This window comes from Ruegeria sp. ABM4_193, from assembly GCF_056158705.1.
Genome location: NZ_JBSWTT010000001.1, coordinates 1,763,302 through 1,820,972 on the forward strand (window position 1 = coordinate 1,763,302; position 57,671 = coordinate 1,820,972).

The 57,671-nt window shown below is 56.8% G+C and carries 51 protein-coding genes (2 of these 51 only partly in view); 20 read left to right on the top strand and 31 right to left on the bottom strand.

The features are described 5' to 3' along the window. Together ACXADZ_RS08905 and ACXADZ_RS08910 are read right to left on the bottom strand one after the other, a co-directional pair. Positions 1 to 101, bottom strand: partial view of a virulence factor gene (locus tag ACXADZ_RS08905; protein ID WP_171089927.1) — the start only. Its footprint begins 196 nt before the window's first position; only the first 101 of its 297 coding nucleotides appear in the window; the start codon lies at positions 99 to 101; its stop codon lies off the left edge, out of view. A gap of 247 nt (positions 102 to 348) precedes the next feature. Further along, positions 349 to 2,235 carry a PhoX family protein gene (locus tag ACXADZ_RS08910; protein WP_475195214.1) on the bottom strand — a complete coding sequence of 629 codons (1,887 nt, stop codon included), beginning with the start codon at positions 2,233 to 2,235 and terminating at the stop codon, positions 349 to 351. Between the two features lie 181 nt (positions 2,236 to 2,416). On the opposite strand from ACXADZ_RS08910, the gene ACXADZ_RS08915 reads away from it, so the two are divergent. Both ACXADZ_RS08915 and ACXADZ_RS08920 read left to right on the top strand, forming a co-directional pair. Continuing rightward, complete coding sequence (locus ACXADZ_RS08915) at positions 2,417 to 3,529, top strand: Ppx/GppA phosphatase family protein (protein ID WP_171183104.1); 1,113 nt, start codon at positions 2,417 to 2,419, stop codon at positions 3,527 to 3,529. Continuing rightward, positions 3,529 to 4,251 carry an RlmE family RNA methyltransferase gene (locus tag ACXADZ_RS08920; RefSeq protein ID WP_475195217.1) on the top strand — a complete coding sequence of 241 codons (723 nt, stop codon included), beginning with the start codon at positions 3,529 to 3,531 and terminating at the stop codon, positions 4,249 to 4,251. The genes ACXADZ_RS08915 and ACXADZ_RS08920 overlap by 1 nt, the downstream gene beginning before the upstream one ends. Here the strand turns inward: ACXADZ_RS08920 and ACXADZ_RS08925 are convergent. The 3 genes from ACXADZ_RS08925 to ACXADZ_RS08935 all read right to left on the bottom strand — a co-directional run bounded on the left by ACXADZ_RS08925 (position 4,248) and on the right by ACXADZ_RS08935 (position 7,291). Further along, a complete protein-coding gene (locus tag ACXADZ_RS08925; protein WP_475195219.1) occupies positions 4,248 to 4,439 on the bottom strand; it encodes a hypothetical protein in 192 nt (63 codons plus the stop codon). The genes ACXADZ_RS08920 and ACXADZ_RS08925 overlap by 4 nt on opposite strands. 87 nt (positions 4,440 to 4,526) lie before the next feature. Beyond that, entirely contained in the window at positions 4,527 to 6,428 is a 1,902-nt protein-coding gene (locus tag ACXADZ_RS08930; protein WP_475195222.1) for a cytochrome c3 family protein, read from the bottom strand. Next, positions 6,425 to 7,291: a YihY/virulence factor BrkB family protein gene (locus ACXADZ_RS08935; RefSeq protein WP_171105237.1), complete on the bottom strand. Its 867-nt coding sequence runs from the start codon at positions 7,289 to 7,291 to the stop codon at positions 6,425 to 6,427. The genes ACXADZ_RS08930 and ACXADZ_RS08935 overlap by 4 nt, the downstream gene beginning before the upstream one ends. Positions 7,292 to 7,470: 179 nt before the next feature. On the opposite strand from ACXADZ_RS08935, the gene ACXADZ_RS08940 reads away from it, so the two are divergent. The 8 genes from ACXADZ_RS08940 (at position 7,471) to ACXADZ_RS08975 (ending at position 15,906) form a co-directional block, all read left to right on the top strand. Then, positions 7,471 to 8,556: an AI-2E family transporter gene (locus ACXADZ_RS08940; protein WP_475195226.1), complete on the top strand. Its 1,086-nt coding sequence runs from the start codon at positions 7,471 to 7,473 to the stop codon at positions 8,554 to 8,556. Between the two features lie 3 nt (positions 8,557 to 8,559). Next, a complete protein-coding gene (locus ACXADZ_RS08945; protein ID WP_475195227.1) occupies positions 8,560 to 9,672 on the top strand; it encodes an acetoin utilization protein AcuC in 1,113 nt (370 codons plus the stop codon). 116 nt (positions 9,673 to 9,788) lie between these two features. Next, positions 9,789 to 10,766: an AAA family ATPase gene (locus ACXADZ_RS08950; protein WP_475195231.1), complete on the top strand. Its 978-nt coding sequence runs from the start codon at positions 9,789 to 9,791 to the stop codon at positions 10,764 to 10,766. A gap of 17 nt (positions 10,767 to 10,783) precedes the next feature. Beyond that, positions 10,784 to 11,731 (top strand): DUF58 domain-containing protein, encoded by a 948-nt coding sequence (locus ACXADZ_RS08955; RefSeq protein ID WP_475195234.1) that lies wholly within the window; start codon positions 10,784 to 10,786, stop codon positions 11,729 to 11,731. Beyond that, on the top strand, positions 11,728 to 12,201 hold the full coding sequence (locus ACXADZ_RS08960; protein ID WP_475195236.1) for a DUF4381 domain-containing protein: 474 nt from the start codon (positions 11,728 to 11,730) through the stop codon (positions 12,199 to 12,201). Before ACXADZ_RS08955 ends, ACXADZ_RS08960 begins: the two co-directional genes overlap by 4 nt. Beyond that, on the top strand, positions 12,201 to 13,184 hold the full coding sequence (locus ACXADZ_RS08965) for a vWA domain-containing protein (protein ID WP_475195239.1): 984 nt from the start codon (positions 12,201 to 12,203) through the stop codon (positions 13,182 to 13,184). Before ACXADZ_RS08960 ends, ACXADZ_RS08965 begins: the two co-directional genes overlap by 1 nt. 80 nt (positions 13,185 to 13,264) lie before the next feature. Then, positions 13,265 to 14,686, top strand: coding sequence for a VWA domain-containing protein (locus tag ACXADZ_RS08970; RefSeq protein ID WP_475195241.1), 1,422 nt, complete (start codon positions 13,265 to 13,267; stop codon positions 14,684 to 14,686). After that, entirely contained in the window at positions 14,683 to 15,906 is a 1,224-nt protein-coding gene (locus tag ACXADZ_RS08975) for a hypothetical protein (RefSeq protein ID WP_475195244.1), read from the top strand. Before ACXADZ_RS08970 ends, ACXADZ_RS08975 begins: the two co-directional genes overlap by 4 nt. A 2-nt stretch (positions 15,907 to 15,908) precedes the next feature. Here ACXADZ_RS08975 and ACXADZ_RS08980 read toward each other — a convergent pair whose 3' ends face one another. Beyond that, positions 15,909 to 16,589 (bottom strand): Crp/Fnr family transcriptional regulator, encoded by a 681-nt coding sequence (locus ACXADZ_RS08980; protein ID WP_171089897.1) that lies wholly within the window; start codon positions 16,587 to 16,589, stop codon positions 15,909 to 15,911. 199 nt (positions 16,590 to 16,788) lie between these two features. Here ACXADZ_RS08980 and ACXADZ_RS08985 point away from each other — a divergent pair, with 199 nt between their 5' ends. The 3 genes from ACXADZ_RS08985 to cls all read left to right on the top strand — a co-directional run bounded on the left by ACXADZ_RS08985 (position 16,789) and on the right by cls (position 20,882). After that, on the top strand, positions 16,789 to 18,399 hold the full coding sequence (locus ACXADZ_RS08985) for an arylsulfatase (RefSeq protein WP_171183079.1): 1,611 nt from the start codon (positions 16,789 to 16,791) through the stop codon (positions 18,397 to 18,399). 73 nt (positions 18,400 to 18,472) lie between these two features. Then, complete coding sequence (locus ACXADZ_RS08990) at positions 18,473 to 19,447, top strand: HAD family hydrolase (protein WP_475195252.1); 975 nt, start codon at positions 18,473 to 18,475, stop codon at positions 19,445 to 19,447. 22 nt (positions 19,448 to 19,469) lie between these two features. Further along, positions 19,470 to 20,882 (top strand): cardiolipin synthase, encoded by a 1,413-nt coding sequence (cls, locus tag ACXADZ_RS08995; protein WP_475195256.1) that lies wholly within the window; start codon positions 19,470 to 19,472, stop codon positions 20,880 to 20,882. On the opposite strand, the gene ACXADZ_RS09000 is transcribed toward cls, so the two are convergent. After that, positions 20,879 to 21,313: an ion channel gene (locus ACXADZ_RS09000; protein ID WP_475195260.1), complete on the bottom strand. Its 435-nt coding sequence runs from the start codon at positions 21,311 to 21,313 to the stop codon at positions 20,879 to 20,881. The genes cls and ACXADZ_RS09000 overlap by 4 nt on opposite strands. Before the next feature lie 176 nt (positions 21,314 to 21,489). Between ACXADZ_RS09000 and ACXADZ_RS09005 the strand changes: the two genes are divergently transcribed. From ACXADZ_RS09005 to ACXADZ_RS09015, 3 genes are read left to right on the top strand one after another with little or no spacing between them, the layout of a single operon-like run. After that, positions 21,490 to 22,134, top strand: coding sequence for an ABC transporter ATP-binding protein (locus ACXADZ_RS09005; RefSeq protein WP_475195265.1), 645 nt, complete (start codon positions 21,490 to 21,492; stop codon positions 22,132 to 22,134). Next, positions 22,134 to 24,548, top strand: a complete 2,415-nt coding sequence (locus ACXADZ_RS09010; protein ID WP_475195272.1) for an FtsX-like permease family protein — start codon at positions 22,134 to 22,136, stop codon at positions 24,546 to 24,548. Before ACXADZ_RS09005 ends, ACXADZ_RS09010 begins: the two co-directional genes overlap by 1 nt. Beyond that, on the top strand, positions 24,538 to 25,578 hold the full coding sequence (locus ACXADZ_RS09015) for a lipocalin-like domain-containing protein (RefSeq protein ID WP_475195278.1): 1,041 nt from the start codon (positions 24,538 to 24,540) through the stop codon (positions 25,576 to 25,578). The genes ACXADZ_RS09010 and ACXADZ_RS09015 overlap by 11 nt, the downstream gene beginning before the upstream one ends. 14 nt (positions 25,579 to 25,592) lie before the next feature. Here ACXADZ_RS09015 and ACXADZ_RS09020 read toward each other — a convergent pair whose 3' ends face one another. The 3 genes from ACXADZ_RS09020 to ACXADZ_RS09030 form a co-directional block, all read right to left on the bottom strand. Next, a complete protein-coding gene (locus tag ACXADZ_RS09020; RefSeq protein WP_475195281.1) occupies positions 25,593 to 26,024 on the bottom strand; it encodes a universal stress protein in 432 nt (143 codons plus the stop codon). After that, positions 26,021 to 28,630, bottom strand: coding sequence for a TRAP transporter permease (locus ACXADZ_RS09025; protein WP_475195285.1), 2,610 nt, complete (start codon positions 28,628 to 28,630; stop codon positions 26,021 to 26,023). The genes ACXADZ_RS09020 and ACXADZ_RS09025 overlap by 4 nt, the downstream gene beginning before the upstream one ends. 98 nt (positions 28,631 to 28,728) lie before the next feature. Then, positions 28,729 to 29,697, bottom strand: a complete 969-nt coding sequence (locus ACXADZ_RS09030; RefSeq protein ID WP_171089876.1) for a TAXI family TRAP transporter solute-binding subunit — start codon at positions 29,695 to 29,697, stop codon at positions 28,729 to 28,731. A 397-nt stretch (positions 29,698 to 30,094) separates the two neighbouring features. Here ACXADZ_RS09030 and ACXADZ_RS09035 point away from each other — a divergent pair, with 397 nt between their 5' ends. Continuing rightward, on the top strand, positions 30,095 to 30,442 hold the full coding sequence (locus ACXADZ_RS09035) for a hypothetical protein (RefSeq protein ID WP_171089874.1): 348 nt from the start codon (positions 30,095 to 30,097) through the stop codon (positions 30,440 to 30,442). A gap of 160 nt (positions 30,443 to 30,602) precedes the next feature. Here ACXADZ_RS09035 and ACXADZ_RS09040 read toward each other — a convergent pair whose 3' ends face one another. From ACXADZ_RS09040 to ACXADZ_RS09055, 4 genes are all read right to left on the bottom strand, one after another. Beyond that, positions 30,603 to 31,484, bottom strand: a complete 882-nt coding sequence (locus ACXADZ_RS09040) for a fructose bisphosphate aldolase (RefSeq protein WP_475195297.1) — start codon at positions 31,482 to 31,484, stop codon at positions 30,603 to 30,605. A 73-nt stretch (positions 31,485 to 31,557) separates the two neighbouring features. Further along, the gene (locus ACXADZ_RS09045) at positions 31,558 to 32,907 is read right to left on the bottom strand and encodes a cytochrome P450 (RefSeq protein ID WP_475195304.1); all 1,350 of its coding nucleotides are present in this window, start codon (positions 32,905 to 32,907) and stop codon (positions 31,558 to 31,560) included. Next, a complete protein-coding gene (locus tag ACXADZ_RS09050) occupies positions 32,904 to 34,118 on the bottom strand; it encodes a hypothetical protein (protein WP_475195311.1) in 1,215 nt (404 codons plus the stop codon). The genes ACXADZ_RS09045 and ACXADZ_RS09050 overlap by 4 nt, the downstream gene beginning before the upstream one ends. 62 nt (positions 34,119 to 34,180) lie before the next feature. Next, positions 34,181 to 34,933, bottom strand: coding sequence for a cytochrome c biogenesis CcdA family protein (locus ACXADZ_RS09055; protein ID WP_171089861.1), 753 nt, complete (start codon positions 34,931 to 34,933; stop codon positions 34,181 to 34,183). A gap of 106 nt (positions 34,934 to 35,039) precedes the next feature. Here ACXADZ_RS09055 and ACXADZ_RS09060 point away from each other — a divergent pair, with 106 nt between their 5' ends. Then, complete coding sequence (locus ACXADZ_RS09060; protein WP_475195318.1) at positions 35,040 to 35,273, top strand: sulfurtransferase TusA family protein; 234 nt, start codon at positions 35,040 to 35,042, stop codon at positions 35,271 to 35,273. A 48-nt stretch (positions 35,274 to 35,321) separates the two neighbouring features. Here ACXADZ_RS09060 and ACXADZ_RS09065 read toward each other — a convergent pair whose 3' ends face one another. The 7 genes from ACXADZ_RS09065 to purC form a co-directional block, all read right to left on the bottom strand. Continuing rightward, the gene (locus ACXADZ_RS09065) at positions 35,322 to 38,210 is read right to left on the bottom strand and encodes an Rne/Rng family ribonuclease (RefSeq protein WP_475195325.1); all 2,889 of its coding nucleotides are present in this window, start codon (positions 38,208 to 38,210) and stop codon (positions 35,322 to 35,324) included. Between the two features lie 497 nt (positions 38,211 to 38,707). Beyond that, on the bottom strand, positions 38,708 to 40,042 hold the full coding sequence (locus ACXADZ_RS09070) for a sigma-54-dependent transcriptional regulator (RefSeq protein ID WP_050603452.1): 1,335 nt from the start codon (positions 40,040 to 40,042) through the stop codon (positions 38,708 to 38,710). 12 nt (positions 40,043 to 40,054) lie between these two features. After that, positions 40,055 to 41,800 (bottom strand): sensor histidine kinase, encoded by a 1,746-nt coding sequence (locus ACXADZ_RS09075; RefSeq protein WP_475195328.1) that lies wholly within the window; start codon positions 41,798 to 41,800, stop codon positions 40,055 to 40,057. A 69-nt stretch (positions 41,801 to 41,869) separates the two neighbouring features. Continuing rightward, positions 41,870 to 42,538, bottom strand: coding sequence for a phosphoribosylformylglycinamidine synthase subunit PurQ (gene purQ / locus ACXADZ_RS09080; RefSeq protein WP_171183047.1), 669 nt, complete (start codon positions 42,536 to 42,538; stop codon positions 41,870 to 41,872). Between the two features lie 11 nt (positions 42,539 to 42,549). Beyond that, entirely contained in the window at positions 42,550 to 43,593 is a 1,044-nt protein-coding gene (locus tag ACXADZ_RS09085) for a zinc-dependent alcohol dehydrogenase family protein (RefSeq protein WP_475195333.1), read from the bottom strand. 4 nt (positions 43,594 to 43,597) lie between these two features. Beyond that, complete coding sequence (purS, locus tag ACXADZ_RS09090; RefSeq protein ID WP_475195336.1) at positions 43,598 to 43,828, bottom strand: phosphoribosylformylglycinamidine synthase subunit PurS; 231 nt, start codon at positions 43,826 to 43,828, stop codon at positions 43,598 to 43,600. A gap of 236 nt (positions 43,829 to 44,064) precedes the next feature. After that, the gene (gene purC / locus ACXADZ_RS09095; protein WP_171089849.1) at positions 44,065 to 44,820 is read right to left on the bottom strand and encodes a phosphoribosylaminoimidazolesuccinocarboxamide synthase; all 756 of its coding nucleotides are present in this window, start codon (positions 44,818 to 44,820) and stop codon (positions 44,065 to 44,067) included. Positions 44,821 to 45,007: 187 nt separating this feature from the next. On the opposite strand from purC, the gene ACXADZ_RS09100 reads away from it, so the two are divergent. Continuing rightward, positions 45,008 to 45,325 carry a DUF1476 domain-containing protein gene (locus tag ACXADZ_RS09100; RefSeq protein ID WP_171089847.1) on the top strand — a complete coding sequence of 106 codons (318 nt, stop codon included), beginning with the start codon at positions 45,008 to 45,010 and terminating at the stop codon, positions 45,323 to 45,325. A 121-nt stretch (positions 45,326 to 45,446) separates the two neighbouring features. Beyond that, complete coding sequence (gene bmt / locus ACXADZ_RS09105) at positions 45,447 to 46,460, top strand: betaine--homocysteine S-methyltransferase (protein ID WP_475195343.1); 1,014 nt, start codon at positions 45,447 to 45,449, stop codon at positions 46,458 to 46,460. 5 nt (positions 46,461 to 46,465) lie between these two features. On the opposite strand, the gene ACXADZ_RS09110 is transcribed toward bmt, so the two are convergent. The 10 genes from ACXADZ_RS09110 to ACXADZ_RS09155 form a co-directional block, all read right to left on the bottom strand. Next, positions 46,466 to 47,242 carry an enoyl-CoA hydratase-related protein gene (locus tag ACXADZ_RS09110; protein ID WP_475195346.1) on the bottom strand — a complete coding sequence of 259 codons (777 nt, stop codon included), beginning with the start codon at positions 47,240 to 47,242 and terminating at the stop codon, positions 46,466 to 46,468. 75 nt (positions 47,243 to 47,317) lie between these two features. Further along, positions 47,318 to 47,773, bottom strand: a complete 456-nt coding sequence (locus ACXADZ_RS09115) for a cytochrome c-type biogenesis protein (protein ID WP_171668163.1) — start codon at positions 47,771 to 47,773, stop codon at positions 47,318 to 47,320. After that, positions 47,770 to 49,734, bottom strand: coding sequence for a heme lyase CcmF/NrfE family subunit (locus tag ACXADZ_RS09120; protein ID WP_171183040.1), 1,965 nt, complete (start codon positions 49,732 to 49,734; stop codon positions 47,770 to 47,772). Before ACXADZ_RS09120 ends, ACXADZ_RS09115 begins: the two co-directional genes overlap by 4 nt. 75 nt (positions 49,735 to 49,809) lie before the next feature. Then, complete coding sequence (locus tag ACXADZ_RS09125; protein WP_475195352.1) at positions 49,810 to 50,388, bottom strand: holin family protein; 579 nt, start codon at positions 50,386 to 50,388, stop codon at positions 49,810 to 49,812. Continuing rightward, on the bottom strand, positions 50,379 to 50,990 hold the full coding sequence (locus ACXADZ_RS09130) for a holin-associated N-acetylmuramidase (RefSeq protein ID WP_475198537.1): 612 nt from the start codon (positions 50,988 to 50,990) through the stop codon (positions 50,379 to 50,381). Before ACXADZ_RS09130 ends, ACXADZ_RS09125 begins: the two co-directional genes overlap by 10 nt. 148 nt (positions 50,991 to 51,138) lie before the next feature. After that, positions 51,139 to 51,585: a cytochrome c maturation protein CcmE gene (ccmE, locus tag ACXADZ_RS09135; protein WP_171089834.1), complete on the bottom strand. Its 447-nt coding sequence runs from the start codon at positions 51,583 to 51,585 to the stop codon at positions 51,139 to 51,141. Positions 51,586 to 51,592: 7 nt separating this feature from the next. Then, entirely contained in the window at positions 51,593 to 52,621 is a 1,029-nt protein-coding gene (gene argC, locus ACXADZ_RS09140) for an N-acetyl-gamma-glutamyl-phosphate reductase (RefSeq protein WP_475195358.1), read from the bottom strand. A 94-nt stretch (positions 52,622 to 52,715) separates the two neighbouring features. Then, entirely contained in the window at positions 52,716 to 53,525 is an 810-nt protein-coding gene (locus ACXADZ_RS09145) for a glutamate racemase (RefSeq protein WP_475195362.1), read from the bottom strand. 8 nt (positions 53,526 to 53,533) lie between these two features. Next, positions 53,534 to 54,412, bottom strand: a complete 879-nt coding sequence (locus tag ACXADZ_RS09150) for a lysophospholipid acyltransferase family protein (RefSeq protein WP_171183032.1) — start codon at positions 54,410 to 54,412, stop codon at positions 53,534 to 53,536. Positions 54,413 to 54,490: 78 nt separating this feature from the next. Then, positions 54,491 to 57,671, bottom strand: partial view of an indolepyruvate ferredoxin oxidoreductase family protein gene (locus ACXADZ_RS09155; protein WP_475198539.1) — the 3' portion only. It continues 239 nt past the right edge of the window; 3,181 of the gene's 3,420 nt are visible here — the last part of the coding sequence; the start codon falls outside the window, past its right edge; its stop codon occupies positions 54,491 to 54,493.

The following is a 57,671-nucleotide window of genomic DNA, read 5'->3' on the forward strand; positions in this document are numbered from 1 at the left end:
TCGAACCGTTCTTCCAACTGCCGCTTTGCGCCACGACGGCCTTTACCGACGATGACCTGAGCGGGAATGTCGCGCCAGTACACGATTGTGACGTCAGGCATTGCTGTGATTCCTCCTAACCCGATGGGCCGGTTCTAAACTTCAAACTTAGCTTTGGTCGGTCGGTTTTCGACACACGACGCTTTTCCAGCGACCTTTTTGCCAAAGCTAGCCAAGGGCGCTTTTACACAAACAAACCACAGACGCGCATATCATAATTCTCAACGTCACTATGAAAGCGCTGCATAAAACGCAAAAACCCTGGACGGAGTTGTCCGTCCAGGGCGGTATTTCAAAGGTCAGTGCGGTTTAGCCGACCAGACCACCATCTTCACGAGTCACCGCGATGATCGCCGAACGTGGAACTGCATCACCGCCTTCGGGCCAGTGACTATTGCCATCCTCACCTGGGTGCTGGATGCCCACGAACATGGTGCGGCGATCCGGTGACCAGCTGAGGCCGGTGATCTCACACTCATTCGGGCCGACAAGGAAGCGGCGGATTTCACCGGTGACCGGGTCACCTGCCAGCATCTGGTTGTTGCCCTGCCCTTCGAAGTCGCCTTCGTTGCCATAGTTGCCATCGGTTTGGATCCACAGCAGGCCATTGCTGTCGAATTTCAGACCGTCGGGCGAGTTGAACATGTTGTCGGCATTAACGTTGTCAGACCCACCGTAGGCATCCTGATGCACGCTGGGGTTGCCCGCCAGCACATACAGATCCCAAGCAAAGCCCGAAGCGGTATGATCACCACCTTCAGGACGCCAGCGCACGATCTGGCCGTAGTTGTTGGCCTCACGCGGGTTCGGACCGTTGACCGAGGTGTCATCACCACCGGCATTCGGTTTGACGCCTCGGTTCTTGTTGTTGGTCAGACAGCAGTAAACCTCGGCCACGTTCGGGTTAGCAGCAACCCACTCCGGGCGGTCCATGGTGGTCGCGCCTACGGCAGAACCGGCCTGACGGGTGTGGATGCTGATTTCAGCTTGCGAAGCCAAACCAGTTGTCTCAGGCGTCAGATCCAGCCATTCGCCCGTGCCGTCGTCATTGAACTTGGCAACAGACAAGGTGCCGTTTTCCAGCAAGGCGTTGGTGTCAACGCCAGCGGCGTAAACGCCATCCGAAACAAAGCGATACAGGAACTCGCCACGTTCATCGTCGCCCATGTACACAACAACACGACCGTCATTGTTCACCACCGACTCGGCGTTTTCGTGCTTGAAACGGCCAAGGGCGGTCAGCTTGCGCGGGGTCGAGGTTGGATCGGTCGGGTCGATCTCGACCACATAGCCGGCGCGGTTTGGTTCGTTGGGGTTTTTCGACACGTCGAACCGATCATCGATCTTGGCCCAGCCATAGCCCCAATCTTTCGACGAGACGCCATAGCGTTTGAGCTCCGCACTGACCTCATGGTTTTCGTCTTCTGCCGAGAAGTAGCCATTAAAGTTTTCTTCACAGGCCAGGTAGGTGCCCCAAGGGGTCATACCGTTGCCGCAGTTGTTCCAGGTCCCTTTCGAGGTTGTGCCTGTCGGGTCCGCGGCGGTTTTCATCAAATCATGAGCAGCCGCAGGGCCGGTGATCGTCATATCGGTCTGCGGTGTGATACGACGGTTGTACGGGCTGTCCTTGACGATGCCCCATGTGCCGTCCGTGTTGGCAATCTCGACCACAGTCACGCCATGCGCCATCATACCCTTGGCAACATCGTCGTCCGAGGCCGCCTTGGCATCGGGGTTGTTGCCCCAAAGAATGTCACGGTTGGTATATTCGTTGTTTACGACCAGCAGCACGTGGCCATCATGGAAGAACACGTCCTGACCGTCGGTGTTGTCGCCAAATGCACGCTCTTGGCTGGCAGCAGTGCCACGGGTCGCGTGATCGAACTCGGGCGCGTCGGACCACAGCGGGTCGCCCCAACGCACCATAACCTCGGCCTTGTAGCCCGGAGGTACAATCACGTCGTCTGCAGTGGACACAGGGATCGCCTCGAACGAGAACCGGTCAGCTGCCGCACGTGCGCCCGAAGGAATCAGCGCACCGCCAACGGCTGTGAAACTGCCCATCGCAAGAACACCGCCCAGGAATCCGCGACGTGACAAGGCGCGTTCGACCACTCGGTCAAATTCACACTCTTCGGGACGTGGGTTTACGACCTCATCATATTCATCAAAGGAAAGGGTGCGTTCGTCTTTCATGGCAATCTCCGTATCTGGCTGAAAGCTGGTAGAGAATCCCGTACCGGGGATCCCGCGTGGGGATCGCATTCCAGTATGAACGCTGTGTGACACTCACGTTAAATTCAAAATTGAAATCACTTGCGCGTCGGCGATCCCCCGCCTAGGGTCAAATTAACTCGAAAATCGGAGGGCGTGACGAATGGCGCCCAAGCGTCCCAAAGGTGCGGGCGCGTTCCCGAAGGCGGTTGAAAGCCCCGCGCCGGCAAGACCCGATCCAGATGCGCTCTATGCGGCGCTGGATCTGGGAACAAATAGTTGCCGCATGTTGATTGCCCAACCCAAAGGGAGCGGGTTCCATGTGGTCGACAGCTTCTCCAAATCCGTGCAGTTGGGCTCGGGTCTGGAACGCACCGGACGGCTGTCGCGGGCGTCCATGTCGCGTACCGTGCAAGCACTTCGGATCTGTCAGCAAAAGCTGAAGCGCAACAAGGTCAAACGCATGCGTTTGATTGCAACAGAAGCGTGCCGTCGCGCCAAGAATTCGCGTGAGTTCATCCGGCAGGTAAAGCGCGAGACCGGGCTTACTCTGGAAATTATCCAGCCCGAGGAAGAAGCACGTCTGGCGGTGATCTCCTGCGCGCCGCTGGTTTCGACGAAGACCGAACAACTGTTGGTCGTCGACATCGGTGGCGGTTCGACCGAATTGGTATGGATCGACATCTCGTCCGTTCCGCGCCGTGATCGTCCGGCTGCAATTATGCGCTTGCACAACGGGTTCCACACCGCCGACAGCCCTTTTCCGGCGGCAAAAGTCGTGGATTGGATCAGTGTTCCGTTGGGCGTGGCCACGTTGCGCGACCAATTCCACGACGTGGAAGATGACGCCGCCCGCTTCGCCCTTATGAGCTGGTTTTTTGAAGAAAATCTGGCCGATTTTGCACCCTACAAAGACGAACAGACCCGCGAAGGGTTTCAGATCGTTGGAACGAGCGGCACGGTGACAACCGTCGCGGCCTCGCATCTGGGGCTCAAGCGCTATGACCGGACCAAAGTGGACGGTCTGCGCATGACCAGCGATCAGATTGACAAAGTCATACGCGGGTATTTAGAACTCGGCCCTCACGGGCGACGCCGGGATCCTCGGATTGGGGACGACAGGCAGGCCCTGATCATGTCCGGCTCGGCCATTTTGCAGGCATTGCTACGCTGTTGGCCCACTGATCGCCTTTCCGTGGCGGATCGTGGGCTGCGCGAGGGTCTGCTTTATGCACAGATGAGCGCTGACGGAGTATTGGAAGACGGACCGTTCTGATGGCGAAGACACCGACTGGTAAAAACAACTCAGGCCGCGGGCAGCGCGACCTGAAGGTCAAGGTTAAAACCGCGCGCGGGCGCAAGCTCAGCTCGACCCGGTGGCTTGAACGACAGTTGAACGACCCGTATGTCAAACGCGCTCAGGCCGAAGGGTATCGCGGGCGCGCGGCTTTTAAGATACTGGAACTGGACGATAAATTCAGGTTTCTCGTACCGGGTGCGCGCGTCGTGGATTTGGGCTGTGCACCCGGAGGCTGGCTGCAAGTCGCGGTCAAACGCGTAAACGCGCTGGGCGAGAAAAGCGGTAAACGGATCGGGACCGTTTTGGGCGTCGACCTGCAAGAGGTCGAACCCGTTGCTGGAGCAACCGCCCATGTTCTGGATTTCATGGAAGACGACGCCGACGTAAAGGTCAAAGAATGGCTTGGCGGTAAAGCCGACGTTGTGATGTCAGACATGGCCGCTGCGTCTTCGGGTCACAAACAGACGGACCATTTGCGCATCATGGCCCTGTGCGAAACGGCGGCTTACTTTGCGTTTGATGTGTTGGAAGAAGGTGGCACCTTCGTAGCCAAGGTTCTGGCCGGAGGCGCCGAAGGCGATTTGCAAAAGCTGTTGAAACAGAAATTCCAGAAAGTCGCCAACGTGAAACCTCCTGCTTCACGCTCGGACAGTTCCGAAAAATTTGTTGTGGCAACAGGGCTTCGCGTCCGAGATTAACCCTCGAGACGAATACGATCTTCGGTCAGGCACTGCGCACGGAAAGAGGCGTTTGCCATGCCCTGCAACATCAACGCTTCTCCATGTGACACGTATACTGGTGCGCGTCCGCGCAGCTCTTCTATGCGTTGGGCAAGTGACACCGAACTGACACCCACAGTTGGTCGCTTTTTCGCATCATTGGACATGTTTCACCTCTGAACAGCACACTCATCCCGTCCGTAACGTGAAATTTTGCCCTGAAAATGGAGCAATTCGGGCGGGGATGTGCCGGATCAGGGACCAAGCTGTTGCGACAATTGTTGCAGGTTCGGGTCGTTTGGTAGCAGGTCCAGCGCCTCACGCAGCACAGCGCGCGCGGCGTCGGGACCGCGATTGATATGCGCCAGTTGCACCAACATGGGCCACGCTTCGCCCCTTTGCGGGTCCAAAGTTACGACTTCGCGAAACGCCTGCTCGGCTGCTGGCGCGTTGCGCAGTGTCAAAGCCATACCTCCTAGAACAAGATGGGTTTCCGGGAAATCCAATCGGTTCGCGATCGCCTGCTGCCACTCTGACATGCCCTGCCCGGCCAGCGATTGTTGCTGAGGTGACAGAGCTTCCGGTGGTATCGTCAGGAACTCTTTCGCGGCAGCAATACGTACATTGCGCAACGGGTCTGACAACAAAGGCTCCAAACGCTGCACCTGCTCAACTGGGTTGGCCTGACGCTGCAGAGCAGCTGCATTGGCGCGGATCAAGGGGTCATCCTCTTGCAGCAATGACGAAGTCGCCGCGGCCAAGTCCGGGGAAGCGAAGGGTTGCAGCAAGTAGGCCGCTGTTGCCCGCACGATTCCGGCATTGGATGGGTCCATCGCAACGGCCAGCAATCCTTCGGGCGTGTCCAACCTGCCTTCAGCAGCGTCATTGAAAACCGTCCCAAAATGCGGGCCACGATGAGCGGCATCCGGGAACCACTCTTCGATCTGATTGGCCGCCCAGCCCTGATCCCGATCTTCATGACAGTCGGTACAGGCATCGACGCCCAGCCCCAGATCAGGCCGTGGGATGCGGAAGCTGTGATCGCGGCGCCCATCGACGCCCATATAAACCCTTTCGATCATATGGCAGCTTTTGCACTGCGCGCCGTCACTGTTTTCAGGATGATGATGATGCGCTGGCGTATCGTATTCTTTTGCTGTGAGCGTCGGGAAGTCCGGGTTCCCTGCCGGAGAATGACACTGAGTGCAAACACCGTTTCCTTCCGCTTTCAGTTCAGCGCTGTGGGGTTCATGGCAGTTCATGCACCCAACGCCTTGCGCGTACATCTTGGATTGCAGGAACGAACCGTAGACATATACCTCATCCAATATCTGCCCGTCCGGGTGGTACGATCCGGGGCGCAACAGGGCCAGGTTATAGGTGTCGTGATAGGGCGTGCCGGGCATAGGGTTGCCATCGCCATGCGCCTCGCGCCGGGAATGGCACCCGGCACATTGCTGGATTTCCGCCTCGGTTTGTCCCTTGCCCCAATTCATCAGAAATCCTACTGGTCCCAGGTCTTCGGAAATGTCCCGACCATTCACCCAATCGATATGCGCGGATCCCGGACCATGACAGGCCTCACACCCCACGCCGATTTCAACCTGTTGCGACGTATAGGATCTGGTTTCAGCGGAATAGTTCTTTTCAAACCCAGTGGCGTGGCATTCGGCGCAGCGACCGTTCCAATTTTTGTAAGGGCCAGTCCAATGCAACCCGTCATCCGGCGGCAAATCCTGATCGGGATAGAGATGAAACCACTCTTTGTTTTCAGTGTCCCAGACCACATCAAAGCTTTGCAACCGGCCGTGTTCAGTCTCGAACAGGTACTGTTGCAGCGGTCCGATACCAACGACAGAATGTACATCATACTCGGTGGTGACCCCGTCTTTTTCAGAGACTGCCGCGCTCAGCGTTCCGTCCTTGTCCGAGAATTCCACCGACATACCGTCATGTTCGAACTGTGTACGGTTAAAATCAGCGACAACGGCCCCTTTCCCTACCTCGGTCCAGGCCAGCGCATGGTGGGATGAGGACCATTCTGCCGCCTCATCCTTGTGGCACTCGACACACTGATCAGACCCGACATAGGCCGCGGGCTGACCCAAAGCAACCACGGGCATTAGCAGCCCGAATGCCAGAACCAAAGACTTCATGCTGCCCCCTGTCCGTGATCGTTTTGCATATCCATCAGAGCACCATTGTATTCGGCGCCAAAAATCAAAATGGCCGCGCACAGGTAAAGAAAGATCAACGCCGCCATGACACCGGCCAGACCCGCATATGTGGCGCTGTAAGTCGCAAATTGGGCAATGTAGATCGAAAACCCCCACCCACCTGCCGCCCAAAGGGCCAGTGTCAGAATAACTCCGGGAAGAATTTGCATAATCTTGTGCCGCCGCGTTGGCAGGATCAGATGTGCCAAAAGAACGGTGCCTGCCGGAACCGCAACTGTGAAGGTCCAGCGAAGGCGTTCGATTGACAACCAGTCCGACAGGTCCACATCCGTCTTTTCGCTGACCAATTGAGTATAGACAGGCAAGACAACCTCGACCGCGGCGATGCCCAGAATGGCTACACCACCGACAATTACTAGCCCTAAGCACAGCAGTCGGGTTTTCCAGAACGGCCAGACGTCCCGGTCGTGATAGGCTTGGTTCATCGCGGCACGTACCGCCATCACACCATTCGAGGCAAAAAAGATCGCCAAAAGACCACCAAGGGTAATCACACCAGAGCCGGATTCCTGTAAAACCGCTCGCAACTCGGAAACGATCGGGCCCGCCACGTCTTTGGGCCAGGCTCCGAATACCAGCTCAATCAATTCGTCGGTGACATAGCCTTGCGATAATGACCCGGCCAAAGCCACGGTAAACAGCACAAAGGGAAACAACGCCAGCATCAGCGACATGGCGACGTGGCTGCTCATGACAAAGCCGTTTTTGTTGCTGAACCGAACTATGGCAAGCCGCAGCGCCTTGATAGGCCGGCTTAAGGAGGGAATCACTTGAGCGCTCATTGGCAAAGCGTAACCCGCGGGGCTATTCCTCTGAAACGGCAAATCCGGGCTGGAACGTAAATTATCCCAGCCAAACATTTGCTCACATTGCAAAATCCCGCCCGGCCATGCAGGATCGTCTTTCAGACCGACCACCTATCGGTTTAACGTACCACGCGGTATCACAGGCGGGCTGAGCGATGACTTTGGAACCTGATCAGAACACAAGCGGCCCACAGTTGAAACTGTCGGTCGTGCGTGACACGACCATCGTTGCTACGCTGATCGTGCTGGGCCTCTACGCCGGGTCAGCCTTTTTGATCCCACTGACGATGGCGCTATTGATCAACGTTCTGATCATCGCCCTCAGTGATCGTGTGATTGCCCTGACACGCGTTCCCATCTGGCTGGCCAACATCGCCGCTGTCACGGTGGTATTGGCCGGTTTGTTCATGATCATGTACATTCTGGGCAGTCAGGCTACGCAGTTCGCCCGCTCCATCAGCACCTATGAGAACCAGTTCGACGGTGCCGTGCACCGCGTCACGGGGCTTGTTGGGAATGATGTCACAACTTTCATCCGTGACAATCTGGTCAGCATAGATATGTCCTATGTCGCCCGCGTGCTGCTTAGCAGTGCGACATCGCTGTTGAACCAGTTCTTTCTGATCAGCCTGTATGTCGCCTTCCTGATGGCCGAACGCCTGGCCTTTCGCAAAAAAATCCGGCTGGCCGCTGGCAGCCCTGAGACCGGGGCCGAATTCACAGCCATTCTGGACGCCATCACCTATAGCCTGCAGCGCTATGTCGGCGTCAAAACATTTATCAGCCTTGTCACAGCGGGTATCAGCTATAGCGTCTTCAAGGTGCTTGGACTGGAATATGCAGAGACATGGGCCGTGCTGACTTTTGCACTGAATTTCATCCCATCGATCGGCTCGATCATCGCCGTGATCTTCCCGGCGATGATCGCTTTGGTGCAGTTCGAAACGATCGGACCGTTCCTGATCATCGTACTGGGTTGCGGCACGATCCAGTTCATGATCGGCAACTTTCTAGACCCTGCCATGTTGGGCAGATCGCTGAATATGTCCACGTTTCTGGTGATCCTGGCGCTGACCTTCTGGACCACCGTCTGGGGGCTGATCGGAGCGTTCCTTAGCGTGCCCCTGACCGTCTGCATTCTGATCATCTTCAGCCACATACCCGCACTGCGCCCTGTGGCGATCCTGATGTCGCTTGACGGTCGTCTCGGCGATGACACGCCACCAGCAAAGGCCAACTAGCCTGTGAACAGCCCCATCTTCATAGGATCAGAAATCTACCGCCATTCCACCTATGGCTCAAAACACCCTTTGGCCATTCCGCGTGTTTCCACCGTAATTGACTTGTGCTCCGCGCTGAATTGGTTGGATGCGAGCAACTATCGTGTCAGCCCATGCGCGAAACCCAGTGCTCTGCACCGGTTTCATACACCCGACTATATAGACGCACTGCAAACGGCCGAGACTGAGCAGTCTGTTTCTGACGATGTCCGCTCAACCTATGCGCTTGGCACCTTGTCCAATCCCGTCTTCCCCGAGATGTACCGCCGCCCCGCCACAGCAGCCGGAGGTTCCATGTTGGGTGCTGAACTGATCCGCGACGGAGGCATCGTCTACAACCCTGCCGGTGGCACACATCACGGTCTGCCCGATCGCGCCAATGGGTTTTGTTATTTAAATGACCCTGTTCTGGCTATCCAGACGCTGCTGCAAATGGGTTTGAACCGGATCGTCTATGTGGATATCGACGCGCATCACTGCGACGGGGTCGAGGGCGCGTTCCAAGGCTCGGACAAGGTTCGCATAATCTCGGTCCATGAAACCCGACGCTGGCCATTTACCGGACGCCTTGAGGACGATGCTGGTGATGCTGCGTTCAATTTGCCAGTGGCCAGAAATCTGAATGATGATGAGTTTGCAGCAATCCTCGACCAGTTGATCCTGCCCGCGACTCAGGCCTTTTCGCCACAGGCTGTTGTCCTGCAATGCGGTGCAGATGCAGTGGCCGAAGATCCCCTGTCTCGTTTGACCTTGTCCAACTCTTCGCACTGGAAAGCGGTCGCCGCGCTAAAAGAACTCGCGCCGCGATTTCTGGTTCTGGGCGGCGGCGGCTACAATCCGTGGTCCGTCGGGCGTTTGTGGACCGGAGTGTGGGCCACTCTGAACGAGTTCGATATTCCCGATAGGCTAGACATAGACACCCAAGCAATTCTACGTGCGTTGACCTGGAACCGGTCGGCAGGCCGGAACCCACCCTCGCACTGGTTGGACACGCTGCGGGACATTCCTAATTTCGGGCCGATCCAAGATGAACTGAAACAGGACTTGCGCCGATTAGCCGCGCGGATTTCGTGGTAGATCGTCTGAATGAACATTGCTAACATACGGGCGTCACGACAGATTTTCTGCTCTCAGCCTTTTTTTGAACAACCACGTTGCTAACGCCGAATGTGGACGCCGATTGGACCCGCTAAATGAATGCACTTAATCAGATAAATGATCTCAAGGCCCGCATGGGGCAATCCATCATCGGACAAACAGACGTAATCGACCGCTTGTTGATCGGGATGTTGGCCAACGGCAATTTGCTGATCGAAGGACTGCCCGGTTTGGCCAAAACCCGCGCGGTAAAGGCGATGGCCCGCAATCTGGACGCAAGTTTCAACCGCATCCAGTTCACGCCCGACCTTTTGCCCTCGGACGTCACTGGCACCGAGGTCTTTCAGCAAACTGAAGAAGGCGGAACCTTCCAGTTCGAGCCTGGCCCGATCTTTGCCAATATCGTTCTTGCGGACGAGATCAACCGCGCACCCGCCAAGGTTCAGGCAGCGCTGCTTGAGGCAATGGAAGAGCGGCAGGTAACCGTCTCAGGTACCACACATAAAATGGAACCGTTGTTCATCGTGATGGCAACGCAGAACCCGATCGAACAAGAGGGTACCTACCCCTTGCCGGAGGCGCAGATGGACCGGTTCCTGATGCATGTCCAAATCACTTACCCCCCGGTCGAAGACGAAGTTGAAGTAATCCGACTAGTACGCAGAGAAGAGATTGCCGCAGGCCAAGGCGGGGCCAAGGATGCGCCGCCGACGATCCCTCAGGACGCCGTATTTGCTGCGCGCGCCGAGATCGGGCAGATTTACGTTTCTGATGCGATGGACCGTTACATGGCCGATCTGGTGCAAGCCACACGGACCCCCGGTGCGCTGAGCGAGGAATTGGCCAGTTGGATAGACATTGGTGCTAGCCCGCGCGCTTCGCTGGCACTGGACAAATGCGGACGCGCCCATGCCTGGATGAACCAGCGTGATTATGTAGACCCAGCCGACGTACGCGCCATCGCCCATGACGTATTCCGACATCGCATCACCCTAAGCTTCGAGGCGCAAGGCAGCGCGAAATCCGCCGATGATGTGATATCGGAAATCCTGCAGCTTGTTGCGCTGCCCTGATAGCTAAGGAACGCCGCGTGTCCCAGACCGCCGCATATCCCGACGACCCGCGCATCCATGTGGATTCGGACCACCTGCTACGGTTGGGGCCAAAGTCGCGCGCGATCAGCCTTTTGCCGCGTCAACCCGCCCGTTCTATCCTCAACGGACGGCACGCTTCGCGCTTGCGCGGGCGCGGTTTGAACTTTGAAGAGCTGCGCAACTATCTGCCCGGCGATGACATTCGCACCATCGATTGGAAAGTCACGGCTCGCACAGGAAAGCCGCACGTTAGGGTTTATACCGAAGAACGCGACCGCCCGGCCCTTTTGCTGGTCGACCAGCGCGTTTCGATGTTTTTTGGCACACAAGTGTATATGAAGTCCGTGATCGCGGCCGAGGCTGCGGCGATTTCCGCCCACAGAGTGTTGGGCCAAGGCGACCGGGTCGGAGGGCTCGTCTTTGGCGACACTGATCTGGCGGAACATCGCCCGCAACGGCGACCTGCCGCGCTAACGCGGTTTTTGTCATCACTGGGCGCGCTGAACAGTAGTTTGCGCGCCTCGCAGCGCGACGATGCGACCGTGACTTTGAACGCCGTGCTGAAACAGGCCGCCCGCATTGCGCATACCAACACACTGATTTGCGTCTTTTCGGATTTCGACGGGTTGGACGACAGTTCCGAGATTTTGGTGCGTGAACTTGCCGCTTCTAATGATTTAATTTTATTCAATATTTCAGACCCAAGCTCTCGCGAATTGGTTCCCAACCTCAGGCTGACTGTTTCGGACGGAGACAACCAGATCGAATTGAACAGCGCGGACACAGGTTTGTCGGACCGTATCCGTCATGCGATGGAAGATCGGCTGACTCAGTTGAAAACTTGGTCACGCCGCTATGGCTTCCCCATCGTGCCATTGACGACGGCGGAACCAACCCTCGACCAACTGCTGAGGCTATTTGGCCATGCCGGAGGCCGTAGATGAGTGTAGACGTCGAAGGCAAAACACTGGTCGATCTGCTGGACATGCTTGAGCCCGCTCCTGCACCGGACCCGGTTTCCGTGGTGCCGCAAACTTGGGGATGGCTCGCTCTTGCCGCTCTTGTTGCAGGGCTGATCGCTTTTGGTTTTCATGCGTATTTTCGCCATCGACGGATGAATGCCTATCGGCGCGAGGCGCTGACTGAACTGGCGGTGGCAAAAGACAATCCCGCGAAGATCGCCGAGATCATGCGCCGCACAGCACTTGTTGCCTTTCCACGTAGTCGGGTTGCTTCCCTTCATGGAGACGAGTGGGTCAGATTTCTGACGCAAACTTCTGACCATACGCATTTTTCTGATGTAGAGGCTCGCGTTCTTACGGCGGCGCCCTACACCACCGTGCCCGCCAGTCCCGAACTGACGAAGCTAGCACAGCAATGGATCAGGTCCCACAAACGCGAAAGGAATACGTAATGTTTTCCTTTGCCGCGCCTTGGGTTTTCGTCCTGCTGCCGCTTCCCGCTTTGGTGTACTGGCTTGCCCCGCCTCACCGCGAGAAAAGCAGCTCGATCCGCATTCCTTTCTTCCGGCATGTTGCAAAGGCCGCTGGTGTCGAGCCCCGATCAGGGTCCGTCATCCCGCGCCGTGCGGCCTTTCAGACGGGAACCGTCATTGTGATCTGGTGCCTTCTGATTGTTGCGATGGCCCGGCCTGAAAAGTTGGGGGAACCGGTCGTTGTTGAAAAGTCAGCTCGAGACGTGGTTCTGGCTTTGGACATATCGGGTTCAATGGACCAGAGGGATTTCACCTCGTCAGACGGCGCGCCAACTCAACGCCTTGCTGCGGTCAAGGACGTATTGCGCCAGTTTATTGCGGAGCGACAAGGCGACCGGATGGCCTTGATCATCTTTGGCACCCGCGCCTTTGTGCAAGCCCCGTTTACCGAAGACCTCAATAGTTTGAATGGGTTTCTGGACCAAACTCAGGTCGGCATGGCCGGACCAAACACGGCTCTTGGGGATGCCATAGGACTGGGTATCCGCACGTTTGAATCCAGCGAGGTTGACCAACGTCTGATGATCGTCCTGAGCGACGGCGCTGACACCTCTAGCCGCATGACACCGGTCAATGCGGCGGCTATTGCAGCGGAAAAGGGCGTTGTCATCTATACGGTCGGCGTTGGCGACCCAGACGCGTCGGGCGAGGATCGCGTCGACCTGGATGCGCTAAAGGATATCGCAGACAGAACAGGTGGAGCGTATTTCTTTGCCAATGATCAGGATGCGCTGGCCGAAACATACGCCCGCATTGATGAGCTCAACCCAAGAATTGTGGAAACGCAAAGCTATCGACCACGAGAAAGCCTTGCGCATTATCCACTTGGATTGGTCGTTGTGTTGATGCTGATGACATTGTCTGTCCAGCACGTCGCCCGACAGCGCAAAGGTGCTGCATGACTGGCGTTTTAGAAGATTTCCATTTTATTCGAGCGGTTTGGCTCCTGCTCCTCATACCGATTGCTGCTCTGTGGTGGCTGATGCGTCCCAAGCCTAGACCCCGTGCTCAAGAGATGTCCGGGATTGCACCGCACCTTGCTGCTGCGCTTGAGTTGGGAGCTGACAATGCGAGACGCCTCTATCCAATTGACGTCGCGATGATTGCGGCGATTCTGGTCACACTGGCTGCTGCGGGGCCAACATGGTCACGGGCACCCAACCCGCTGGTTGCGGACACCGCTCCGTTGGTGATCGCCCTGAAGGTGACCGACAGCATGGAAGAACCCGACTTGGCCCCGTCTCGTCTGGATCGCGCCAAGTTCAAAGTCACCGATCTGATCAATGCGCGCGTGGGTGCCCGAACTGCCTTGATCGCATATGCCGGCACCCCGCATCGCGTCGCACCTTTGACCGAAGACGCCAATATCCTGCGCCCGCTGCTAGAGGGCCTCAACCCCGCAGTTATGCCAAAACAGGGGGATGCAGCCGCGAATGCGCTGACGCTGGCCGAGACGATCCTGAACGGTAGCGAAACGCCCGGCGCTGTCCTGTTCGTGTTGGACGACCTCGACCCCTCGCAACTGTCGGATTTCGAGACCGCCACCGTGCCAGTGTTCTTTCTGACAATGCTGCCAAATGGTCAAAGCATCACGCAACTCGACGGCTTGAAAGGGACAACTGTGGTTCCGTTCTCAAGCGATGATCGGGATATCAACCGCTTACAACGTCAAATTCAATCGGCTTACAGAGCCGCACTGGATGATGATGACCGCCTAGACTGGCAAGACAAAGGATGGTTGCTGGCCTGGCCAGCCGCCTTTCTGTCATTGCTTTGGTTTCGCAGAGGTTGGGTGATCCGGTTGATACTGCTCACCTTTTGCATTTGGTCCCCGTCTGGCCCGGCTTATGCCGATGGCTGGCGGGATTGGTTCTTGACCCCGGACCAACAGGGCCAAATCGCGATGAACCAAAAGCGCTATGCAGAAGCAGCCGAGTTGTTTCAGGACCCGTATCAGGAAGGCTATGCACGCCTAAAGGCCGGGCAATACCCTGAAGCTGCTGCGATCTTTGCCGAGCTGGATACGCCCGAAGCCGCGTTTTCCGAAGGTATGGCGCGCATACGAAACCGCGAGTATCGTCCGGCCATCGCGTCCTTTGAAGCCGCATTGGAACGCCGGCCGGGTTGGCCAGAAGCTCAGCATAACCTCGAGGTCTCGAAAGCGATCCTCGACTATGTTGAAACTACGCGCGAACAGTCTGATACAGGTGAAGAAGCCGGGATCGGGGCTGATGACACGGTCTTTGACAACGACGCAGGACGTGGTGAACAGACGACAATTCAGGCTCCGAAAGACGGATCGCAGGCCATGTCCGCTGATCAATGGATCAGCACGATTGATACCAACATGCAGGACTTTCTTCGCAACCGGTTCCTGTTAGAAAATCAGGAGCAGAAGCAATGAGATACCTCGCCCTTCTTATGCTTCTAATACCGACTGAACTGTTCGCCCAGACCGGCGTCCAGCCACAGGTGACCGCCGAAACACCTACGGAACCCGTCATCGTTGGGCAACCCGCAATTGTGCGCATCAAGGTGCTAGTGCCAACATTCATGCCCTCGCCTCCGGTGTTCCCGTCGCTTGAGCAAGAGAACCTGTTGGTGCGCCTTCCGGAACGTGCTTCGGGACCAGTGAGTGAAACCGTCGAAGGTGAAACCTGGTCCGGCGTTCAACGCAGTTATCGCCTCTATCCCCTGAGCGCCGGAGAAATTGCGTTTGGTGCGCAGGACGTCGTAGTCACCTTTGCCGACCCCGAAACAAATGCGCCGGTTCAGGTCAGCGTGCCCTTGCCGGACTTGACCCTGAACGCCGTGGTCCCAGAGGGCGCACGCGACCTGGATCCGCTTATCATCGCAACCGGTCTTACGGTAGATCAGCAGATCGACGGGGACCCAAATATGGAGAATGGTGGATCAATCACGCGCCGCCTGACCGCCAAAATCTCTGGAACAACGCCGTTTCTGGTGCCCGAATTGATCCCCGGCAACCCGGACCCGCTGCTGCGAGCCTATCCTAAAGAGCCACGCTTTACTGAAAATGAGGACCGGGGCGTTCTGTCCGGGCAGCGTGTGGACGAGGTCGTCTACCTTGCGCAGGACGGCGGCCAGACGCAGCTGCCTCCGATCTCGATTCGCTGGTACAATCTGGAGAGCAACCAGGTCGAAACCATCGACATTGCCCCGGTCGACTTGACACTGGCCCGACCGCAATGGCAACCGCCAGACACAGAAATCATACTAAGGTTCGCAGTTTGGTTGGCCGCCTTTGCGTTGTTCTTATGGCTTACCATCCGTTTCCTGCGCCCGCGTGTCGACCGATTGCGCCAGCTTCGGCGGGATGCGTTCCTGGCTTCGCCCGACTTTGCGTTGGGTGAACTCAAGAATTCACTGCAAGATCATGATATTGCAGCGGCTTACACAGCTTTGGAAATGTGGAAGTCCCGCAGCGGCATGGCCAGTCAAACCACCAGTTTGGACCAACACCTCGCCCAGATTGGAGCCGCCAGATACTCGGCGCACCCCGACACCAAGACCGAGGATTGGGCCGCGGCGTTGTCGGCGCTCGCGTCACTGAAGCAATCCGCGCAATCGCCAGCGAACCCGTTGCCGCCGCTCAACCCCTGAGCTCAGCACTGACATGAGGCAATCAACTGCCGTCGGTCCTTCAGGCGCACACGCCCATACCCAAGCTCGATCAGCCCCAAATCCGCGAGACGATGCAAGTTGCGATGTAACGTCGGTTGGGAAACGGCCACCATTGCTGCCAGTTCATCCTGGGATATCACGATCCACCCATCGGATTTCGCGGTCCCCTCGTCCAAGTGCAACAGACGCAGAACAAGACGCTTTTCCGTTCCTGTCACGGCAAGATTGGCCATAATACGCAAAGCAGTTTGCATGTTTTCATGCGACAAGGCGTAAAAATCACGGATGTAGTCGGGATTATCGTCGACCAGCCTGTCCAACCGCGACGACGGGAAAAACAGCGTTCGCGTGGTTTGAGTGGCAACGACGCTCACCAGCCTGTTGGCGTCGGCAAACAGGGCCAGATCACCGATCCAGAACCCACCACCTTGCCTGTGCACTACGAATTCCTGACCGTCGTCAGCAGGAGCCGTGATCTGAACCGCGCCATCCAGGACCGCATAAACCCCATTGGCCAAATCCCCGTACAGGTAAAGCGCTTCGTCCGCCTTGAAGTTTTTTTCTGTCCCGCAGGCCAGCAGGTCCGCCTGAAACCGCGCCCCACGCGCACCAAACCAGCCACGGCCCAACAATCGCTTTCTATCACGCGGATTATCAAACATTAGTATTCTTCAATCTCATCATATGATAGGTTCCAAGACATTGTCATAGCCTAAGGTAAGGCTATTCGATTCTCGACGTAATGCGAATTTTTCCTTTCGGGAATCAATACCTTGTTGGCCGATCTGATAGAAAAATGATCGCCTTCAATTACTTTTACTTCAACGGGTCATTAAGACCCGGTCAGTTCAGGAGCAAACTATGTCACCACCTCGTTCGATTACAGAAAGTTGGCGCAGCACGATACGCAAAGTCGCGGTAGCTTCGGTCGCTGTTGCACTGGCCCTGCCCGCGTGGGCGCAGGATCAAAAGCCCAACATCCTGGTTATCTGGGGTGACGATATCGGTCAGTCCAACATCTCGGCCTACACGATGGGCCTGATGGGCTACCAGACGCCGAACATCGACCGCGTTGCGAAAGAAGGCATGATCTTCACAGATTATTACGGCGAGCAGTCCTGCACCGCCGGTCGGTCGTCGTACATCATGGGTCAGTCGGTGTTCCGCACAGGTCTGTCTAAAGTGGGTTTGCCCGGTGCTGATCTGGGTATGCAAGTCGAAGATCCAACAATTGCGGGCCTGCTGAAGGACCACGGTTACGTTACCGGTCAGTTCGGTAAGAACCACCTTGGCGACAAAGATGAACATCTGCCGACAAACCATGGTTTTGATGAGTTTTTCGGGAACTTGTATCACCTGAATGCGGAAGAAGAGCCGGAAAACGAAGACTATCCCGGCGATCAGGTTCTGGCCGATGGCCGCACGTTCCGTGAAGCGTATGGTCCGCGTGGCGTGATCAAGTCCAAGGCGGACGGCACGATCGAGGACACTGGTCCGCTGACCCGCAAGCGCATGGAAACGGTGGATGATGAAACTGTTGCTGCCGCAATCGACTTCATCAAGCGTGCGCATGAACAGGGACAACCCTTCTATGTCTGGTGGAACGGAACGCGCATGCACTTCCGCACCCATGTCAAAGATGAAATGCGCCAACAGGCCAACGAAATCTTTGGTGGCGTTGCCGACGAGTACACAGCCGGCATGATCGAGCACGACATGCATGTTGGACAACTGCTTGATCTGTTGGACGAACTTGGCATTGCCGACAATACCATCGTTCACTACTCGACCGATAACGGCCCGCACATGAACACATGGCCGGATGCCGCGGCCACACCGTTCTGGGGTGAGAAAAACACAAACTGGGAAGGCGGCTGGCGCGTTCCTTCAATGGTCCGTTGGCCCGGTCAGATCGAAGCCGGATCGGTTACGAACGAGATCGTGCACCATATGGACTGGCTGCCGACCTATCTGGCGGTTGCTGGCGATCCCGACATCAAGGAAAAGCTGAAAGCAGGTTATAGCTCGTCCGGCATGGGGCGTGACTACAAAGTGCATCTGGATGGCTACAACATCCTGCCCCTGTTGACCGGTGAGACGACTGAAAGCCCGCGCGCCGAGATCTTCTATTTCTCGGATGACGGCGACCTGACAGCGCTGCGCTACGACGACTGGAAGCTGATCTTCCTTGAGCAGAAAGCTTGGGCAACGCTGCGCGCATGGATCGAACCCTGGACCGAGTTGCGCATCCCGCTGATCGTGAACCTGCGTCGTGACCCGTATGAGCGCGCTTATCGCACGTCCAACACCTATTATGACTGGCTGCTGGATCGCGCGTATTTCCTGGTACCGGCACAGCAATATGTGGGCAATTTCCTCGCAACCTTCGAGGAATTCCCACCGCGCCAGAAAGCCGCAAGCTTCAACCTGGATCAGGTTATGGAAAAGCTCGCGACACCGACAAACAACTAAGTCGCGTGTAAATCCAAACCGGGCCGCCACTTCAATGGCGGCCCTTTTTATCTTGAAATTAAACGAGCAATTCATGCGACACTTAGTTCTCAGCGCAGTTCTTGCCTACGCCCCGCTATCACTGCTTGCCGACCCGCTGCCCAGTTGGACCAACAGTCATGCCAAAGACCAGATTGTGGCCTTTGTCGACGGCGTGACCAGCCAAGACAGTCCCAACTATGTTACCCCATCGGACCGAATAGCTGTCTTCGACAACGATGGAACGCTTTGGGCGGAACAGCCCGTTTATTTCCAGTTCATATTTGCCATGGACCGCCTTGCAGAAATGGCAGAGCAAGATCCCTCGATCCTGACAACACCCGTACTGGAAGCCGGCGCCAAAGGAGATTTGGCAACGGTGTTACAAGGCGGCCATGACGCGTTGATTGAAGTCGTGAACACCACGCATTCCGGTGACAGCGTTGCAGAGTTCCAGGCTGCTGTGGCCGATTGGTTGGCGACAGAGCGTCATCCCGATACCGATCTTCCTTACGACCAAATGACCTATCAGCCGATGGTCGAGCTTTTGCGTTATTTAAGAGATGAAGGGTTCACCACGTACATAGTCTCGGGCGGTGGTCTGCATTTCATGCGAGTGTTCGCCGAGGAAGCCTATGGCATTCCGCCCAATCAGATTTTGGGAACATATGGCAACACCAGCTATGAGGTGATTGATGGCACGCCAACGATCGTCAAGGCGCCGGGTATCGCGTTCATCGATGACAAAGAAGGCAAACCCATCAACATCGAACGCACAATCGGCAAGCGCCCGATTCTGGCCGGCGGAAACTCGGACGGTGATTTTGCGATGATGCAGTGGGTCACCGCCGGTGACGGTCCCAGATTGGGCGTACTGATTCATCACACGGATGCTGACCGCGAATGGGCCTATGACCGCGAAAGCGCCATTGGAAAGCTGGCAGACGGGCTGGACAAAGGCCCCGACATGGGTTGGGTCATTGTGGATATGGCGCAGGATTGGACTCGGGTCTACACTGGGGCAAACTGACAAACCCCGGAGCCTTAACCCTATGTGGACATTGCTTGTTTCTGCCGTCGTCTTTGCCCTCTATGCGACGGCAGCAGTGTTCGTGGTTCGCGCGGCGCAAACTGCGCGGACCCCTCAAGGCGCCGTAGGCTGGGTTGTGTTTTTGGTCTCGGCCCCTTTTATCGCAGTGCCCGCCTACCTGTTTCTGGGCCACCATCGCTTCCGCGGATACCGCATCGCACGTCAGGAAAGCGAACGCGTTGTCGAGGGCATCAAAACCTTCGCCGACTTTTCGAAACCCGATCCCGCGCGCATGTCGATTAACCCGCGTCCGTTCGAAGTTTTGGCGCATTTGCCGGTCTCACGCGGGAACGGGGCCAAGCTACTGATCGATGGGCAAGCCACATTTGACGCAATCTTCGACGCCATCGATGCGGCCAAAAGCTATATCCTGATACAATTCTACATCGTGCGCGCTGACGCGTTGGGCCTGCAGCTGCAGGAAAAGCTGATTGCTGCGGCCAAGCGCGGCGTACGCGTCCGTTTCATGGCCGACGCGGTGGGCAGTTACGGCCTCCCCTCGGATTATCTTGAGGCACTTCAGGAGGCCGGGATTGACGTGGCTAATCCGAAGGATCAGCGCGGCCCCAATTTCCGATTTCAACTCAACTATCGAAACCACCGCAAAACCGTTGTCATCGATGGGGAAACCGGGTTCATTGGCGGTCACAACGTTGGCGTGGAATATCTGGGGCAGGACAAGCATTTCGGTCATTGGCGCGACACGCATCTGAAGATGACCGGCCATATCGTGCGCCAATTGCAGTTGATTTTCACCGAAGATTGGCACTGGGCCCGGGACGAAGATCTGATCGACGAGTTGGATTGGGCGGGCTCCGAAGCCGAGCAAGACATGAACGCTTTGTTGGTTGCCACCGGCCCCGGTGACGAAACGGAAACCGGTGCAATGATGTTCTTTGCCGCCATCGCTGCAGCTAAGGAAAGGCTCTGGATTGCTTCGCCTTATTTTGTACCGGATATCGACGTAATGACTGCTCTGCAACACGCGGCAATGCGCGGCGTGGACGTTCGCATTCTGGTGCCTGACATGATCGACCACCGCCTGCCCTGGCTGGCCGCATTTGCCTATTTTGACGAGGCCCGCGACTGCGGCGCGCGTATCTTTCGCTATACCGACGGTTTCATGCATCAAAAGGCCTTTGTCGTCGACGATGCGCTGGCGGCGGTTGGCACAACCAATCTGGACAATCGCTCATTCCGGCTGAATTTCGAGGCTATGGCGCTGTTTTTCGATACCCAAGCTGCAAACCGGGTCGCCGAGATGCTGCAAGCAGATTTCGAAAACAGTTACGAGATGACGCGCACCCTCGCACAGCAGCCGGCGCATATTCGTTTTGGTGCTCCTCTGGCGCGGTTGTTCGCTCCGATCCTTTAGGAAAAGAACCTGTCGTTTAAAACGCGTGTCATCAGCGCCACCATATAGGCGGTGGACAAGCCAAAGGTCAAAAGACCCGCAACCGAAGCAAAAGACCCAAAGATGCGCAGCGCCTCACCCAAAACGATGTCGCCATAACCCAGTGTCGTAAACGTCACGAGCGAGAAATAGACGGCCGAGTTCCACGTCGGAAGTACATCCAGCAACACCCAGACAATGGCCCACAGCCAGACCTGTATTGTGTGTGTCGCAACAATGAAGACCAAGGCCACTGCAATCGGAATGGCAACAGCCATAAAGTTGCTTTGCACCGTCAACTTCGGTTCGAGCTTGAGAAGGACCAGAGTGCACCAGGTCAACAAAATAATCTCGACCAAAAAGCAAAGGCCCAAAAAAGTACTGCCCCACATGATCTGGTGCAACAAGGTCATGCAATGTCATCCTGATTTGCAACGGAAACGCGTCTTCACAGAATGGACTGTGCTGCGGTTGCGCACAAGACCACCAGACGCCTTTTGCACCTGCGGCGAAACGCTCCGATGGTTGGTCTGGACTGGACATGAGTTAAAACTGTTGCACATCTTGCGGAACAAAAGCGGGGCGAGCCATGGTGTTGACCATAGACAAGGTGCAGAAATCCTATCCCGGCGGGCGCCCGGTGCTGCGCGATGTATCTCTGGTTCTGAATCAAGGGCAAACTTTGGCCCTGACCGGTGAAAGCGGCAGCGGCAAAAGCACCCTGCTGAACCTTGCCGCAGCCCTGGACAGCTTTGACGGGGGCGAGATCATATTGGGGGATACACGTCTGTCCACGCTGGATGATGCAGGACGGGCAGCACTGCGCCGGAATCATGTGTCGTTGGTGTTTCAACAATTCAATTTGATCCCGTCCCTGACGGTTGCTCAAAACCTGTCCTTTCACGCGCGTCTTGCCGGTGTCGAAGATACCGCTTGGAACAGCCATTTGGCGGAACGGCTGGGCCTGTCAGACTTGCAGGACCGTTACCCCGAGAACCTGTCGGGCGGTCAGCAACAAAGGGTTGCCATTGGGCGCGCCATGGCAGCGCGTCCCAAGCTGCTGCTGGCTGATGAACCGACCGGCAATCTGGACGAAACCGCCAGCGCAACCGTACTGGACCTGATGTTATCTCTTGTCGCTGATACCAAAGCGGCACTGCTTCTGGTGACCCATTCCCAACAAATCGCCGCGCGACTGGACCGTCAAGTCACGCTCAGCGGCGGGCGGATTTAATGACATGGTCCGTCATTCAGGCCCTGATGTCCCATTGGCGGGTGCATCGGTTGCAGTTAGCGACCTTGCTGATCGGCATCGCTTTGGCCACCGGTTTGTGGTCGGCTGTACAAGCCATCAACGCCGAAGCGCGTGCAAGCTATGCGCGGGCCAACGCTCAATTGGCCATCGGCCAATTTGACGAGCTACGTGACCCGTCGGGACCGATTTCAGTCTCTCGTTATGTCGACCTGCGCCGTGCTGGCTGGCAGGTTGCAGCCGTTCTGGAAGGCCCATACCGTATCGGCGGGCGAACCTTGCGCCTGATGGGCGTGGATATGGTTGCCTACCCGGCCCTGCCTGCCGTGACTGAAGCAGAACAGAGCGCAGCACCGCCCGAGCCTGTGGACATGTTGACTTCTCCGGGCCGTGTTCTTGTATCACCCGAGCTAGAGGCGCTGCTGCGAGATCAAGACAACCTGCCCCCCATTCTGACCACCTCAGTCCTGCCTTCGGACGTCATTCTGACCGACATCGGCGTGGCCGAGGGATTGTTGAACCAAACAGGCGTCATCTCGCGGCTTGTCGTGCTGCCGAACCAACCGCGCGACCTGCCCCCTCTCAATCAGGTCGCACCTGAACTGGACCGCATCAGCCCCTCAGCGCAAGTCGATACCGCGCAATTGACCGACAGCTTTCATTTGAACTTGTCGGCGTTTGGACTGCTGTCCTTTGCCGTCGGGCTGTTCATCGTCAATGGCACCGTTGGTCTGGCCTTTGCCCAGCGACGCGGCATGATCCGCACCTTGCGTGCTTTAGGCGTGTCCATGCGTCGGCTTGTTTGGCTGGTACTGACCGAATTAACCCTGTTGGCCCTGATCGGAGGCAGTCTTGGATTGCTGTTGGGCTTCTTTCTGGCCGGAGCGTTGCTGCCTGATGTCGCCGCAACTTTGCGTGGGCTCTATGGCGCGCCTGTGACCGGACAACTGACGCTGCAACCTCAGTGGGTTGTCGCTGGAATCGCTATGGCAGTATTCGGAACCCTGCTGGCCAGCGGTCACGCATTGTGGCGCTTGTCCAACATGCCTTTGCTCGAAGGACCGGGCGTGCAGGCGTGGCAGAGCAATTCCCGCGCGCGCCACATCGCCGGAGCAATCGGTCTGATCCTGATTGTCGGAGGATCGCTGGCCTATATCAGCATTGGAGGGCTTGTTGCAGGTTTCACCTTATTGGCCGGATTGCTGACAGGTGCGGCCTTGTTGTTGCCATCGCTTCTGGCCATAGCTCTGTCTGTACTGGCACGTACGGCGCGCGGTCCTGTTGCGCAATGGGTCTGGGCGGACCTACGGGCGCAATTGCCTGGCCTGTCTTTGGCCCTGATGGCTCTGTTACTGGCCTTGGCGGCAAATATTGGCGTGGGAACAATGGTTTCCAGCTTCAGGTTAACCTTTGTCGGCTGGCTGGATCAACGGCTGACGGCCGAGTTGTACGTGACTGCGCGTGATGAAGATCAGGCACGCGAGATGAGCAACTGGCTGCGCCCCCAGGTCGATGCCATTTTGCCGATCCGTAGCGTGGAACTGCCCCATGAAACCGGCCCCTTGTTCCTGTACGGCGTGGTGGATGATCCCGTGTACCGGCAGTACTGGCCGTTGATTGCCTCAACCGCCACCGTTTGGGATGATGTGATGGCCGGAGACGCCGTGCTTATCAACGAACAACTGGCGCGACGCGCGTCTTTATGGCCCGGTGCCCAGCTACAACTTGCCCCGGATCACGTTTTGCCGATCGCAGGGGTCTATTCCGACTATGGCAATCCAACGGGTCAAGCCATCGTTTCAATGGCGCAACTGGATCGTATCGCACCGGGGGCCGAGATGCGGAGGTTTGGTATCCGCATGCCACCGGAAGACGCGACTGCAATGGCACAAACCCTGCGCGCCCAATTTGACCTGCCGCCGCTGTCTGTGGTTCAGCAAGCGGCCATGAAGGCGCAATCACTGGCGATCTTTGAGAAGACCTTTGTTGTGACATCGGCGCTGAACGTTCTGACCCTTGGCGTGGCGGGATTCGCCATCCTGACCAGCCTGTTGACGCTGTGGACACAACGCCTGCCGCAAATCGCCCCTGTTTGGGCGCTGGGGCTGAACCGGGTGCAACTGGCACGGCTGGAGCTCTTGCGAAGCGTGTTGCTGGCTGCACTGACGGCAGTCCTTGCGTTGCCGCTGGGACTGATCCTGGCATGGGTTCTGCTGGCAGTGATCAACGTACAGGCCTTCGGTTGGCGGCTTCCCATGTTCGTCTTCCTATGGGACTGGCTGTGGCTGTTTTTGTTGACGCTTCTGGCGGCCATAATCGCAGCAGCCCTGCCCGCGTTTCGGATGCTGCGCCTGCCCCCTGCCGACTTGCTGAGAGTGTTCGCCAATGAACGTTAAAACCCTGTTGCTCTACTTGCTCATCACTTGTCCACTGCCGCTTTGGGCACAGGGCTATGCAGGTTTGGGCGGATCAGCCGAGGGCTTTGATGTTCCCGAAGAAGGGTATGCGTTCGATTTCCCCAAGGATCATGGCCCCCATCCGGCTTACCGGATCGAATGGTGGTATCTGACGGCCAACCTCAAGGGTGAAGATGGGCGCGACTATGGTGTTCAATGGACCCTGTTCCGATCTGCTCTGAAGCCCTTTGAAACCGCCGGTTGGCAAAGCCCGCAAATCTGGATGGGTCACGCGGCGACAACAACGCCTGACACGCATTACTTTGCTGAGCGTCTTTCGCGTGGCGGGGTTGGTCAGGCGGGCGTAACCGCTGAACCCTTTGAGGCTTGGATCGACGAATGGCGCATGGCTGGTCCTGATTTCGACACCCTGACCTTGACGGCCAACGGAGAGGATTTCAGCTATGATCTTTCGCTGACCGCTCAGGGACCATTGGTGTTTCACGGCGATGCAGGGTATTCGGTCAAATCTGCGGATGGTCAGGCTAGCTATTATTACTCGCAGCCTTTTTACGCGGTTGAAGGTGTTCTTCGACTGCCAGACGGCGATGTGCACGTCACAGGCCAGGGTTGGTTGGACCGTGAATGGTCGTCGCAGCCGCTTGCTGCGGATCAAAGTGGATGGGATTGGTTTTCCCTCAGCTTCGAGGGCGGCGACAAGATGATGGCTTTTCGGTTGCGTGGGGGGCGCGGCGACTTCACCTCGGCCACTTGGATCAATGCCGACGGCAGTGCCGAGGCTATCCCTAACGGAACCGTCCAAATGACGCCGCTGGCCACGGACCAAGTCGCAGGGCGCGAGGTTCCAACACATTGGCGCGTTGCCTTACCGGATCGGGGTGTCGAAATTGACGTTTCGGCCATCACACCCGAAGCATGGATGGGAACCCGCTTTGAGTATTGGGAAGGCCCTGTCACCGTAACCGGAAGCCATAAAGGCATCGGATACCTTGAGATGACAGGGTATTGACCCCTGAAGCCTGTTCAGCGCACGACGTAAACAGAAACCGAAGAATGTCGCACAACACGTGATGCGTTGGGACCCAACAGGTAATCCTTGAAATCCGGCTTATGCGCACCGATTACGATCAAATCGGACCCGGCGCCTTCAGCAGTTTTCAGGATTTCCTGATAGGCCGTTCCTGTCGCCACAACATGGCGGATAGTTTCATTTCTCTCTGACCCCAGTGCTTTGACGCACAGCGATGTCAGAGTGGCCTGCGCCTCTTCAAAAGCCTTGTCGTGGAAGTCGGGCTCAAAGAACCCCGACACCCAACTTTCACCAAAATCCGGCAGCACGGTCACAACATCCAGCTGCGCTCCTTCCAAATCCGCCAGAGCGGCCGCCTTTTGCAGAACCGGCACATCAATCTCACCATTGCTGATATCAATGGCGCATAGAACTGAACGTGTCATGCAAGCACCTCTCGTCTGGCGGCCCGGCCGCGTTGCAAAAGTGCGATGAGGCCAAGAAGAACCATCGCAGGGATATAGACCAACTGCTTGGGCGGCTGACTGGACGGCAGGCTGACCGAGGTCAGGCTTACGGCCTCATCCCCGTAATAATCGAAGATATCCAGATCGCCCGAAAGCGGTGTTCCTGGGAACGGTTCGTCCAGTTTAACAACGCCGTCTTCAGGGATCAGGACCAGCCCAAGCGCCTCGACCCGCGCTGCGCCGCCGTCTTCCGAACCCACCGTGGCCACAACAGTTGTATCGGTCATTTCAAGCGTGTCGAAGTCTGGCCCGGACACCACAAGCCGCATCTCTGTTCCGGGTGGAACCTGACCGATTGTCTCTTCGAACGCAGCAGGTTCAACCGTCTGGAACGGAGGCGAAATGCGGTCCATGAAGAAGTCCGGCCTGAACAAGGCAAAGGCCACAAAGATCAGCGCGATGCTTTCATAGATCCGACTGTGGGTCAGGAAATACCCCATTGTACCGGCAGTAAAGACCAGAATGGCTATGGTGGCGAATATGGCGACGATTATGCCTTCGACCCATGTCACATCAATCAACAACAGGTCGGTGTTGAAGATGAACACAAACGGCAACGCCACAGTGCGCAGGCTGTAGAAGAACGCCGTGAAGCCGGTTTTGATCGCGTCCCCACCCGAGACAGCAGCGGCCGCGAAGCTAGCCAGACCCACAGGCGGTGTCACATCCGCCATGATGCCGAAGTAGAAGACAAACAGGTGGACAGCAATCAGCGGCACGATCAAGCCGCTTTGCGCGCCCAGTTCGACCACAACGCCTGCCATCAGCGAGCTGACAACGATATAGTTCGCCGTGGTCGGCAGGCCCATACCCAGGATCAGGCTGAGGATACCGACCATGATCAGCATCAGGATTAGGTTGCCACCCGAAAGGAACTCGACCAGATCGGCCATCACCTGCCCTACACCGGTCAGCGTCACCGTACCCACGATCACGCCCGCCGTGGCCGTGGCCAAAGCGATCCCGATCATGTTCCGCGCTCCGTCGATCAGGCCCTGCCACAGGTCGGCTACACCGTCGATAAAGCGGTTGTACACATCGCTTTCGCCGCGGAAGATCGCCTTGAGCGGTTTTTGCGTCAGCAGGATCACGAACAACAACGCGGTTGCCCAGAAGGCCGACAAACCGGGAGATTTTTGTTCGATCATCAGAAAGTAGACAAGCACGATAATCGGCAACAGATAGTGCAGACCTGCCTTGTAGATGTCCGCAATGACCGGCAGCGTGACCTCTTTGGCGTTTGGATCGTCGGGCTCAAGATCCGCCACCTGAGCGGCCAGATAAAGCAACACGACATAGATGGCGCAAACGACCAGGCTAAGGATCAATCCAGCCGCCGAAGGTGCCCAATTTGTCACCGCATCCACCGGGAATTGCGAGCTATAGCACAGACCGGCAAATACCACGAAGAAAGACAACATTCCAACAACGGTCCGCGCCAAATGCACATCCCGGTCGCCAAGGGTCGGCATGTTCCGCTTAACCGCTTCAAGATGGACGATATAGACCAGCGCGATGTAGGAAATCGCAGCAGGCAAGAAGGCGTGGGTGATGACCTCGACATACGAGATGCCTACATATTCCACCATCAGGAAGGCCGCAGCGCCCATAACCGGTGGCATGATCTGGCCATTTACCGAAGACGCAACCTCGACCGAGCCAGCTTGTTCGCTGGAAAAGCCTACGCGCTTCATCAACGGAATGGTGAAGGTGCCGGTGGTTACAACATTGGCAATCGATGAACCCGAGATCAGGCCGGTCGCGGCAGAGCCCACAACGGCAGCCTTCGCAGGACCGCCACGCAGGTGCCCAAGCGCCCCGAAGGCCATTTTGATGAAATAGTTCCCTGCCCCGGCCTTATCCAACAAGGCTCCGAACAGAACGAACAGGAAGACGAATTTCGTGGAAACGCCAAGAGCGATGCCAAACACACCTTCTGACGTGATCCACATATGGCTCATGGCCTTTTTCAGGCTCGCGCCTTTCCAACGGATTACTTCGGGCACCCACTCGGATGAACCAAAGAAAACATAGGCCAAAAAGATCGTCGCGATGATCGCCATGGCCGGGCCAAGCGCGCGGCGCGCGGCCTCGAACAACAGCAGCAGACCACCCAACGCGATCCACTTGTCCGTGTCATCGGCAAGCCCACCCGCATTGACGATCTTGTCGTAGAAGAAATACCCATAAAGCGCGACAAACGCGCCCAGAAGACCCATGATCCAGTCCTGAACCGGGATGTAGTTCCGAGGGCTGGATTTCAGCGCCGGATAAGCAGCAAAGGCCAGAAACATCGCAAAAGCCAGATGGAACTGGCGTGAGTTGTTCACAACGCTGCCGGGAAGGACATAGTTCGAGATTGGCGAGGCCAGAACAACCTGAAAAATCGACCAGATTGCAGCCACGATGGCCAGAAAAATCCCGACGTTGCCGACCGGGTTTCGCCCGCCGGCGTCGGAAGACGCAACCAGATCCTGAAGCTCTTCTTCAGATAGCGGACGATTGGATTGTGTGTCGGAACTCATAAAATCTCTCCCCGTCACGGCCTTTTTCGGCCTTTTGGAACCCCGTTTGACACGGGTTGTGTGCAGGGCGCCCGAAGGCACCCTGCGTCAGGACTGGCTTACTGAATCCAGCCTTTTTCTTTGTAGTACTTTTCAGCACCCGGATGCAGCGGTGCCGACAGGCCGTCAGCGATCATCTCTTCGGGCTTCAGGTTGGCAAATGCAGGGTGCAGCTTTTTGAAGTCATCGAAGTTCTCGAAGACCGAGCTTACAACCGCATAGACCGCATCTTCCGATACGTCCGCCGACGTCACAAAAGTTGCGCCCACACCAAAGGTCGACGTGTCGCCATCAGATCCACGGTACATGCCACCGGGAATGGTTGCGGTGCGGTAGAACGAGTTGTCGTTGACCAGTTTGTCCACGGCTTCGCCGCTGACATTCACCAGAACCGAGTCACATGCGGTGGTGGCTTCCTGAATCGAACCCGAAGGGTGACCGACGGTGTAAACCATCGCATCGATCTGGTTGTCGCACAGTGCAGCCGACTGTTCAGCCGCCTTCAGTTCGGTCGCCAGTTCGAAATCGCCCGTGGTCCAGCCCATTTCACCCAGCAGAACCTCCATGGTGCCGCGCTGACCGGAACCGGGGTTGCCGATGTTGACGCGCTTGCCTTTCAGGTCCTCAAAATTGGTGATGCCGGAATCGGCGCGGGCCACAACGGTGAACGGCTCGGGGTGAACCGAGAAGACCGCACGCAGGTTTTCGAACGGGCCAGCCTCTTCGAACTTCGAGGTGCCGTTATAGGCATGGTACTGCCAGTCGGACTGTGCCACACCAAACTCCAGTTCGCCTTCGCGAATGGTGTTGATGTTGTAGACCGAACCACCGGTCGATTCGACCGAGCAGCGCACGCCATGTTCCTTGCGGCCTTTGTTCACCAGACGGCAGATCGCACCGCCGGTCGGGTAATACACGCCGGTTACGCCACCGGTGCCGATTGTGATGAACTCTTCCGCATACGCGGCTGGTGCCATCATGGCCGCCGTCACAAACGCGCCAAGGCTCAGTTTGCTGCTGTTTTTCATGTTTTAACTCCCAATTTTTTATCTGGCAGTTGGAACCCAAATGGGTCGGCCTGCTCAGGGAAGCGTGCCGATAATACAATCCGGCCCGTCCCGCAACAGGTACAACTCTTTGAATTTTCCAATTTCTCCCAACCCTTGTGAGGTTTCATTCAGAGACGCTGATTGTCAAGGCCGCCGCCCGGTCTGACCGCCTCAAACCGCATATATGAGCTTGAATTGCGAAGTTTCCCCATCAGCGCAATGCGCGCTGACCCGGTATTTCCAACGACACTTAAAGTTCAAACATACGCCTCATTCCTGGCGCAAATGGAAGGCACCTGCTCGTCAGGTTCGGATGTAATGATTGCCCATATTGCCGGACCCAGCGAACAGAAAACCCCCAACTTTGGACTTCAAAATGGCAAAGAAATACCTCTGCGTGCTCGCGGTTGCGGCTGCGGCAGCAACCCCTGTTTTGGCAAATAACGCTCTGAAACAAGATGATTTTTCAGTTGAATGTGTATCAGATGTGGACGGCAGCAACGTAACTTTGAAACGGTCAGGCGGTTCGGACAAAGGCCATCTTTCCACAGGCGACCTTGAAGGCGAAGCCGCAATTTATCCTGTCGGAGAATCAATGACGTTTTTGCTGATGCAGGACGGACAGGTCGTCACGTTTGTCGTGAACTATGACAGCTTGAAATACGACATGATGGTCAAAGGCGCGGTTCAAAAATTTGACCGGGGCACGTGTCCGGTATCCTGAGGAGCCCGACACGGGATAGCTTCCGCCAAATGGCGCTATTTCGGCGTTAAAACTGAACGCTCAGCTTTGCGGAATCTTGAAATCGAATACCGGATTTAAGCCGAGCGGTCAGAAAAAAGAAGCGGCGTAGGCACGCCGCTTCTTTTGTTTTATCAGCGGCTTAAGCAGAAGCTTTAAAGATCTTTTCAATGTTGCTGCCCAGGGCGGCATTGAACTCGGCATCAGATTGCTGTTTCGACAGACCTTCGGTCAGCGCACGCGAAAACGACGCGATCATCTTGCCGTTCTGGCCCAGCAAATCACACGCCTGCTCGGTCGAATACCCACCTGACAAGGCAACCACGCGCACCACGCGCGGGTGATCAGCCACTTCATCATAAAGGTTTGCCGTGCTGGGGATCGTCAGTTTCAGCATGATGTCCTGCCCCTCGGCCAACTGATCCAGGTTTTTGAGGATTTCAGCCTTCAGGATGTCTTCCGCCTCGGCCTTGGTTTCCGAGTTGATGTTAACTTCGGGCTCGACGATCGGAACCATGCCTGCGGCAACGACCTCGCGGGCCACATCAAATTGCTGCGCCACAACGGCAGCGATGCCTTCGGCGTTGGCTTCATGAATCACCGAACGTTCCTTGGTGCCAAACACACCCTCTGCCTTGGCCAGCGTTTCGGCCAGACCCGGGATCGGTTTCATCATCTGGACGCCATTCGAGGTCTCTTCCAGACCTTTGTCGATTTTCAGGAACGGAACGATGCCTTTGACCGACCATAGGTAATCCGCAACCTTGCGGCCGTCGATTTCTTCACCCAGCGTGCGTTCGAACAGGATCGCACCGATCACTTTTTCCTTGGTGAAGTCGTCCGCCAGAATGATCCGCGCGCGCATGTTCTGGATTTCGCCAAACATCTCTTCTTCCGAGGCGTAATCCGACGCGTCCACCCCATACAGCGCCAGCGCCTTGGGGGTCGATCCACCACTTTGATCCAGTGCGGCGATAAAGCCTGCTCCGTTGGACATCTGTGCGCGCTGTTCTGCTTTGGACATAATGATTTCCCGTTCAAGAATGATTCCGATTTCATTCCTCGCATACAGCACGGTGATGGTCGATGGTAGTTTGTTAGCGCTCAACCAACCTCAACCATATCCCGTCCTTTGACCGAACGGTCAGATGCGCCACCGGAACCGGCGTTTTTCCGGGGATTGTTTCGAATTTGAATTGACGCAACAGCATCGACAGGATCAGGGGCCCCTCAACCATCGCAAACCCCGCCCCCGTGCACACTCTTGGACCGGCAGAGAACGGAATGTAGGCATTGCGCTGACATGTTTTGCCATTCTCTGTCTTCCAGCGCGAGGGATCGAACCCGTCGGGATTGTCCCAAAGCCGTTCTTGCCGATGCAGGTGCCACGGGCTGAAGACAATTTGTGCACCCTTCGGAACCTCTCGATCGCGAAACCGTTCAGGACATTGCGTTTCCCGCACCATCATTGGCACCGGTGGATAAAGTCGCAACGCCTCGCGAAATACATCTCGGGCGACGTTCAGCCTGGACATGGTCGTAAAGGACGGGTCCGGATTTGCCTGCGCCTCTTCCGCGACCTTCTCTTGCCAGTCAGGGTACAGGGCCAGCAGATAAAGCGTCCAGGCCAGGGCTGAAGCGCTGGTTTCATGGCCCGCCAGAAAGAAGATCGCGACCTGATCAATCATCTCGTCGGTTTCAAAACACTTCCCAGTGGCGGGATCGGGTGTTGTCATGATTTTTGTGGCCAGATCGTTTGGTGCCGTCCCATCAGCAATGGCCGCAGCGCGAACCGCTGTAAGTTTCTGGATCAAACGCCTGATATCACGCGCATTCCGCCGCGTGTCGCCGGCATGTAGACGAGGAACCCAACGAGGCAGGGGCAAAAAGGCTGCAAGGTTCAAAAGCGGTTGCCGCCTTTGATAGGCGCGGAATTTTTGGAACACTTCGGCTGCGATTTCATTTTCGATAGGCACCGAAAACAGTGTTCTGAAAATGACATCTGCGGCGACATGGCTGGTGATTTCTTCAACTTCAATCTCCATTCCAACACTGGAGCACAGCCGATCCGCGCAGGCTTGTGACGCGTCTCGCATCGCCGGAAACGTGTCTTTCAACCGCCCGCCTTCGAACGCTGGATCAATGATACGACGTTGTCGCTTCCATGCCTCACCGTTTGTCAGAAATACAGACTCACCCAAAAGCGGCCGCAAACCTTCGCTGATCCGGTTGGATTTCGGGAAATCTTCGGGCCTCTTTTTCAAAACCAGATCAACCAGTTCCGGCTGATTGATCATGTAAGATCTAAAGAACGGCGTTCGAAATTCCGCCATCCACGCGCGATAGAGCCGTTGGGGCTGTGCCGAAAGCAGGTCTTTCCGAAACAGTCTCAGATACTGCCACAGCGAAACTTTGTCTGGGCGTGGGGTCGGTTTTGGCGGGATCATGCGTGAACCGTAGTGTATTTTGAAACGGGCTGATCAATACGTGACGGTGAAGGCGCCCGCCCGGCAAATCGTGCAGCCAAGGTTTGGGGGCCCGCGGTGATCCGAAAATAATCGTATGCACCCGGACGGTCAAAGGCGCAGAGATACTGAAAATGCAGTTTGAAGAACCGCCAACGATCAGCCTTCCAGCGCTCAGGTGACAGTGTTTGAGTAAACGCTGCCGACAAAACCAGAGGCCACTTCTTATCAGGGCTGCCCACACCGCTGACCGCAACCGGGTCGCATAGCGCAAAGGCGCAGCCATCGCCGGGGGCGGTAAAATCGACCCATGCCACAGTGGGTTGCTTGGATAGAAACTGCAAATCCGCGCGTAGACGGTGTGCGTTTGGCAGGAAGGAAACCATGGGAACCACCTGCCCCAAAGTCAGAAACGACAAAACCGGTCCTTGGTCAGACACATCACTATCACGGATCAGATCGGCCAGCACCGACACACCCAGATGAGCGCCCGAGCTGTGACCGATCACCAAAACCTCGTCCACCTCTTCAGTCAAAGCGTCTTTGATCAGGTCTTGGAATGTGTCCAATCGCGACTGCAACTGCCGCGGAGTTTCCCCCTTTAACTGCGCGGAATATGCGTAGTCATGCATCAGGTAATAGGCAAACAGCCGGTTGTCGATTGTGCGAAACCAACGTAACACCGCATAAGCCAGAATACCCGCCGGAACCAAAGCCCACAGCCCAACCATTGGGACTAGCAGTTTCGCCGTCGCCCACGCAAACAGCAGCGCGACCAGCAATTGTAAAAGCAACATGCCAACCGGATAGAGTGCAGCAATCACCGGCCCTTTTCTCAGCCCCATCAACCGACGTAGAGTACCCGTTGAGATGTAGGTCCAAGCGGTTCGCGCCAGTTGCAGATAGGTGGACAGGATCGATCCCGTCATGCTGTCCCGCACGATATCCGACCAGACCAGCACATCGACATCCGTGTGCACCCGTTCACCATCCTGAAACGATGTGACACGCCAGCCAAAGACGTCAGCTCGCGGCTTGGCTGACACGGAAATCTCATAGCCGGAAATCTCAGCCTGGGCCTGTGACTCAGACCGATACAGCTCCCGGTATCGTCTGGGCGGAAACGGATCATAACCGGGAATGTAAAACACCCGACGTTTGCGCACCTGAGGCTGATTTGTCTGACTGCTCATGCCCTTACCTTCTGCCGTGCAGGTTAACGCAGGCTTGAGGTCAAGGTAAGGGGGTCAGCGGTTCATCCAAAATTTGCCAATGCCGGGAAGGTTTCCAGCAACCACCAGCTGAACCGTGTGAACAGACCGGTGATCAGCATGATGCCCACGAACAACAGCAATCCACCCATGACCTTTTCGATCGTACCCATGTAAGGCTTGATGCGGTTCATGACGGTCATCGATCGGTTCAGGAACATAGCCGCCAGAAGGAATGGAATACCCAGCCCCGCCGCGTAGACGCCCAGCAATACCGTACCACGCGCCACTGATGCCTCATTCGCCGCCAGCGAAAGGATCGCACCCAACTGAGGCCCAATGCAGGGCGTCCAGCCAAAGGCAAACGCCAAACCCAGAATATACGCCCCAAAAACCGAGCCACCGGAATCACCGGTATCGATCCGCGCTTCGCGGTCCAGAAACGGGATGCGGAATACGTTCAGGAAGTGAAGACCAAACACGATCACCACCGCACCCGAAAGCTTGGCAAAAAGCACCTGATTCTGAAGAACAAACGCCCCGAAGGCAGACGCGGTAAAGCCCAAAAGCAGAAAGACGGTCGACAGACCCATAACAAAGAACAATGCCGACATCGTTGCCTTGCGCCGCGCACGGGCCTCGTCCTGCATCTCGTTGATTGTGACGCCGCTCATATACGCCAGATAAGGCGGCACGATGGGCAGCACGCATGGTGACAGAAAGCTGATCAAGCCACCCAACAGCGCGACAAACATGGCGGGCAACAGGCCCGCGTCTATGATTTCAATTCCGAACATGTCTCTGCACATAAGTGATGAATGTCGATCCGTCACGGGGCCATTCAGTCACATCCTCGTGGTTGGAATCTGGACAATATTTCAACTTGGTCCTATCCCGAAATGCATGACCGAGATTACAGATACATTGGACGCTGTTGGGCTTTTGTGCCCTCTGCCCGTTCTCAAAGCCCGCAAACGGCTTAAATCCTTGCCTGCAGGGGCCGTACTGCGGGTGCTGGCCGATGATCCTGCGGCTATCGTCGATGTTCCACATTTTTGCTCCGAGGCCGGACACAAGCTTCTGTCTCAAGAACTTGACGGGGCGCATCAGGTTTATCTGATCCAAAAAGCCGTCTAAAAAACCTTCGGGTTACAAAAAAGGCGGGCTCCTCAGCCCGCCTTTTCGTTATTTACCCAGCGACCACCACCCGCGTCGCTTCGGCTTGGCGGGGCCTGGTTCCGGTTCTTCTGCTACTGTTTCCAGTACAGGCTCAGGCGTCTCTTCCACAGGAGCTTCTACTGCGGGCTCAACCTCATCAGCCGTGACCTCTTCAACCGCTTGCGCCGCGAGTTCTTCCACAACAACAGACGTCTCTTCGGCTGGCGCATCCTCGACACTGGCCTCTTCTGCGTTCACCGGTTCCTCTGGTGAAACCTCAACAGTCTCAGCTTCCGCCTCAAAAGTTTCGCCTTGTTCCTGAGCCACCTCGGGCACCTCGGCCTCAGGGTTTTCTGCAGCGTCCTCGGCCACAGGCGCCTCAGCTACGGTCTCAGCTTCAACACCTTCAGTTGCTTCAGCCTGTTCAACCGTTTCCTCGGCCGCAACGTCCTTTTTCCGGCGACGCGGAGCACGTTTACGCTTGGGCTTGGCAGGCTTTTCTTCCTCTGCCGCTTCCGCTTCTACGACGTCAGCCGCACCTTCTTCATCGGCGGCATCACCAGAAGCGTTCTCCTGCGCCTCTCCTTTGGAGCTTTCGTTGGATTGCTCTGCGGCATCACCATTGCCCCCACCCTTCTTGCGCCGACGACGGCGACGTTTGCGCTTGGGCTTGGCATCATCTTCGGTTGGGGTGGTTTCCTCCTCAACCTCTTCCTCGTCAGACGAGTCCACCATGTCCATCAGAGACGCATCCACAGAAACGACAGGCGCAGTGGCTTCAGGCACAATCCGGCTGGCGGTTTTAAATTTCTCCATCGAGAAATCGGGGCTCACCAAGTGGATGTCGCCTTCGATCCGCACAGACAGGCCATACCGGGCTTCGATCTGAGCAATGTGCTCACGCTTCTGGTTCATCAAGAAGTTGGCAATGCTGACCGGGCAACGCACCAAAACTTCACGCGAACGACGGCGTGTGCCTTCCTCTTCGATCTGACGCAGAATCGACAGGGCCATGTTGTCGTCCGAACGGATCAGACCTGTGCCGTGACAGGCCGGACAAGGCTGAGTCGTGGCCTCGATCATTCCGGGGCGCAGTCGCTGGCGGCTCATTTCCAACAAACCGAAGCCGGAAATCCGGCCCACCTGAATGCGCGCGCGGTCAGTTTTCAGCTTGTCCTTCAGACGCTTTTCAACCGCTGCATTATTCTTGCGCTCGTCCATATCGATGAAATCGATGACGATCAGACCGGCCAAATCCCGAAGACGCAGCTGGCGCGCCACCTCTTCGGCGGCCTCCAGGTTTGTCTTCAGCGCGGTCTCTTCGATCGAGCCTTCTTTGGTCGCGCGCCCCGAGTTTACGTCGATGGCGACCAGAGCTTCGGTCACACCAATCACGATGTAGCCACCGGATTTCAGCTGCACAGTCGGGTTGAACATGCCCGCCAGATAGCTTTCCACCTGATAGCGCGCGAACAAAGGCAGGGCATCTTCGTACCGTTTCACGTTCTTGGCGTGGGACGGCATGATCATTTTCATGAAGTCCTTGGCGATGCGATAACCGCCTTCGCCTTCAACAAGAACCTCATCAATGTCTCGATTGTAAAGATCGCGGATCGACCGTTTGATCAGATCGCCTTCCTCATAGATCTTCGCTGGCGCAATCGACTCCAAAGTCAGTGCGCGAATCTGTTCCCACAAACGCTGCAGGTATTCATAGTCGCGCTTGATCTCGGACTTGGTGCGTTTAGCACCCGCAGTGCGGATGATCAGACCAGCCCCGGTCGGCACATCAATGTCCGCCGCGATTTCTTTCAATTTCTTGCGGTCGGCGGCGTTGGTGATTTTACGGCTTATACCGCCACCGCGCGCGGTGTTCGGCATCAATACACAATAGCGACCGGCCAAAGACAGATAGGTTGTCAGTGCAGCACCCTTGTTGCCGCGCTCTTCCTTGACCACCTGCACCAGCAGGACCTGACGAACCTTGATGACTTCCTGAATCTTGTAACGACGCGGGCGCGGTTTGCGTGGCGGACGGATGTCTTCGCTGTCATCTTCGTCAGCTACAGATTCAATCGAGTCGTCTTTCGACGAGGCATCGGCGCTCTTGCCTTCAGCATCCTCGTCTTCCGCACCCTGATCGCCGTCTGCATCTGCAGCAGCTTCACCAGAGGTCTCAACATCGTCAGAAGCAACCGCCTCATCCGCCGATGCGCTATCAGCTTCTGCGCTTACTTCTGTCTCATCGCTTGAGGCCTCACCAGCGTCTTTACTGACTTCACCTGTGTCGCCACCGGCTTCTTCGGGCGATGCAGACGTGTCTTCCACCTCAGAAACAAATTCTTCTGCCGCGTTATCTGACGCAGTTTCTGCCGAAGTCGCATCGCTGTCTTCCGGCTCTTCTACCGGTGTTTCAGCCACGATCTCCATCGGAGAGGTTCCCTCGGGCACCTCTGCATCTTCGCCATCGGCCAAATCGATGGTTTCCATACCGGTTGGCTCGGTCGAAACCTCCATTGTCTCAACCGGATCGTCCGACTTCACATCTGCCGCCTTGGAACGCGAACGAGACCGCCGCTTTTTGGGCTTGGCTTCTTCGGCTTCGTCACGCGCCTTCATCGCCTCGGCATAGGCGCGCTCTTCCTCCATCAACGCCTCACGGTCGGCGACGGGGATCTGATAGTAGTCCGGGTGAATTTCCGAAAAAGCCAGGAATCCGTGACGGTTCCCGCCATAGTCGACAAACGCCGCCTGCAGCGACGGCTCAACCCGTGTTACTTTTGCAAGGTAGATGTTGCCAGCAAGCTGGCGTTTGTTTTCGGATTCAAAATCGAACTCCTCGACCTTGTTTCCGTCGACCACCACGACGCGGGTTTCCTCCGCGTGGGTGGCATCGATAAGCATTTTCTTAGCCATGTTTCCTTGGTGCACCGCGCCAAACGCGTTGTCCTGACCTGTCCAGGCGGACAGGCGCTTTTGGGGAGGTGTCTTGTCAGGGCGATTTCAGACGGCGCGCGGCAGGGTCTGGCGCTGTGGCCCCCTGCCCGGTCTCTCAATCGTTGCGCGCGCGTCATCGCGGTTCTTCTCCGACAGGCGCAGTTTCTGCAGCCCGCCCACTTATTCCTTTCACCCGACGTATCGGGCTCAGGTACTCCACTGCCCCCAATCGGGGCACAATCGGTCTGCTTCGCAGCGAAATTAACGTGCAGCAAAGCAGCGAAACTCAAAGATTCGGGACTTAAGAGCGCTAAAAAGGCCCGGCCCGTCCGAACACAATAAAAGCAGTCCTGTGGAAAAGACAATGGGCAAACTGCATCGAGACCGCCGACGCAGCGCGGGATCTCTTCATCTGGCCTAAAATACCTCGGGGGAGTCGGCAAAGGCGACGGGGGCAGAGCCCCCATTCGCAACGGTTAAAGATAGTCTGATCGCTGAAGCCCGTATTTCGCCATCTTTTCGTTCAACGTCCGGCGCGGCAGGCACAATTCGTCCATAACCGACGCGATCGACCCCTTGTGGCGGCGCATTGTATTGTCGATCAGCATCCGCTCGAACGCTTCGACATATTCCTTCAGCGGCTTGCCTTCGGTGGTCATCACTGGCTGCATCTCTTCATGATCGGACATCAGCAACGACGCAATCGTTCCTGATCCTCGACGTGATTGCAGCACGGCACGCTCGGCAATGTTGATCAGCTGGCGCACATTGCCCGGCCAAGGCGCTTGCAGCAGCTGTGCTGCTTCCTGCGCACTGACCTGAGGGGCATCGCAGCCATATTCCTCTGCAAATTGCTCGCTGAGGCGCGTGAAGAGGGTAAGAATGTCCTCACCCCGCTGACGAAGTGGCGGCATGGTGATCCGCAATGCCGCCAACCGATAGAACAGGTCGGGGCGCAGAACGTCTTCGGATGTCTTCCCCGCTTCCTGCAGGTTCGAAATCGCAACAATCCGCGTTTCCGCAGGGGTGCCCTGCTCGTTCATCACGCTCAGCAGTTTGGCCTGCAAGGTATCGCTCAGCGCCTCAACATCTTCCAGCACCAGTGTCCCGCCGCGTGCTTCTTCGATGGCCGGCAGTTGCGCATCCTCGGGCATCATCGGGCCAAACAGGCGCTTGGCCAGCGCGTCTTCCTCCAACGCGGCGCAGGACACCAGAACAAACTTCTTGCCTGCGCGGCTGCCCACCGCATGCAGCGCATGCGCCACCAGCGTTTTGCCGGTTCCCGTCTCACCGTCGATCAACACATGACCGTCGGCTTGCCCAAGATCCAGAATATCCTCACGCAGCCGTTCCATTACGGGGCTGGCACCGATCAGCTTGTTCATAATCTGCGTGCCACCCGACAGCTCTCGCCGCAGCGCCCGGTTGTCCAGTGTCAGACGGCGTGCATTGCTGGCGCGTTTGGCCAGTTCGGACATGCGATCAGGGTTAAACGGCTTCTCAAGGAAATCGAACGCACCGACGCGCATCGCCTCAACCGCCATCGGAACGTCGCCATGCCCCGTGATCATGATAACTGGCAGGGTGCTGTCGGCCCCCATCAGCTTTTTCAAAAGCTGAATGCCATCCATCCCCGGCATCTTGATGTCCGAAATCACGATCCCCGGGTAATCCGGTCCCAGAACCTTGAGCGCATCTTCCGCGCTGGCAAAGGTTTCAGTGTCGTATCCGGACAAAGCAAGCCACTGGCTGATCGACTGGCGCATGTCCTGTTCGTCATCCACAATGGCAATTTTCATGGCCTGTGCCATAGTCATTCCTCGTTATTCCGCGGCCTCAAGGCCGTCGCTTCCCAGTGCTGGCAACTGCATTTCAAACACCGCGCCACCATAATGGCCGTTGCGCGCAGTCAGCCGTCCCCCATGGTCGTTCACGATCCCCGACGAGATGGCAAGCCCCAGTCCAACCCCGTCGCCAGGCTGTTTGGTAGTATAGAACGGCTCGAACAGGTTCTCGATATCCTCGATACCGTGCCCGTTGTCCCGCACGGTCAGAACCGCCATTTCGCCCGCCGCCAGGATGATTTCCACATCCGGCTCTGCTACCGATTTGGTGGCATCCAGCGCGTTTCGCAAAAGGTTGACCATCACCTGCTCGATCCGCATCCGGTCCCCCATCACCATGACAGGTTCTTCCGGCAGGATCTGAGTGATCTTCACATGACGCTGACGCAGTTGCGGCTCCATCATGGACAAGGCCGAGGCCAGCGCTTCACCAAGGTTTACAGGCGAAAACGCATCCGCCCCTTTGCGGGCATAAGACTTGAGCTGGCGCGTGATCGCACCCATCCGCTCGATCAGACCGTCGATGCGTCCAAAGCTGGCAAGCGCTTCTTCCGGTCGGTTGCGCCGCAACAACAGACGCGCCCCGGCTAGATATGTTTTCATTGCAGCCAGAGGTTGATTAAGCTCGTGACTGACCGCAGCCGACATCTCGCCCAAGGCGGCCAGTTTCGAACTTTGCGCAAGGGTCTGTTCCGCCAAATCCAGCGTCTTTTCAACCCGTTCCCTCTCAGCAATTTCCCGCTGTAGCCGTGCGTTCAATGCGCGAAGCTCTGCCAACTCGCGCTGAAACAGCGCCATGCGAAGGGTCGCCCGACGGCTGAGCGCATAAAACGTCAGCGCCAGAAGAATTGCAAATCCCATGATTTCCAGAGCAAGCACACTGTTCACCTTTTCGCGGATCGACTCAAAGGTGGTGAACGACGTCATTTGCCAACCCCGGAACGGGATGCGTGTTTCCATGCGCATCACGGCCTCGCCTTGCAGGTAGGCGTCCGGCGGCAAAGCCGTCCAATCGGTTGTGGCCCGAATGGCGCGTTGAATTGCGCCCTGCGGCGGTTGCCTCAGCATCGCCGTGCTCTCTTCCAACCCACGCCAGCGGGGCTCGGTAGACAGGATGATGGTTCCGGTACTGTCGGTGACCATCACCGCGTCCGAAATACCGGCCCAGGCACGTTCGAATTTCTGAAGGTCGACCTCGACAACGATGACCCCCAGAATTTCCGATCCGTTTTCCAGTCGTCGGGAATAGACAAAGCTGTATCCGCCGGATTCCCTGGGAATGACCGAGAAGATCGTGGCATTAGACCGGATGGCATCCACATAATAAGCTGTATTTCTGTGCCCCTCACCCAGCTTGTTCCGATCCGTTGCAGCAACGGTTCGACCATCACTGTCCAAAAGCATCAGCGAGGCCGCACCAATTTCTTCAACGAAGGAAATCAGGCGCTGGGTCGACAACGTATAATCACTGGATTGCAGGGCCGAAATGAGCGTCGGGTCTCGTGCCAGCAACTGTGGCACGATCGAGTTTCTACGCAACTCACTCAGCAGGTTACCGGAGTACAGGGCCAGTCGCAGCTCTGCCCGGTTTCGCGTGGATTCCGTGAACCTGTCGGTCAACAGGCTATTGGTAATCCAGACCGTGGTAATAGTCGCAAGAAGAAGAACAAGAACAGCAATGCGCAACCGCCAGCCCAGCGGAGCACCGCGAAGCGGTTTCAACATATTTGACCAAGCTGATCGCACGTCCGAGTTCATGGCCAGACGTTACGCGCGGGCGCGCGCGACCTCAAGTCACGCTGCTTCAAACACACCTGACAATGCGCGGAACAGCGCCACTCCGTCGGTGCCACCATGCCCTTCATCTGCCGCACGCTCGGGGTGAGGCATCATCCCCATTACACGGCGGTTTTCGGACAGGATGCCAGCGATGTCGCCGACCGAGCCATTGGGATTCTCGGTATAGGTGAACGCGATACGATCCTGATCCTTCAGGGCCGCAAGTGTTTCGTCATCCGCGAAGTAGTTGCCGTCATGGTGCGCGATTGGGATACCGATCACGTCGCCTGCATTATAGCCCCCGGTAAACACGCTGTCGCTTGTTTCGACCTTCAAGCCCACTGTTTTGCAGATGTATTTCAGACCGGCATTGCGCAGCAACGCGCCAGGCAGGATGCCGGTTTCGGTCAAAACCTGAAATCCGTTGCAAATACCCACAGCATAACCGCCGCGTTCGGTATGCTCGACCACCGCCTTACAGATCGGAGATTTGGCGGCGATGGCACCGCAGCGCAGATAGTCGCCATAGGAAAAGCCACCCGGTACGCCCACGATATCAACACCGTCGGGCAAGGCCGCGTCTTTGTGCCAAACCATATCAACCTTGAAACCGGCCTGCTCGAATGCGACGGCGAGGTCTCGGTCACAGTTGGATCCGGGGAATACGATTACGGCTGCGCGCATGGCGGGCCCTCCTACGAGACAAAATCTGTAACCACTGCAACGCCCGGAGGGGTTGGGTGGTCAAAGGCGGCAAGCTCAGCACTCACCTGGTTGAGAGTTATTTTGCGTGTGACCAGCGGGCTCAGGTCAATCCCGCCCCCTGCGATCAGCGACAACAAAGACGGGTAGCGCCAGCTTGGCATGCCACGCGTTCCGAAAACAGAAAGCTGGCCGGAATAAAGCACGTCCATCGGCAAAGCCATCTGTGTGTGATCACCGGCCGGCATGCCGATCTGCACCATGCGGCCCATTTTGCGCAGCGACCGCATCGCAGATACGGTTGTGACTTCGATGCCCAAAGCCTCAATCGCAACATGCGCGCCGCCACCGGTGATGTCTTTAACGGCCTGCGGCGCATCACATGTTGTGGCATTGACAACCGCATCAGCCCCCAAAGACTGTGCATAGCTCAGCTTGTCATCCACAATGTCGACCACGACGACCCGTGCGCCAAGGGCCTTGCCCAAAAGCAGCGTGGAAATCCCAACACCGCCGCCGCCGAAGACAGCAATCCATTCCCCACCCTGAACCTGCGCCCGTCCGACCAAAGCCTGCCAGGCCGTTGTCACACGACACCCCAAGGCTGCAGCAACTTCGGGCGCAATGCTGTCAGGCAGTGCTGTGAGGTTCGCATCCGCATGGGCCACTGCGATATATTCCGCAAAAGCACCATCACAGGTGAACCCAGGAACAATCTGGTCATTACAGATTGTCTGGTGCCCCTGCGCGCAGTCTGCGCAATGCCCGCAAGCCAGAATGAACGGCGCGATGACCTTGTCGCCCACCCGCCAGCGGGTGACCCGAGAACCGACCGCGACAACCTCACCACAATATTCATGACCGGGTGTCATCGGAAGGATTACGTCCGGGTCCGCGCCTGACCATGCATGCCAATCGGATCGGCACACGCCACACGCCAAAACCCGAACCACAACACCATCTTCGGCGGGTTCGGGATCGGGCACGGTCGCAACCTCAAGCGGTCGACGGTAAGTGATCAGACGCGCGGCCCGCATTCGATCAGACCAGTTCGATCTCGTAGCGTTCGATGACGGTGTTGGCCAACAGCTTTTCGCACATTTCGGTCACATCTGCCTCGGTCACGCCATCAGCCAGTTCAAGATCAATCACTTTGCCCTGACGGACACCTTCGACCTGATCAAAGCCCATTGCGCCCAATGCGTGCCGAACTGCTTCGCCCTGCGGGTCCAGCACCCCGTTCTTGAGCATCACATGAACCCGTGCTTTCATTTTGGCACCTCCACCTTCGGGCCGCTATCCATGGCCCATTTCGTTGCGCGGGGGATAGCGTGCCTGACCGTTTTCGACAACCCTGTTTCCCAAGCAGTTTGCCGCAGTTGTCACCACGCAAAGCAACTCTTTTGGTTGATAATCAACAGATGAACCTGCCCAGACCGCAAAAACCAAAATGCGCCGTGGTTTTTGCCGCGGCGCATTTTAGTTGAAACAAAAGTTCCCTGAACGGGTCAGTTGATCAGTGTCGGCTTGGTGACATTGGTATTCGGCAGCACACCCAAACGGCGCGCAACTTCTGAATACGCATCGGTCAGATTGCCCAGGTCACGACGGAACACGTCTTTGTCCAGCTTCTGACCGGTTTCGATGTCCCAAAGGCGGCAGCTGTCGGGGCTGATTTCGTCAGCCACGATCAAACGCTGATAATCCCCTTCGAAAATGCGTCCGATTTCGATCTTGAAGTCCACAAGGCGGATACCAACCGCCAGCATCACACCGCTCATGAAGTCGTTCACGCGCAGCGCTAGGCTGAGGATATCGTCCATGTCCTGTTGGCTGGCCCAGCCAAAGGCAGCGATATGTTCTTCGGTGACCAGAGGATCACCCAACGCATCGTCTTTATAGCAGTATTCAACGATCGGGCGCGGCAGCTGTGTCCCTTCTGCTATGCCCAGACGTTTAGACATCGATCCGGCGGCATAGTTTCGAACGATCACTTCCAACGGAACGATTTCGCAATTGCGCACCAGTTGTTCGCGCATGTTCAGGCGGCGAATAAAGTGGTTCGGAATACCGATCTGGGTCAGGCCGTTCATGAAAAATTCGGACAGGCGGTTGTTCAGCACGCCTTTGCCGTCAATCACGTCCTTCTTTTCAGCGTTGAATGCTGTGGCGTCATCCTTGAAATACTGCACGATCGTGCCCGGTTCGGGGCCTTCATACAAAATCTTGGCTTTGCCTTCGTAGATTTTCTTGCGACGCGCCATAAGCGACCTTTCCAGTCTGACCAAAGGGAATGAGTCCCCTCTCGTTGGCGTCCTCATAGTGCAAGCACTCTTTTCCCGCAAGTTCATGTACCCGAGAGGCTTTGACGCAGCGCAAATACCTTGCGCCCGGGACGTCGTATGGTCATATCATCAGGAAAGAAGATGTAACCCAAGAGGTCCTCACCCAATGACCACGTTCGACGAACGCGAAAACGCCTTTGAAGCCAAGTTTGCCCATGATGAAGAAATGCAGTTCAAGGCGCAGGCCCGCTGCAACAAACTGCTGGGCCTGTGGGCGGCAGAAAAGCTGGGCAAATCCGGCGCAGAAGCCGAAGAATATGCCAAGACCGTAGTAGTCGCCGACTTCGAAGAAGCCGGACACGAAGACGTTGTCCGCAAAGTCGCCGGTGATCTGGGTGATTTGTCTTCGGCCGAAGAAATCCGCGCCAAGATGGCCGAGATTCTGCCCGAAGCCAAAGCTCAGGTCATGAGCGAGGCCGACTAAGGTTTTCTTACACAGCTCATGATCTTCATGAGTTTTATGAATTTGATTTGACGCCCCTGTCATGTGACATGGGGCGTCTCTATTTTTAACGGCGCTTTGCGCCTTTTTCTGGAATAACCCAATGACAAACGCGCTGAGCAAGCTTCTGGAAACCAAAGATGCCATTTTGGCTGATGGTGCGACCGGGACAAATCTGTTCAACATGGGCTTGCAGTCTGGTGACGCACCTGAACTTTGGAATGTGGACGCCCCCGACAAGATCCGGGCGCTGTATCAGGGTTCGGTGGATGCGGGCAGTGACCTGTTTCTGACCAACACCTTTGGCGGTACGTCCGCACGGCTCAAGCTGCACGATGCTCAGAATCGCGTGGGCGAGTTAAACCGCATCGGCGCTGAACTCGGACGCGAGGTGGCAGACAAGGCCGGGCGTCCCGTCGTGGTTGCAGGATCTGTTGGACCAACCGGTGAAATCATGGAACCGGTCGGCAGCCTGACGCATTCCGACGCGGTGGAAATGTTCCACGAACAAGCAGCAGCGCTGAAAGAAGGCGGAGTTGATGTGCTCTGGGTGGAAACCATCAGCGCCCCTGAAGAGTTCCGCGCCGCGGCCGAAGCATTTGCACTGGCTGACATGCCGTGGTGTGGCACGATGAGCTTTGATACCGCTGGGCGCACAATGATGGGTGTGACCTCGGCCGATCTGGCGCAAATGGTCGAAACGCTACCCAACCCACCCATCGCCTTTGGTGCAAACTGTGGAACCGGCGCATCAGACATTTTGCGCACAATTCTGGGCTTTGCAGCGCAAGGCACAGAGCGTCCCCTGATCTCCAAGGGTAACGCGGGCATTCCGAAATACGTGGATGGTCACATCCATTATGACGGCACGCCCGAACTTATGGGCCAGTATGCAGCTATGGCACGCGATGCCGGCGCGACAATCATTGGCGGTTGCTGCGGAACAATGCCAGATCACCTGCGCAAGATGCGTGAAGCTTTGGATACCACCTCGCGCGGCGAACGCCCGACTTTGGATCAGATCACTGATGCGTTAGGTCCGTTCACGTCGGCCTCTGATGGAACGGGCGACGAGGCTGTCCCTGAACGCCGCACGCGCCGCCGCCGCCGCGCCTGAATGAATTAGCGCCCTTCGAATTTCGGAGGGCGTTTTCCCATGAAAGCCACCACACCTTCGGCGAAATCGCGCGAGCGACCACATTCGCCCTGCAGATGCGCTTCGGTCGCAAGCTGCTGAGGCAATGTGTTTTCATAAGTTCCACGAATGGCCTGTTTGATCGCGCCGTAGGCTGCTGTCGGACCATTGGCCAGGTATTCTGCCCGTTTCCGCCAATGCGCGGCGAAAATGTCATCGGGCACAGATTCCCAGATCAAGCCCCAGTCATCCGCTTGTTTCGCGCTGATCTTGTCGGCGAACAACGCCGCACCCATCGCCTTGGCCAGCCCCATCTGGCGCGGCATGAACCAAGTTCCTCCGGCATCCGGTAACAAACCGATCCGCGCAAAGGCTTGCAGGAAATACGCGCTTTCAGTTGCGATCACAACATCCGCGCAAAGGGCGAGGTTCGCCCCTGCCCCGGCCGCAGCACCGTTTACAGCCGCAATTGTGGGAACCGGACAGCTGTGGATCGTTTCCAGCATTGGTTCGTATTCGTCGCGCAAGGACCGCTCCAAATCGATCTTGCCGGTTGAGGACGCATCGCCCAGATCCTGCCCGGAGCAAAAAGCGGGACCAGCGCCGGTGATCACGATGCACCGGGCTCGGGTTGCCGCGTCTTTCATTGCATGGGTAATTTCAGCGCGCATCTGAGTTGTCAGAGCGTTCATTTTGTCAGGTCTGTTCAAGGTCAGAACCGCCAGACCGTCCGTAATGTCCAGAACAACTGTTTCGTAATGCATGAAAACCCTCCCGTCGCGCCAAGCGTTTTCGAACACTTACTGGCCCAATCAAGAAGGTAAAGGCAGAACCAAACGTCAGTCTTCAAGAATTCGGCGCAGACGCTCCTTTTCGTCTTCACTCAGCGTCGTGCTTTCAACTGACGCATGAGCTTTGGCACGGTTGCGCAGAAAGTTCAGCCCAACCCCAGCCGCAATCAACAGCATGATAGGGCCAGCGAGCCAAAGGAACAGGTTCGAGCCGCTGGTGGTTGGCTTAAGCAAAACGTACTCACCATAGCGATCAACGATAAACGCGATGGCCTGTTCGTCGGTATCACCTGCAACCAGACGTTCCCGCAGCAGCAAACGCAAATCACGCGCCAGATCGGCGTTGCTTTCGTCGATGCTTTCGTTCCGACAAACAAGGCAACGCAATCCGGTGCTGAGGTCGCGAGCCCGTTGTTCTAGCACCGGATCATCCAAAACCTCGTCCGGCTGCACCGAAAACACGGGTGTCGCCAGCATCATCAGGATCAGTACAAGGCGTTTCATTCTGCGGGTACTCCGCCAACCGGGGTTTTTCGCGCCCCCGCAGCCACCCGGAACCGCCTGTCACACAGGCTGAGGATACCGCCAAGTGACATCAGGATGCAGCCAGCCCAGATCCAGTTCGCGAACGGCTTGATATAAGTGCGCATGACCCAGCCCCCATCTGCCTGTTGATCACCGATCACAACGTAAAGATCACCCAGGAAACGGTAATCAATCGCGGCCTCGGTCGTGGGCATGCGGGCAACCGGATAGTCCCGCTTTTCAGGGTGAAGTGTCCCAATCGGGCGTCCATTCTTTTCAACCAGAACATCTGCCGTGGTCGAGAAATAGTTCGGCCCTTCAACCAATCGCACGTCTTGTAGAGTCAGCGTGAACTGCCCCACTTCAAAGGGCTGATTGGGTTGCGCGACGCGGATATCTTCGGCCTCCCAAGCGGTTAGACCAGCCACGGCAAAGATGGTGACGCCCAGACCCGTATGCGCCACCGCTTTACCCCAATCTGCACCCGGCAGGCGGAACAGGCGTTTCAGGCTGCCGTTGCGGCCCGTGCGGCTCCACAAATCGATGGCGGCCCCAAACGTAATCCACGCCCCAAGGAACAGACCCACCGGCCCCAGCGCGCTGCGTCCGGTCTGCATCGCCCAAACAAGCAACGCAATCGCCAGCGCCAGCCCAAAGGCGTAACGCAGAGACCAAGCCGTCTTTCCAATCCTTCCACGTTTCCAAGGAAGCATCGAACCGATCGGCAGGATCAGCCCGAGTAGCACCATAAACGGAGAGAATGCGGCGTTGAAAAACGGAGCCCCGACCGAAAGCTTCCGGTCGAACATCATCTCGGCCACCATTGGCCACATGGTGCCCACAAAAACAACGAAGCAACTGACGGCCAGCAGAACATTGTTGGCCACCAAAGCGCTTTCGCGGCTGACCATGCCAAAGACGCCCTTGGCCTCCATCGCTTGGGCGCGCGCGGCAAACAATGTCAGCGCCCCACCAATGAAGAACACCAGGATCATCAGGATGAACACACCACGTTCAGGATCGGTGGCGAAGGCATGTACCGAAGTCAAAAGACCCGAACGCACAATGAACGTGCCGATCAGTGAAAATCCGAACGCGATAATCGCAAGCAGAATAGTCCAGCTTTTCAGCGCTTCGCGCTTCTCCACAACGATGGCAGAGTGCAGCAAAGCGGCTGCCAGAAGCCAGGGCATGAACGACGCATTCTCGACCGGATCCCAGAACCAGAACCCGCCCCAGCCCAATTCGTAGTAAGCCCACCATGACCCCAGCGCGATACCAATGGTCAAAAACACCCAGGCCGCCAGTGTCCAGGGTCGTACCCAACGCCCCCATGCTGCATCGACACGCCCTTCGATCAGGGCCGCGATGGCAAAGCTGAACGCCATGCTCAGCCCCACATAGCCGAGGTACAGAAAGGGCGGATGAAACGCCAAGCCCGGGTCTTGCAACAACGGATTCAGGTCGCGCCCGTCAAACGGCGCAATTGCAAGTCGGTCAAACGGGTTCGACGTGAACAGGATAAAGGCAAAAAACGCTACCGCTATAGACGATTGCACCGCCAGCACGCGGGCCTTGAGCGTCGGCGGCAACCCACCTCCAAAGAACGCGGCCAATGCGCCAAACAAGGTGACAATCAACACCCACAGCAACATGGATCCTTCGTGGTTCCCCCATGTGCCACTGATCTTGTAGATCATCGGCTTGGCCGAATGGCTGTTCTCAACCACGATCCTCAGGGAAAAATCCGACACGACAAAAGCCCAGATCAACGCACCGAAGGAAAATGCCGTCAGCAGGAACTGAACGATGGCCGAGGGTTCGGCAAATGCCATCCATCCGGCCCAACGTTTAGAAGCCCCGATCAAGGGCACTACACTTTGCACGATGGCGACAAAGAAGGCGAGGATAAGGGCGAAGTGGCCGAGTTCTGTAATCATGCCCCGGAATATACTCCGGGGCCAATCCGGGGGCCAATAACTTTCGCCCGATCCGGGGGCACATAGTGTCGCGGGTCACGCCCTGCGATGCTTGCGCCAATCGTCCAGCGCTGGGTTGGCATCGGGGTGCGTAATGTCCTGCGACAAAGCGGAACCTGATCCGGGATCCGCAGCGCCCGGACTATCGCTGCGCAGTTCGCGCAGCTGCTCGAGATTGTTCAGAACGGCAGGCAATCGCAACATGGTCGCACTGATATCCTTCTGAAACTCTTGCGTTTTCAACTGATGCCGCGCCCCAAAATAGAAGGACACGATGACACCCAACAACCACCACATGGGCTCTGGCACCAAGGCCATGCCCTGCATCCTTGCAGCAAACCACAACGGGTCCACCATGGCGGCCACAAACAAACCCAATGTTCCCAAGGCCAAAGCCGGGCGTGGCAACCGGTTTACCCCATTCATGAATCGGTCAAATGATCCTTTTTGTGCAGTTTGAAACTCACCACCAAACTGCAACATGGCCTGCGCTTGCGCCTCGGCACCTCTCTGCGCACTTGCTTCAGTGTTCTCACGGTAAATCTCAACGGTTTCCCGAACCGCGTTCCGCCCGTTCCCGAACAACAGCGCCAAAACACCCGAGATCAACCCCATGCCGCAACCCTTCCCAGAAACTCGGCGTCAGAAAGATGGTATCGCTCTGACAAAAACTCTTCTGCGCGTTTGATCCAGCCACCTTTGCCCCCCGACCGGCTGCGCGCATATTTTCTCGAGGCCGGTCGCCGATCAGCAAGGCGAAAATAGTAGTTCCGCCGCGCCACCCCGTAGGCATCCCGCAAAGCAATTGGCTCCGGCTGCGCTGCTTTTTCGCAAGCTGCTGCGGTCTTGGCACCAATTACGCCATCCACAACCACATTGAATCCCATGTCCCGCAACAACCGCTGCAGAATCTTTATCGCCTGCGCCCCGGCGTTCACATACATGTCAAAGACCGAAGCCTGCAGCAGATCAGGCAACCGCGAGATGCCGGGCTTCTCAAAGTAATGACGTACGAATATCTCGACCGCCTGCCGCTGGGTCAAACCCTGCACATCACGTCGGTCAACCACACCGTCGCCACTCAAATCCAATCCCAAACGCCGCATGGTGTGAATGGTTACGCCATATTTTGTGGCACCACCGGGATCGTCCGGATCATCCACAAACGCGCCTTCCCGCGCTACGATCTCTTTCGCGATCTGCCGAACCGTTTGCATCATCTTCCCCAACTCGTTGATCAGAGCAACGGTCCTGCAAACAACTTACAACACGGTAATTGCAAAGGGCGCTGCCCGCTATTGCGCGCAACGCCCCGCTTCTTCTGTTCAAAAATACCTCTGCCAGAGGCACGCAGCGCAGCTGCGTTCAGCTTCCCTCTGCTTCTTTATAAACGCCCTGCTCTTTCAGCGCGTCCATAACCTCTTTCGGCATGTAGGTTTCATCATGTTTGGCAAGGATTTCAGTCGCTTCGAACACGCCGTTCACATAGCTTCCGGTGCCAACCATACCCTGGTTCTCGGTAAACAGATCAGGCAGGACACCGGTAAACGAAACCGGGACACTCTCGCCCCCATCTGTAACCACAAAATGCACGGTTTCACCCTGCCCGCGAATGATCGAGCCTTCTTCCACCAGCCCGCCAATGCGGAACACCTCGGTCGGTTTCGGCGGCTCGGCAATTACCTCGCTGGGTGAACGGAAAAAGTTGATGCCATCCTGCAAGGCCCACCCAATCAAAGCCGTCGATGCCACCAAGGCAACGACCGCTACCAGAATGACTTGTACTCGACGACGTTTCTTGAGCGTTTTCATACCGTCCTCACGGGAATAGAGGGGCCATCATCAGGCCCAAAGTTTCATCCTCACCTAACATCAGGTTGGCGTTCTGCAAGGCTTGGCCACTGCTACCTTTTGTCAGGTTATCCAGCGCGGCAATCACGATTGCGCGACGTTCAATTCTGTCTGCGACCACACCGATATGACAGAAGTTCGACCCTCTGACGTGATGGGTCGAAGGTGCCTCTCCCATAGGCAGCATCTGGATAAAGGGCTCGTCTGCATAAATCTTTGCCAGCGTTTCATAGACGCTTTGTGGATCACCCTTTACATAGGTCGTTGCCAGAATGCCCCGGTTTGCCGGAATCAAATGCGGCGTGAACTGTACATGCACAGTGCGACCTGCAAGCTTCGAGAATTCCTGATCAAACTCACCCAGATGCCGGTGCGTGCCACCGATAGCGTAGGCATTGGCACCTTCGCTGAGCTCTGCGTGCAGCAGGTTTTCCTTCAGCGACCGGCCAGCGCCCGACACGGCGCATTTCAGATCCAGCACAATATCATCTAGATCAATGACACCGGCAGAGATCAACGGACGCAGCACATACTGCCCTGTCGCCGCGTTGCAGCCTGTACCAGCGACCAACCGCGCTGACCTGATCTCCTCCCGATAGAACTCGGTCAGACCATAAACGGCTTCTTCCTGCTGTTCCAAAGCGCTGTGCGGGTTGCCATACCACTTCTCATACTCATCCGGGTCCTGCAGCCGGAAATCGGCTGACAAATCAATGATCTTCAAGTCTTTCGGCAGGTCCCGGATCACCTCTTGGCTGGTTTTGTGCGGCAAAGCGCAGAAACACAGATCAACATTGGAAAAATCGATCTCGGAAATCTTGCACAGATCCGGCAAGTCCATGTGACGTAGATGCGGGAAGACCTGCGCCATGCTCATGCCTGCCTTCCGTTCGGCGGCCAAAGCAACAATGTCCATATTCGGGTGCTCGGCGATCAGCCGCACCAGTTCAGCGCCGGTGTACCCAGAAGCGCCCAAAATTGCGATTTTGTGGGTCATGTCAGACCTCTTCTTTGCATGTGTCACATATCACGACCGCCGATGTGACGGTCTTTGAATTAGAAAATTCGGGGAAGTGCGTCCTTGACCTAAATCAGGCCGCCTCGAACGAGATTTGTCGTCGGAGGAATTGCGTTGCACGATCACTGACAAAACCCGGCTTGCCCGTGGTCAGATAGCCACCAGCGCCATCGCCCAACATATTGGGGTGACGTTGCAGATAATCGGCCAGGCTTTCGGCCACCAGATCCCCTTGGCTAAAGACCTGAACATCTGAACCCAAGGCGGCCTGAAAGGTCTCGGCCATCAACGGATAGTGTGTGCAGCCTAAAATCGCGGCCTGCGGCTCGGGCATTTTTCGTTTCAAAGCATCCACATGGCTACGAACCAGAGCCTCCGCCAGGATCATGTCGCCATCTTCAATAGCGTCGACCACGCCGCCACAGGCTTGCGCCTCGACATCCACACCGATTGCGCGGAATGCCAGTTCCCGTTGAAAGGCCCGGCTGGACACAGTGGCAGGCGTGGCGAACAACGCCACGTGCTTGACAGCCACTTCGCGCGGCGGCGAGTTATCCCCCCATTGCCGCTCAGTCAGGGCTTCGATCAAGGGAACAAAGACGCCCAGCACCCGCTTGCCGTCGGGCACGCCTTCTTCCTGCATCCGTCGCAGAGCGGCAGCGCTTGCGGTGTTGCAGGCCAGAATCACCAGATTGCACCCGCGATCCCACAGCTCGTGCACGGCTTTGCGGGTCAGCTGATAGATATCCTCGGCATCACGTACACCGTAAGGTGCATGTGCACTGTCCGCAAAATACAGGAAATCCACGTCGGGCAGCCGTTGCTGCGCGGCGTTCAGGACGGTCAGACCGCCCAAACCGGAATCAAAGATACCTACTGCCATTTGCCCCTTCAGGCGCGATGCCGTTCCTCAAATTCATAGCCGTAGTCATATGACTCCAACGGCTCTGGAGACAGCTCATACGTGGCTTTGCGCAGGAAATCCATCATCTTGCGCGTATCCTTACCCAATGGATCCAGAACGTCGCGCCCTATAGGTTCTCCGATCACCACTTTCACAGGCGTATCCACGCGCTTTTTGAATTCTTTGATCAGCAAGCCCATGCGCAGCGTGTTGTGCAAATGGCTTGCGATCTGGAACAGGCGCGACGTGTGCCCATCAAAGAAAACCGGCACCACGGTGGCATTGGACTTTGCCACCATCCGAGCGGTAAAGCCGCGCCAACCCGGATCCATAGGATGGGCAAACGGCTTGACGCCGGTGCTGACCGTGCCTCCGGGGAAAATGCCAATTGCCCCGCCCTCGCCCAGATAGTTGAGAGCCGTTTTGCGCGTCTCCAAATTCAGCTTCATCGCTTCTTTCGTCTCATCAAACGAAATAGGCAGAATGATACGGTTCAGATCCTCGGCCTTGCGAAAAACCCGATGCGCCAGAATTCGGAAATCTCCGCGTGTCTCAGACAGAATATGCCCCATCATCAGGCCATCCAGAATGCCATAGGGATGATTGGCGATCAGGATCAGGGGGCCATCTGCCGGAATGTTCGCAAGAGATCCGCCCACAACATCCAATGTCAGCCCATAGCGTTCGACCATAACGGCCCAAAAGTCGCGCCCGTTGGCAACGTCTTTCTCGTATCCATCCGCGCGTTTGATCAGGCGCATTCGACCCGTGGTATTCTCCATAAGTTTGATGACCATTCGCCCGCCTTTGGTTTCAGCGGAATGGGCATAAGAGATGTCACGAACAGCATGACGACGAGAAGGCATTTGGGTCTCCGGTTTGTTGCCTGCAAAATAAGTGCAAGTAACAATTTTGCCTAGCCATCGTGACAGGGTTGTGACGAGTTACTCCGCCGCAGCCTTCAACTCAGGCCCACCGCTTCGGATCGATGCCAGCAACTCCTCGCGCCGTTTGGCCGCTTTAGCCTCGTTTTCCTGCAAAACAGGTCCGAAACCACGGATATCGAGCGGCAGTCGAGCCAAGCCAGAGATCGCATCACGCGTGTCCTGCGACAATAAAGGCAGCACTTCGCGCATGTCCTTTTCGTACTGCCGGATCAAAGCGCGCTCCATCTTGCGTTCGGACGAATATCCGAAAACATCGAACGGTGTACCACGCAGCGCCTTCAACTTTGTCAGCAGTTTCAAAGGGCCCAAAACAGATTCGCTGAATGCGCGCTTCTTGGGCCTGCCGTTACTGCCCGATCCTCCGAAAATCGGCGGTGCCAAATGGAAGGTCATCTTAAAATCGCCATCAAACTCGGCCGCCGCCTTTTCCCGACTGGCCAGTAGAAGGCGCGCAACCTCGTATTCATCCTTGTATGACAGAAGCTTGTGATAGCCCTTTGCCACCGCTTCGCGCACCTCGACATCCTCTACACTGTCCACCAACTTACGATACCGTTTTGCCAGCCGGGCACTTTGGTAATCGGTCAGGTGCTGCGCACGGAACTCGATGATCTGGTCCAGCGTTTTGGGCATCTCGGCCACGGTTGGGGACAGTATGGACTGTACCTCATCCGGATGCAGCACCGCCCAACGACCGATATCAAACGCACGCTTGTTCCGTTCGACCGCCGTTCCGTTCAACTCGATGGCGTCAAAGATCGCCTGATGGCTGACCGGCAACAACCCGCGCTGCCAGGTCGCCCCGAAGATCATCATGTTGGAATAGATCGAATCCCCCATCACGGCGCGCGCCAGATCGGTTGCGTCAAACAATGAGACATCTTCTTTCAGCCGCGCCTGCAAGGCCAGTTCCAACTGATCGGCTGGAATGCGAAACTCCGTATTGCGTGTGAAGTCGCCAGTGACCGTTTCATGGCTGTTCACGACTGCACCAGTACGTCCTGTGCGCGTCAGGCCCAAGGTCTTCGCCCCGGCGGAAACCACCAAATCACCGCCGATCAGTGCATGGGCTTCACCGGTGGCAACGCGGATCGCGCTGATATCTTCGGGACGATTGGCCAGACGGCAGTGGATATGAACCGCGCCACCTTTCTGCGCCAGGCCCGCCATTTCCATCATGCCGGCGCCTTTGCCATCGATCTGCGCGGCCTGAGCAAGAATTGCACCAAGGGTGACGACGCCTGTTCCACCAACACCCGTAATTACCACGTTGTGCGTTCCCTTGATCTCGGGAAGCTCCGGCATCGGCAAATCCGGCAGGTCGATCTCGGTCGTTGCCTCTTTGCGGATTTTCGCACCCTCAAGGGTCACGAACGAGGGGCAGAACCCGTTCAGGCAGGAAAAGTCCTTGTTGCAACTTGACTGATCAATGGCTCGCTTACGGCCCAGTTCGGTCTGTTTCGGCACGATCGATACGCAGTTCGACTGCACCCCACAATCGCCGCAGCCTTCGCAAACATCGGTGTTGATGAACACACGTTTGTCTGGGTCCGGGAATGTGCCTCGCTTGCGACGGCGGCGTTTTTCAGCCGCGCAGGTCTGAACATAGACAATGACCGAGACACCTTCGATCTCGCGGAATTTCTCCTGCACCTGCATAAGATCCGCGCGCTCATATGTCTGAACGCTTGCAGGCAGCGCCTTGAAGTTTACGTCTTCCTTTTCGTCATAGACCAGCGCGACTTCACGGACGCCCATCGCCTTGACCTCGGCAACGATCCGTTCTGCAGTCAGGTCACCTTCATTGTCCTGCCCACCGGTCATGGCGACCGCGTCGTTGAACAGGATTTTGAAGGTGATGTTCGTTCCTGCAGACAACGCCGCCCGGATCGCCTGAACGCCCGAATGGTTATAAGTGCCGTCGCCCAGGTTCTGGAACACATGTTTGGTAGTCGAAAACGGAGCTTCACCTATCCAGTTCGCGCCTTCACCGCCCATTTGGGTGAAACCTGTCGTCTCGCGGTCCATCCACTGAACCATGTAGTGACAGCCGATACCGGCATAGGCGCGGCTGCCATCCGGCACTTTGGTGGAACTGTTATGCGGACAGCCCGAGCAGAAATACGGAAGCCGTGTCGCGATTTCCTGCGCGTTGTCGGCCCGGCGAGCTTCGGACAACGATGCAAGCCCGGCGTTGATGCCTTCAGTTTCACACCCTTCCTCGATCAGGATTTCGCCCAGTTTTTCCGCGATCATGATCGGATCCAACGCGCCGCGTGTCGGGAACAGTTCCTCCCGGTGCAACGTCCCGGCCCCACCTTTGTACCAGCCATAAACCCTGCGACCACGCCGGTCGTCAAAAATGGCCTCTTTGACCTGAACTTCGATCAGCTTGCGCTTTTCCTCGACGATCACAATCAAGTCCAGCCCTTCGGCCCAGTCATGGAACCCGGCCATATCCAGCGGGAAGGTCTGCCCAACTTTGTACGTGGTGATGCCCAGCCGCTCAGCTTCGCCTTCGTCGATATTCAAAAGCGATAGAGCATGGGATAGATCCAACCAATTCTTGCCCGCTGCGACGAATCCGATCTTGGCCCCCGGCTTGCCCCACATCCGCTTGTCGAGCTTATTGGCATGAGAAAACGTCTCGGCCGCGAACCTCTTGTAGTCGATGACACGCGTTTCCTGCAGATGCGGGGTATCGCCCAAACGAATATTCAACCCGCCGTCCGGCATGTCGAACTCGGGCAAAACAACCTGCATTCGGTCAGGGCTGCCGTCCACAACCGATGTGACCTCGATTGTGTCTTTCATCGTTTTCAAGCCGACCCAGACCCCAGCAAAGCGACTGAGTGCGAAGCCGTATATGCCGTAGTCCAGAATTTCCTGAACGCCAGCGGGGCTGACAATCGGCATATACATATCGACCAGAGACCATTCTGACTGGTGCAGAACGGTCGAGCTTTCGCCGGTGTGATCATCGCCCATTGCCATCAGGACGCCGCCGTGCTTGGCCGTACCGGCCATGTTCGCGTGGCGCATAACGTCACCGGATCGGTCGACCCCTGGACCTTTGCCGTACCAAAGTCCGAAAACCCCGTCGAACTTGCCGTCGCCCCGCAACCCTGCTTGCTGACTGCCCCACAGGGCGGTCGCTGCGAGATCTTCGTTTAAGCCG

Excerpts from the sequence above, each read along its gene's own strand:
- ACXADZ_RS08910 (WP_475195214.1), bottom strand. The coding sequence starts at position 2,235 with ATGAAAGACGAACGCACCCTTTCCTTTGATGAATATGATGAGGTCGTA.
- ACXADZ_RS08915 (WP_171183104.1), top strand. The coding sequence starts at position 2,417 with ATGGCGCCCAAGCGTCCCAAAGGTGCGGGCGCGTTCCCGAAGGCGGTT.
- ACXADZ_RS08920 (WP_475195217.1), top strand. The coding sequence starts at position 3,529 with ATGGCGAAGACACCGACTGGTAAAAACAACTCAGGCCGCGGGCAGCGC.
- ACXADZ_RS08925 (WP_475195219.1), bottom strand. The coding sequence starts at position 4,439 with ATGTCCAATGATGCGAAAAAGCGACCAACTGTGGGTGTCAGTTCGGTG.
- ACXADZ_RS08930 (WP_475195222.1), bottom strand. The coding sequence starts at position 6,428 with ATGAAGTCTTTGGTTCTGGCATTCGGGCTGCTAATGCCCGTGGTTGCT.
- ACXADZ_RS08935 (WP_171105237.1), bottom strand. The coding sequence starts at position 7,291 with ATGAGCGCTCAAGTGATTCCCTCCTTAAGCCGGCCTATCAAGGCGCTG.
- ACXADZ_RS08940 (WP_475195226.1), top strand. The coding sequence starts at position 7,471 with ATGACTTTGGAACCTGATCAGAACACAAGCGGCCCACAGTTGAAACTG.
- ACXADZ_RS08950 (WP_475195231.1), top strand. The coding sequence starts at position 9,789 with ATGAATGCACTTAATCAGATAAATGATCTCAAGGCCCGCATGGGGCAA.
- ACXADZ_RS08960 (WP_475195236.1), top strand. The coding sequence starts at position 11,728 with ATGAGTGTAGACGTCGAAGGCAAAACACTGGTCGATCTGCTGGACATG.
- ACXADZ_RS08965 (WP_475195239.1), top strand. The coding sequence starts at position 12,201 with ATGTTTTCCTTTGCCGCGCCTTGGGTTTTCGTCCTGCTGCCGCTTCCC.
- ACXADZ_RS08970 (WP_475195241.1), top strand. The coding sequence starts at position 13,265 with ATGCGTCCCAAGCCTAGACCCCGTGCTCAAGAGATGTCCGGGATTGCA.
- ACXADZ_RS08975 (WP_475195244.1), top strand. The coding sequence starts at position 14,683 with ATGAGATACCTCGCCCTTCTTATGCTTCTAATACCGACTGAACTGTTC.
- ACXADZ_RS08980 (WP_171089897.1), bottom strand. The coding sequence starts at position 16,589 with ATGTTTGATAATCCGCGTGATAGAAAGCGATTGTTGGGCCGTGGCTGG.
- ACXADZ_RS08985 (WP_171183079.1), top strand. The coding sequence starts at position 16,789 with ATGTCACCACCTCGTTCGATTACAGAAAGTTGGCGCAGCACGATACGC.
- ACXADZ_RS08990 (WP_475195252.1), top strand. The coding sequence starts at position 18,473 with ATGCGACACTTAGTTCTCAGCGCAGTTCTTGCCTACGCCCCGCTATCA.
- cls (WP_475195256.1), top strand. The coding sequence starts at position 19,470 with ATGTGGACATTGCTTGTTTCTGCCGTCGTCTTTGCCCTCTATGCGACG.
- ACXADZ_RS09000 (WP_475195260.1), bottom strand. The coding sequence starts at position 21,313 with ATGACCTTGTTGCACCAGATCATGTGGGGCAGTACTTTTTTGGGCCTT.
- ACXADZ_RS09005 (WP_475195265.1), top strand. The coding sequence starts at position 21,490 with ATGGTGTTGACCATAGACAAGGTGCAGAAATCCTATCCCGGCGGGCGC.
- ACXADZ_RS09010 (WP_475195272.1), top strand. The coding sequence starts at position 22,134 with ATGACATGGTCCGTCATTCAGGCCCTGATGTCCCATTGGCGGGTGCAT.
- ACXADZ_RS09015 (WP_475195278.1), top strand. The coding sequence starts at position 24,538 with ATGAACGTTAAAACCCTGTTGCTCTACTTGCTCATCACTTGTCCACTG.
- ACXADZ_RS09020 (WP_475195281.1), bottom strand. The coding sequence starts at position 26,024 with ATGACACGTTCAGTTCTATGCGCCATTGATATCAGCAATGGTGAGATT.
- ACXADZ_RS09025 (WP_475195285.1), bottom strand. The coding sequence starts at position 28,630 with ATGAGTTCCGACACACAATCCAATCGTCCGCTATCTGAAGAAGAGCTT.
- ACXADZ_RS09030 (WP_171089876.1), bottom strand. The coding sequence starts at position 29,697 with ATGAAAAACAGCAGCAAACTGAGCCTTGGCGCGTTTGTGACGGCGGCC.
- ACXADZ_RS09035 (WP_171089874.1), top strand. The coding sequence starts at position 30,095 with ATGGCAAAGAAATACCTCTGCGTGCTCGCGGTTGCGGCTGCGGCAGCA.
- ACXADZ_RS09040 (WP_475195297.1), bottom strand. The coding sequence starts at position 31,484 with ATGTCCAAAGCAGAACAGCGCGCACAGATGTCCAACGGAGCAGGCTTT.
- ACXADZ_RS09045 (WP_475195304.1), bottom strand. The coding sequence starts at position 32,907 with ATGATCCCGCCAAAACCGACCCCACGCCCAGACAAAGTTTCGCTGTGG.
- ACXADZ_RS09050 (WP_475195311.1), bottom strand. The coding sequence starts at position 34,118 with ATGAGCAGTCAGACAAATCAGCCTCAGGTGCGCAAACGTCGGGTGTTT.
- ACXADZ_RS09055 (WP_171089861.1), bottom strand. The coding sequence starts at position 34,933 with ATGTTCGGAATTGAAATCATAGACGCGGGCCTGTTGCCCGCCATGTTT.
- ACXADZ_RS09060 (WP_475195318.1), top strand. The coding sequence starts at position 35,040 with ATGACCGAGATTACAGATACATTGGACGCTGTTGGGCTTTTGTGCCCT.
- ACXADZ_RS09065 (WP_475195325.1), bottom strand. The coding sequence starts at position 38,210 with ATGGCTAAGAAAATGCTTATCGATGCCACCCACGCGGAGGAAACCCGC.
- ACXADZ_RS09070 (WP_050603452.1), bottom strand. The coding sequence starts at position 40,042 with ATGGCACAGGCCATGAAAATTGCCATTGTGGATGACGAACAGGACATG.
- ACXADZ_RS09075 (WP_475195328.1), bottom strand. The coding sequence starts at position 41,800 with ATGTTGAAACCGCTTCGCGGTGCTCCGCTGGGCTGGCGGTTGCGCATT.
- purQ (WP_171183047.1), bottom strand. The coding sequence starts at position 42,538 with ATGCGCGCAGCCGTAATCGTATTCCCCGGATCCAACTGTGACCGAGAC.
- ACXADZ_RS09085 (WP_475195333.1), bottom strand. The coding sequence starts at position 43,593 with ATGCGGGCCGCGCGTCTGATCACTTACCGTCGACCGCTTGAGGTTGCG.
- purS (WP_475195336.1), bottom strand. The coding sequence starts at position 43,828 with ATGAAAGCACGGGTTCATGTGATGCTCAAGAACGGGGTGCTGGACCCG.
- purC (WP_171089849.1), bottom strand. The coding sequence starts at position 44,820 with ATGGCGCGTCGCAAGAAAATCTACGAAGGCAAAGCCAAGATTTTGTAT.
- ACXADZ_RS09100 (WP_171089847.1), top strand. The coding sequence starts at position 45,008 with ATGACCACGTTCGACGAACGCGAAAACGCCTTTGAAGCCAAGTTTGCC.
- bmt (WP_475195343.1), top strand. The coding sequence starts at position 45,447 with ATGACAAACGCGCTGAGCAAGCTTCTGGAAACCAAAGATGCCATTTTG.
- ACXADZ_RS09110 (WP_475195346.1), bottom strand. The coding sequence starts at position 47,242 with ATGCATTACGAAACAGTTGTTCTGGACATTACGGACGGTCTGGCGGTT.
- ACXADZ_RS09115 (WP_171668163.1), bottom strand. The coding sequence starts at position 47,773 with ATGAAACGCCTTGTACTGATCCTGATGATGCTGGCGACACCCGTGTTT.
- ACXADZ_RS09120 (WP_171183040.1), bottom strand. The coding sequence starts at position 49,734 with ATGATTACAGAACTCGGCCACTTCGCCCTTATCCTCGCCTTCTTTGTC.
- ACXADZ_RS09125 (WP_475195352.1), bottom strand. The coding sequence starts at position 50,388 with ATGGGGTTGATCTCGGGTGTTTTGGCGCTGTTGTTCGGGAACGGGCGG.
- ACXADZ_RS09130 (WP_475198537.1), bottom strand. The coding sequence starts at position 50,990 with ATGCAAACGGTTCGGCAGATCGCGAAAGAGATCGTAGCGCGGGAAGGC.
- ccmE (WP_171089834.1), bottom strand. The coding sequence starts at position 51,585 with ATGAAAACGCTCAAGAAACGTCGTCGAGTACAAGTCATTCTGGTAGCG.
- argC (WP_475195358.1), bottom strand. The coding sequence starts at position 52,621 with ATGACCCACAAAATCGCAATTTTGGGCGCTTCTGGGTACACCGGCGCT.
- ACXADZ_RS09145 (WP_475195362.1), bottom strand. The coding sequence starts at position 53,525 with ATGGCAGTAGGTATCTTTGATTCCGGTTTGGGCGGTCTGACCGTCCTG.
- ACXADZ_RS09150 (WP_171183032.1), bottom strand. The coding sequence starts at position 54,412 with ATGCCTTCTCGTCGTCATGCTGTTCGTGACATCTCTTATGCCCATTCC.